The organism is Arthrobacter sp. 754 (genome assembly GCF_040548695.1).
Classification (GTDB): domain Bacteria; phylum Actinomycetota; class Actinomycetes; order Actinomycetales; family Micrococcaceae; genus Arthrobacter.
In genome coordinates this window covers 458,161-515,831 of the sequence record NZ_JBEPSC010000003.1, presented here as the reverse complement: position 1 = coordinate 515,831, position 57,671 = coordinate 458,161, and the positions used below count along the sequence as shown (strand labels likewise).

Annotated in this window: 40 protein-coding genes (1 of these 40 running past the window's edge); 24 read left to right on the top strand and 16 right to left on the bottom strand. The window is 62.8% G+C overall.

The genetic code is table 11. From position 1 onward, the window contains the following. The 4 genes from ABIA70_RS11715 to ABIA70_RS11700 all read left to right on the top strand — a co-directional run. Nucleotides 1–629: the final stretch of an aldehyde dehydrogenase family protein gene (locus tag ABIA70_RS11715; RefSeq protein ID WP_354147726.1), read on the top strand. The gene continues 889 nt to the left of window position 1, outside the view; the window shows 629 of its 1,518 coding nt (coding positions 890–1,518); its start codon lies off the left edge, out of view; it ends in the stop codon at nucleotides 627–629. Between the two features lie 22 nt (nucleotides 630–651). After that, on the top strand, nucleotides 652–1,866 hold the full coding sequence (locus ABIA70_RS11710; RefSeq protein WP_354147725.1) for a glycoside hydrolase family 88 protein: 1,215 nt from the start codon (nucleotides 652–654) through the stop codon (nucleotides 1,864–1,866). 5 nt (nucleotides 1,867–1,871) lie between these two features. Then, nucleotides 1,872–3,488 (top strand): GMC oxidoreductase, encoded by a 1,617-nt coding sequence (locus tag ABIA70_RS11705; RefSeq protein WP_354147724.1) that lies wholly within the window; start codon nucleotides 1,872–1,874, stop codon nucleotides 3,486–3,488. Nucleotides 3,489–3,758: 270 nt separating this feature from the next. Next, complete coding sequence (locus ABIA70_RS11700; RefSeq protein ID WP_354147723.1) at nucleotides 3,759–4,781, top strand: LacI family DNA-binding transcriptional regulator; 1,023 nt, start codon at nucleotides 3,759–3,761, stop codon at nucleotides 4,779–4,781. A gap of 105 nt (nucleotides 4,782–4,886) precedes the next feature. Here the strand turns inward: ABIA70_RS11700 and ABIA70_RS11695 are convergent, their stop codons facing one another. Next, a complete protein-coding gene (locus ABIA70_RS11695) occupies nucleotides 4,887–6,185 on the bottom strand; it encodes a DUF1479 domain-containing protein (protein WP_354147722.1) in 1,299 nt (432 codons plus the stop codon). Between the two features lie 111 nt (nucleotides 6,186–6,296). Here ABIA70_RS11695 and ABIA70_RS11690 point away from each other — a divergent pair, with 111 nt between their 5' ends. The 11 genes from ABIA70_RS11690 to ABIA70_RS11640 all read left to right on the top strand — a co-directional run bounded on the left by ABIA70_RS11690 (nucleotide 6,297) and on the right by ABIA70_RS11640 (nucleotide 20,176). Beyond that, nucleotides 6,297–7,403, top strand: coding sequence for an ROK family protein (locus tag ABIA70_RS11690; RefSeq protein ID WP_354147721.1), 1,107 nt, complete (start codon nucleotides 6,297–6,299; stop codon nucleotides 7,401–7,403). Further along, nucleotides 7,403–9,268: an AAA family ATPase gene (locus ABIA70_RS11685; RefSeq protein ID WP_502917198.1), complete on the top strand. Its 1,866-nt coding sequence runs from the start codon at nucleotides 7,403–7,405 to the stop codon at nucleotides 9,266–9,268. The genes ABIA70_RS11690 and ABIA70_RS11685 overlap by 1 nt, the downstream gene beginning before the upstream one ends. 892 nt (nucleotides 9,269–10,160) lie before the next feature. Further along, nucleotides 10,161–11,150: a LacI family DNA-binding transcriptional regulator gene (locus ABIA70_RS11680; protein WP_354147719.1), complete on the top strand. Its 990-nt coding sequence runs from the start codon at nucleotides 10,161–10,163 to the stop codon at nucleotides 11,148–11,150. A gap of 2 nt (nucleotides 11,151–11,152) precedes the next feature. After that, the gene (locus ABIA70_RS11675) at nucleotides 11,153–12,133 is read left to right on the top strand and encodes a 2-hydroxyacid dehydrogenase (RefSeq protein ID WP_354147718.1); all 981 of its coding nucleotides are present in this window, start codon (nucleotides 11,153–11,155) and stop codon (nucleotides 12,131–12,133) included. After that, complete coding sequence (manD, locus tag ABIA70_RS11670; protein ID WP_354147717.1) at nucleotides 12,130–13,347, top strand: D-mannonate dehydratase ManD; 1,218 nt, start codon at nucleotides 12,130–12,132, stop codon at nucleotides 13,345–13,347. Before ABIA70_RS11675 ends, manD begins: the two co-directional genes overlap by 4 nt. A gap of 3 nt (nucleotides 13,348–13,350) precedes the next feature. After that, nucleotides 13,351–14,883, top strand: a complete 1,533-nt coding sequence (locus tag ABIA70_RS11665; RefSeq protein ID WP_354147716.1) for a mannitol dehydrogenase family protein — start codon at nucleotides 13,351–13,353, stop codon at nucleotides 14,881–14,883. Continuing rightward, the gene (locus tag ABIA70_RS11660) at nucleotides 14,880–15,932 is read left to right on the top strand and encodes an NAD(P)-dependent alcohol dehydrogenase (protein WP_354147715.1); all 1,053 of its coding nucleotides are present in this window, start codon (nucleotides 14,880–14,882) and stop codon (nucleotides 15,930–15,932) included. Before ABIA70_RS11665 ends, ABIA70_RS11660 begins: the two co-directional genes overlap by 4 nt. Nucleotides 15,933–16,014: 82 nt before the next feature. Beyond that, a complete protein-coding gene (locus ABIA70_RS11655; protein WP_354147714.1) occupies nucleotides 16,015–17,409 on the top strand; it encodes an MFS transporter in 1,395 nt (464 codons plus the stop codon). A gap of 82 nt (nucleotides 17,410–17,491) precedes the next feature. Beyond that, nucleotides 17,492–18,178 carry a bifunctional 4-hydroxy-2-oxoglutarate aldolase/2-dehydro-3-deoxy-phosphogluconate aldolase gene (locus tag ABIA70_RS11650; protein ID WP_354147713.1) on the top strand — a complete coding sequence of 229 codons (687 nt, stop codon included), beginning with the start codon at nucleotides 17,492–17,494 and terminating at the stop codon, nucleotides 18,176–18,178. Next, nucleotides 18,175–19,125, top strand: coding sequence for a sugar kinase (locus ABIA70_RS11645; RefSeq protein WP_354147712.1), 951 nt, complete (start codon nucleotides 18,175–18,177; stop codon nucleotides 19,123–19,125). Before ABIA70_RS11650 ends, ABIA70_RS11645 begins: the two co-directional genes overlap by 4 nt. 25 nt (nucleotides 19,126–19,150) lie before the next feature. Further along, entirely contained in the window at nucleotides 19,151–20,176 is a 1,026-nt protein-coding gene (locus ABIA70_RS11640; protein WP_354147711.1) for a DUF4862 family protein, read from the top strand. Nucleotides 20,177–20,417: 241 nt separating this feature from the next. On the opposite strand, the gene ABIA70_RS11635 is transcribed toward ABIA70_RS11640, so the two are convergent. Both ABIA70_RS11635 and ABIA70_RS11630 read right to left on the bottom strand, forming a co-directional pair. After that, nucleotides 20,418–21,032 (bottom strand): response regulator, encoded by a 615-nt coding sequence (locus ABIA70_RS11635; RefSeq protein WP_354147710.1) that lies wholly within the window; start codon nucleotides 21,030–21,032, stop codon nucleotides 20,418–20,420. A 23-nt stretch (nucleotides 21,033–21,055) separates the two neighbouring features. After that, nucleotides 21,056–22,474, bottom strand: coding sequence for a sensor histidine kinase (locus tag ABIA70_RS11630; RefSeq protein WP_354147709.1), 1,419 nt, complete (start codon nucleotides 22,472–22,474; stop codon nucleotides 21,056–21,058). Between the two features lie 1,058 nt (nucleotides 22,475–23,532). Between ABIA70_RS11630 and ABIA70_RS11625 the strand changes: the two genes are divergently transcribed. Next, complete coding sequence (locus tag ABIA70_RS11625) at nucleotides 23,533–25,587, top strand: chromosome segregation ATPase (RefSeq protein ID WP_354147708.1); 2,055 nt, start codon at nucleotides 23,533–23,535, stop codon at nucleotides 25,585–25,587. On the opposite strand, the gene ABIA70_RS11620 is transcribed toward ABIA70_RS11625, so the two are convergent. The 4 genes from ABIA70_RS11620 to ABIA70_RS11605 form a co-directional block, all read right to left on the bottom strand. After that, on the bottom strand, nucleotides 25,547–25,912 hold the full coding sequence (locus ABIA70_RS11620) for a DEAD/DEAH box helicase family protein (RefSeq protein ID WP_354147816.1): 366 nt from the start codon (nucleotides 25,910–25,912) through the stop codon (nucleotides 25,547–25,549). The two genes, ABIA70_RS11625 and ABIA70_RS11620, sit on opposite strands and share 41 nt — an antisense overlap. A gap of 613 nt (nucleotides 25,913–26,525) precedes the next feature. Then, complete coding sequence (locus tag ABIA70_RS11615; RefSeq protein WP_354147707.1) at nucleotides 26,526–28,334, bottom strand: HYR domain-containing protein; 1,809 nt, start codon at nucleotides 28,332–28,334, stop codon at nucleotides 26,526–26,528. Between the two features lie 310 nt (nucleotides 28,335–28,644). Further along, nucleotides 28,645–28,833 carry a hypothetical protein gene (locus ABIA70_RS11610; RefSeq protein ID WP_354147706.1) on the bottom strand — a complete coding sequence of 63 codons (189 nt, stop codon included), beginning with the start codon at nucleotides 28,831–28,833 and terminating at the stop codon, nucleotides 28,645–28,647. Between the two features lie 3,343 nt (nucleotides 28,834–32,176). Beyond that, complete coding sequence (locus ABIA70_RS11605) at nucleotides 32,177–32,968, bottom strand: AfsR/SARP family transcriptional regulator (protein ID WP_354147705.1); 792 nt, start codon at nucleotides 32,966–32,968, stop codon at nucleotides 32,177–32,179. Nucleotides 32,969–33,592: 624 nt separating this feature from the next. Here ABIA70_RS11605 and ABIA70_RS11600 point away from each other — a divergent pair. Next, nucleotides 33,593–34,819 carry a S8 family peptidase gene (locus ABIA70_RS11600; RefSeq protein ID WP_354147704.1) on the top strand — a complete coding sequence of 409 codons (1,227 nt, stop codon included), beginning with the start codon at nucleotides 33,593–33,595 and terminating at the stop codon, nucleotides 34,817–34,819. Between the two features lie 85 nt (nucleotides 34,820–34,904). Here ABIA70_RS11600 and ABIA70_RS11595 read toward each other — a convergent pair whose 3' ends face one another. Continuing rightward, nucleotides 34,905–36,890: an alpha amylase C-terminal domain-containing protein gene (locus tag ABIA70_RS11595; RefSeq protein WP_354147703.1), complete on the bottom strand. Its 1,986-nt coding sequence runs from the start codon at nucleotides 36,888–36,890 to the stop codon at nucleotides 34,905–34,907. Between the two features lie 268 nt (nucleotides 36,891–37,158). Between ABIA70_RS11595 and ABIA70_RS11590 the strand changes: the two genes are divergently transcribed. The 3 genes from ABIA70_RS11590 to ABIA70_RS11580 all read left to right on the top strand — a co-directional run bounded on the left by ABIA70_RS11590 (nucleotide 37,159) and on the right by ABIA70_RS11580 (nucleotide 40,517). Next, nucleotides 37,159–38,778 (top strand): esterase/lipase family protein, encoded by a 1,620-nt coding sequence (locus tag ABIA70_RS11590; RefSeq protein ID WP_354147702.1) that lies wholly within the window; start codon nucleotides 37,159–37,161, stop codon nucleotides 38,776–38,778. A 138-nt stretch (nucleotides 38,779–38,916) separates the two neighbouring features. After that, the gene (locus tag ABIA70_RS11585) at nucleotides 38,917–39,162 is read left to right on the top strand and encodes a hypothetical protein (RefSeq protein WP_354147701.1); all 246 of its coding nucleotides are present in this window, start codon (nucleotides 38,917–38,919) and stop codon (nucleotides 39,160–39,162) included. Nucleotides 39,163–39,275: 113 nt separating this feature from the next. Continuing rightward, nucleotides 39,276–40,517, top strand: coding sequence for a trypsin-like serine peptidase (locus ABIA70_RS11580; RefSeq protein WP_354147700.1), 1,242 nt, complete (start codon nucleotides 39,276–39,278; stop codon nucleotides 40,515–40,517). A 118-nt stretch (nucleotides 40,518–40,635) separates the two neighbouring features. Here the strand turns inward: ABIA70_RS11580 and ABIA70_RS11575 are convergent, their stop codons facing one another. The 3 genes from ABIA70_RS11575 to ABIA70_RS11565 form a co-directional block, all read right to left on the bottom strand. Next, entirely contained in the window at nucleotides 40,636–42,681 is a 2,046-nt protein-coding gene (locus tag ABIA70_RS11575) for a DNA/RNA non-specific endonuclease (protein ID WP_354147699.1), read from the bottom strand. Nucleotides 42,682–42,731: 50 nt separating this feature from the next. Then, on the bottom strand, nucleotides 42,732–43,616 hold the full coding sequence (locus ABIA70_RS11570) for a M28 family metallopeptidase (protein WP_354147698.1): 885 nt from the start codon (nucleotides 43,614–43,616) through the stop codon (nucleotides 42,732–42,734). Between the two features lie 100 nt (nucleotides 43,617–43,716). Next, a complete protein-coding gene (locus ABIA70_RS11565) occupies nucleotides 43,717–45,801 on the bottom strand; it encodes a M36 family metallopeptidase (RefSeq protein WP_354147697.1) in 2,085 nt (694 codons plus the stop codon). Nucleotides 45,802–46,126: 325 nt separating this feature from the next. On the opposite strand from ABIA70_RS11565, the gene ABIA70_RS11560 reads away from it, so the two are divergent. Together ABIA70_RS11560 and ABIA70_RS11555 are read left to right on the top strand one after the other, a co-directional pair. Continuing rightward, nucleotides 46,127–46,492 carry a hypothetical protein gene (locus tag ABIA70_RS11560; RefSeq protein ID WP_354147696.1) on the top strand — a complete coding sequence of 122 codons (366 nt, stop codon included), beginning with the start codon at nucleotides 46,127–46,129 and terminating at the stop codon, nucleotides 46,490–46,492. A gap of 177 nt (nucleotides 46,493–46,669) precedes the next feature. Beyond that, nucleotides 46,670–46,870, top strand: coding sequence for a DUF397 domain-containing protein (locus ABIA70_RS11555; protein ID WP_354147695.1), 201 nt, complete (start codon nucleotides 46,670–46,672; stop codon nucleotides 46,868–46,870). On the opposite strand, the gene ABIA70_RS11550 is transcribed toward ABIA70_RS11555, so the two are convergent. The 4 genes from ABIA70_RS11550 to ABIA70_RS11535 form a co-directional block, all read right to left on the bottom strand. Beyond that, nucleotides 46,865–47,803 (bottom strand): NAD(P)/FAD-dependent oxidoreductase, encoded by a 939-nt coding sequence (locus tag ABIA70_RS11550; RefSeq protein ID WP_354147694.1) that lies wholly within the window; start codon nucleotides 47,801–47,803, stop codon nucleotides 46,865–46,867. The two genes, ABIA70_RS11555 and ABIA70_RS11550, sit on opposite strands and share 6 nt — an antisense overlap. Before the next feature lie 27 nt (nucleotides 47,804–47,830). Continuing rightward, the gene (locus tag ABIA70_RS11545) at nucleotides 47,831–48,259 is read right to left on the bottom strand and encodes a BTAD domain-containing putative transcriptional regulator (protein WP_354147693.1); all 429 of its coding nucleotides are present in this window, start codon (nucleotides 48,257–48,259) and stop codon (nucleotides 47,831–47,833) included. Between the two features lie 382 nt (nucleotides 48,260–48,641). Continuing rightward, a complete protein-coding gene (locus tag ABIA70_RS11540) occupies nucleotides 48,642–49,715 on the bottom strand; it encodes a DUF3616 domain-containing protein (protein ID WP_354147692.1) in 1,074 nt (357 codons plus the stop codon). 274 nt (nucleotides 49,716–49,989) lie between these two features. Continuing rightward, nucleotides 49,990–50,487, bottom strand: a complete 498-nt coding sequence (locus tag ABIA70_RS11535) for a LysM peptidoglycan-binding domain-containing protein (RefSeq protein WP_354147691.1) — start codon at nucleotides 50,485–50,487, stop codon at nucleotides 49,990–49,992. 473 nt (nucleotides 50,488–50,960) lie between these two features. Here ABIA70_RS11535 and ABIA70_RS11530 point away from each other — a divergent pair, with 473 nt between their 5' ends. Then, nucleotides 50,961–52,808, top strand: a complete 1,848-nt coding sequence (locus tag ABIA70_RS11530) for a hypothetical protein (protein WP_354147690.1) — start codon at nucleotides 50,961–50,963, stop codon at nucleotides 52,806–52,808. Nucleotides 52,809–52,880: 72 nt separating this feature from the next. Continuing rightward, entirely contained in the window at nucleotides 52,881–54,665 is a 1,785-nt protein-coding gene (locus ABIA70_RS11525) for an N-acetylglutaminylglutamine amidotransferase (RefSeq protein ID WP_354147689.1), read from the top strand. Between the two features lie 255 nt (nucleotides 54,666–54,920). Here the strand turns inward: ABIA70_RS11525 and ABIA70_RS11520 are convergent, their stop codons facing one another. After that, the gene (locus ABIA70_RS11520; protein ID WP_354147688.1) at nucleotides 54,921–57,617 is read right to left on the bottom strand and encodes an FG-GAP-like repeat-containing protein; all 2,697 of its coding nucleotides are present in this window, start codon (nucleotides 57,615–57,617) and stop codon (nucleotides 54,921–54,923) included. Nucleotides 57,618–57,671: the final 54 nt, after the last annotated feature.

The following is a 57,671-nucleotide window of genomic DNA, read 5'->3' as shown; positions in this document are numbered from 1 at the left end:
GCAGCCGGCTCATCGTTCACCGCTCCATCGCCGACGAATTCGCCGCGGCCGTCGTCGAGCGTGCCAAGCACATGCGCGTGGGCGACCCCCTGAAGTCCGACACCCTCGTCGGTTCCCTCGTCAACGACGCCCAGCTAGCCGTCGTCGAACGGTACGTCGCCGAAGGCCGCGACGCCGGCGCGCACCTGCTCACCGGCGGTGACCGCCTCGACACCGGCCTCAACGGCCGCTTCTACCAGCCCACCGTCTTCACTGACGTTACCGCCCAGATGTCCATCGCCACCGATGAGATCTTCGGCCCCGTCCTTTCCGTCCTGCCCTACGACACCCTGGAGGAAGCCATCACCATCGCCAACTCCACCTCGTTTGGCCTCTCCGCTGGAATCTGGAGCAACGACATCAACGAAGCCCTGACCGCCGCCCGCGACCTGCGCGCCGGAACCGTTTGGGTCAACCGCTGGATGGACGGCTACCCCGAAGTACCGTTCGGCGGCTACGGACACAGCGGCATCGGCCGCGAACTCGGCCGCCAGGCCCTGGCCGAATTCAGCGAACTCAAAACCATCCAGCTCCAGGTCGGCGTCCGCGAAACCCGATGGGTTGACGCACCCGACGCCGCCCGACTCTAAGACAACTCTGAAGGAACCTAACATGACAACCACCACCACATCCGCCGTGCACACCCCGGCGGTGGTCCTGCCAACCATGCTGCCGCTCACCCTCCCTGCCGGATATGCAGTCCCTGCAGGGTTCCAGCCAGCCGCCGACAAAGCGTGGCTGACCGCCTCGGCAAAACTCGAAGGACTCATCACCAAGCACCCGGACCGCTTCCCGCTCTACACCGAGGACGGCAAATGGGTGGTCGACGGCGAGGCGTGGACCAACTGGTGCGAAGGGTTCCTTGGCGGCCAGCTCTGGATGCTCGCCCGCCGGGCCAAAGAGGCCGATCGCGCACGCTTCCGCAGCGCGGCCGAGCATTACTCCGAGCTCATCGAGGAACGGAAGAGCGACGACTCGGTCCATGACCTCGGGTTCCTGTTCTGGTCCACCTACCGGCGCTGGTTCGAAGCCACCGGCGACACGGCCAAACGCGACATCGTCGTCGAGGCCGGACGCACCACCGCAAGCCGCTACCGCGAAGCAGGCAAGTACATGCCCAGCTTCCGCCAGCCCGACAGCCTCTTCATCGACATCATGATGAACATCCACATGGCCCTGTACGCCGCGCAGCAGACCGGTGACCAGGACATGGCGCGCAAGGCAGTCGAGCATTGCCTCACCACCCGCCGGTTCCTGATGCGTGGTGATGGGTCCGCCTCCCACGAAGGAATGTTCGACCTCAAAACGGGCGCCTTCCTGAAGCAGACCACCCAGCAGGGCTTCGCCGACGACGGTTCCTGGGCACGGGGACAAGCATGGGCGCTCTACGGATTCGGCACCGTGTACCGCTTCACCGGTGACCGGCGCTTCCTTGAAACCGCCGTCGCGGCTGCCGACTTCTACATCGAAAAAACCGGCGACCGCCTCGTTCCGCCCAATGACTGGGAAGAAAATGCGCCCGTCCGCCCTTACGAAACCTCGGCCGCGGCCGCGGCGGCCGGCGGCATTTGGCAGCTCGCCGGACTCGTCCAGGACCGCACCAAGGCAGGAATCTACGCCGACTACGCCGTGGAGATCCTCCGCCGCCTCACCGAGGACGACTTCCTGGCGAGCCCGGACGAGGAATGGGAAGGTGTGCTTAAGCACGGCAGCTACCACGAAGGCAAGGACTTGGGCGTGGACGAGTCCGTTATGTGGGGCGACTACTGGTTCCTGGACACTGTTGACCAGATCCAGCAGTTTGCCGAGGCACAGCGGGTCCGGTGAGTACCGTGTCCTGGAAAGCCATCGACGACGCACCTCGTCCGGGAACGCCGACCGAACCGGTAGTCCCGGACGAGGTGATCCGGACCGACATAGCGATCATCGGATCCGGCATGGGCGGCGGCACCATGGCCTACGCCCTGAAAGACTCCGGCGTCAAAGTCCTCATCATCGAACGCGGAGGCCGCCTGCCGGCAGAACCGCAGAACTCCGACCTGGAGGAGGTGTACGTCAAGGGACGCTACAAGAATGCCGACACCTGGTACAACGGCCGCAGCGGCCAAGCCTTCAAACCCGGCGTCTACTACTGGGTAGGCGGCAACACGAAGGTCTACGGCGCATGCCTGCCCCGCTTTCGTGCCAGCGACTTTGAAGAGACACAACACCAGGACGGCACCTCACCGGCGTGGCCCTTCAGCTACTCCGACCTCGAACCGTACTACGCGCGCGCCGAAGAACTCTTCCAAGTCCGAGGACAGATCGGCGAGGACCCCACCGAGCCCTTCCACTCCACGGCATACCCCTACCCCGCACTGGACCACGAACCAGCGATCCAGGCCCTCGCCGACTCCTTCCGCCGGCAAGGCCTTCATCCCTTCCGCATGGCCAACGGACTCGACGCAGACACCCCGGAAAAGCGTGCCCTCTGCGCCACCAGCGACGGCGCCCCCAACGAGGCAGGACTAAAGTCCGACGCCGAAAAGATCGCCGTGAACCCGGCGCTGGAAGGCAACGCCACACTGATGACCGACACCAAGGTCACCCGCCTCATTGCCGGGCCGGACAGACGCACTATCATCGCCGCCCTGGCGACACGAAACGACCAGATCATCCGAATCGAAGCGGACAAGTTCATCCTCGCTGCCGGGGCAGTGAACTCCGCCGCAATCCTCCTGGGCTCGGCCACGAAAGACCAGCCCCAAGGACTGGCTAACTCCTCCGGGCTCGTGGGGCGAAACTACATGGTGCACAACAGCACCTTCTTCATCGGCATCAATCCGTTCAAAGTCAACCGGACAATGTGGCAAAAGACCCTGGGCCTGAACGACTGGTACGAAGCCGGGCCGACCAACCGGTATCCGCTGGGCAACCTGCAAATGCTCGGAAAACTGCGGGCCAGTATGCTGAAAATGGCCCGCAGCTGGGCGCCGAACCCCATCCTGAAAGCCATGTCGGACCGCAGCATCGATATCTACCTCACCACCGAAGACCTGCCACGGCGCAGCAACGGCATCAGCGTCGTCGACGGCAGGATCCACGTCTGGTGGGAACCGAACAACCTCGAACCGCACAAGGAACTGGTCCGCCGGATCAGCCGCGCTGTCCGGAAGGCCGGATACCCGGTGATCTTCACCCAGCGGATGGGGATCGAAACCAACTCCCACCAATGCGGCACGGCCGTCGCCGGGGACGACCCCGGCACCAGCGTGCTCAACCCGGATTGCCGCGCCCACGATATCGACAACCTCTGGATTGTCGACGGCTCCTTCTTTCCCTCCTCGGCCGCGTTGAACCCCGCCTTGACCATCGCCGCCAATTCGCTGCGTGTCGCGGACACCATTCTCGCCCAGGGCAGTGAGCCCGACCGGGCACGTTCATCAACCGCGTCTAACCCCGACAGGTAGGTGCACGTCGTCGTGACCCTCATTCCCCGACTTCGCTCTCTACAGCCTGGCGTCTGATTGACGGCGGAATCCCCCGGTGGGTGTCTGGCTTATGTCACTCGCTGCCACCGCCGGTGGACGAACGGCGTCCCGGGAGCAGGGGCCGGGACGCCTTCCAGGAGAAGCACGCGTCGGGGCGCCAAACACCGGTTCCGGGATCGCTGATTGGTAAGGTCGGTAGGCGGGGAGCGCCGCTTCTCCGCCCATCGACTTCACCGGCAGGAACACAGTATGGCCCCCCGCATCACCCTCGAAGACGTAAGCAAGGCCGCTGGCGTGTCACGATCAACGGCATCGCTCGTCGTCCGAGGAAGCTCGCGCATTCCCGAAGCCACTGCACTAAAGGTGCGCGAGGCCATGAACCAGCTCGGCTACGTTTACAACAGGCAAGCGGCGAACCTGCGGCAGAACCGGTCGATGACGATAGGCCTCATAGTCACAGAAATCATCAATCCTTATTTCGCTGAGCTGGCCATGGCGGTGGACCAGATCACCCACGACGCCGGATACACCATTTTCATCGGCTACAGCCGCGACCTTGCTGAACGCCAGAGCGAAATCATCGCGTCGATGATTGAACGCCAGGTCGACGGCCTCCTCCTGCTGTCGGCCCCCGACACCGATCCCGAAAAGCTCGCCAAACAAGTCAACGCAGCCAACGTTCCCATTGTGCTGCTCGCCCGCCGGTTTCCTGGCTTTGACTACGTGGGCAGTGAAAATTTCAAGGGAGCGTCGCTGCTCGGCGACCATCTCGCCGCCTTGGGATGCAAGTCCGTGGCGTTCGTGGGCGGGCGGCCCGCGCCGTCGCTCGCGGAACGGGAACATGGCCTTCGCACATCTTTGGAGGCCAAGGGGCGGGAACTTTGGAGCGCGGAAGAACTCCGCAGCGCCATCAGCCCTGAAGGCGGGGCGGACGCCGTCGGCAGGCTCTTCGATCAAGGCCGACTGCCCGATGCGGTTGTCGCCTACAGCGACATCATCTCCGAAGGCATCTACGAGGAGATGCGCCGCCGCGGGCTCGAACCTGGACGGGACATCGCTGTGGCTTCCTTCGACGACACCCGGATAGCCGCCGGCCAGGTTCCCCCCATGACATCCGTTGCCGGCTTCCCACAGCAGGTTGGGGCCAAAGGCACCGAGATGCTGCTTACTCGCCTCGCTGACGGCAACGCCGACCTCCCCGAGCAACTGAGCCTCATCCAGCCTCAACTCAAGATCCGGTCCTCTACAGCGACGTGGCGTCCCAGGACGTGATTCCATAAGTTCCAGGATGGCGCACGTCGCAATTCCGCTGCAAAGCCAGAAGCCCGGACCGGTGGAACCGGTCCGGGCTTCTGCAGTGTTGGTATACCTCTGGCGTCAGAGGGACGCGGCCCGGTCTGCCGGCTTAGCGCGTCGGGTAATTCCGAGGCCCCGGGCGCCAATTTCATTCAGGTCGTCCTCTTTGAAACGGTTTTCCCAGTCGGTTTCGTAGTCTTCCTTGGGGAAGTCAGTAGGGCTTTCGCCAAGCCGGAAGCGCTCGGCGACGTTTTCGGCGTAGGCGGCGTTCTTGGCGCACATCGGTGCGGCCGGGATGTAAATTACGTTGCCCCAGCCTTTCTGGTTCTCAACCGGTTCCACGCTGTGGATCAGATCGGAATGCCACCACACCGAATCGCCGGGTTCGACGTCGGGAATCCCGGAGACTGCTTCCATGAGCAGCGGATGCCATGTTTCGTCCGCGGCCAAGGCCATGCCCGCCTCGGCTCCGCAGAGGGAATCTTCCGGAACGTCGTCCAGGAGCGGGCGGATGAGCATGTAGGCCATGGCAGCAGGAATGGGCACGACATGCAGCACGCCCTGGTCATGTTGCATCTGGGACATGGCGAGCCAGCCCTGGAAGCTGCGGAAGACGCTGCACATCGTTGATGACGGGTATTCATCGACCTCTGTCCGGTAGGCCGCATCCCACGGGTCGTAGGAGGCGAAGTCGCCATGGAAGAGGGAGGAGAAGACCTTCTGGTAGGCCGGGGTGAGCCACCGCTCAACCGAGCCCGAGTCCGTGTGCGCTCCGAGCCCGTTCGAGGACGCTCCCGGCGGACGACGTCGGATCCGGTCCGGGTACATCGTGTCCTGGTCCGGGTCGAACCAGGTCACGCCCTGGGACTCGCTCTTCCACTGCCGGTTCAAAAAGCTTTGCACCTTGGCAGTATGTTCATGCTGGCGCGCTTCCATCTGCGCGGGCGACCAATAGATGGGATAGATCTCCGGTTTGGATGCTTTGAGTTTGCCGAAGAAGTTATCTGCCGGACCACGGTACTTCTCTTCGAAGTTGTTGCTGTCAACGTAGTCGACGAGGGACTGGTCCCAGTCGGTGGCAGTCTGTGCCGGGATCTGTCCGCGGACCACGGCGCAGCCGCGACGGCGGATCAGGTCAAGCGTCTGCTGCGGCACGGTTCCACCTTCAATGTCGGTGTAGTTGACGACAGGCCAGACGTTTTCGCCGCGGGCCTTCGCTGCCTTGATGTCGGCTACCTCTTCCGCGACGGCGGCTTCGATGGTGGCAAAGAGCTTGTTGACGTCGCCGATCTGTGCCCGCAGTTTCTTCTTCACCGCGCGGATCGCCGCCGGCACGTCCTCAGGCTGGGTCTCCCAGCTCGTCTGCTCCGTTGCATTCATGGTGTCTCCTTTTAGATTCTCAGATTCAGTAATCACTCTTTACTAAAGTGCCTTGTACCGATAGTAGCCCACCCCTATGATTGAGTAAAGGCTCCTTACTGAAAGAAGAACATGTCCCTTACAGACGCATCTCCACGGCAGGGATTGCTCGCCAGTATCACGGAGAACCGTTTCCTGGCGCTTTTGAGTGACTCTGCGGCACCGCTGTCCCGGTCGGATATTTCATTACTCTCCGGCATATCCAAGCCCGCGATCTCCGACGCGGCCCGGCGGCTGGAGGAATCAGGCGTCATTGTCTCGACCGGCGTACGTGAAGGAAAGCGTGGGGGCGTTGCCGCGCTGTATGAGATAAACCCCGCCCGGGGCCACTCGGTTGCCTTGGCACTGGATTCTGCCTTCGTCGCTGCTCGTTCGGTCCGGCTGGACGGAACGGTCGCCTTCGACAAGGCAGAGCGGTTGCCCCACGGTGCCAGCAGTGACTTCGTGATCGAGATCGCCAGTGGCCTGCTGAAATCAATCGAGAAGGAGTCGGATTCAGTGTTGCTTGCCGCAGCAGTCTCCGTTGCGGACCCCGTGAACCGAAAGACGGGCGACATCATCCCCATGGCAGATTCCGTCTTTCCTGCCGGTCATATCAATCCCGTCCAGGACCTGAAGATCCAAGCCCCGGAAATTAAGGTCGACAACGACGTGAACTGGGCAACCCTAGCTGAACGCAGTGTCGGGGCGATGACCGAGGTCGAGGACTTCCTCTACATCCACTTAGGTGCCGGCCTCGGTGCCGGGTTATTCCTTGGCGGAGCCCTTCAGCGCGGCGCCCGCGGCCTGGCGGGGGAAATTGGGCGTCTGCGTGCACCGGACGGCGAGGATCTCACACGCACGCTGTCGCGTCTGGGTTTCGGAAACTCGTCGGGGTCCTATGGTCTCGACGTGCAGGGAGCCCGCCAGCTGTTCGAAAGGCCCGAACTCGCCCCAACAACACGGGAGGCATTGGGATATCTCACCGTGGCCATCGCGAACATGGTGACACTCCTGAATTCGAGCGCAGTCGTACTGGGCGGCCCACTCGCCGCACTGGGCCCCTTGAGGGAGCACCTGTCCACTACCGTGCCGGAGCTAAGCCTGGACAGTGTGGATGTCATCGTGGGAACACGCTCGCCACTGGATGGAGCGAGTCATGAGGCGCATCGCCTGGCCCGGGCGAGCCTTGGGTTTTGATGGGCCCTTTATTGAATGAACCTGCCCTGCCGGCCTGGGTTCGCGAAATCGACATTGCATTTCCCGTGACTTCACAATTCATCGTTGCTGGAAACATCAGGGATGTTCACCTCGTTCAAAAGCCTGGGGAAACCTCGGCTCAAGTAATGACGACAGCGCAGGCAATCATCGATCTCCTGATCGGTCGTCGCTACGACCTCATCTACTCCCATGACCCCGTGGATGGCATCCGGTTGGAATTCCACGGAGCCGACGTGGATCCGGAATCCTTCTTCTCCTCCACGCACCTCGGTCGCGCAACCGCTTCGACGACGGGGCGGCTGGCCGACCTGGCCAAGAACGCACGGATGCCCGGCGCCCCCCGAGTCGCTGTGATCGTGGCATATGCTTCCCGGCTCTGGGCCGAGGAACACCATGCCGGCCCGGACCTCCGGGGACTGTTCGCCATCGCAGAAAAGCGTGCCAACAGCAACGACGCCGAGGACCAACCCGCAAACAACCCGGGACGCTTCGATTGCGGAATCTTCTGGCTGGCCGACGAAGCCCAGGATGCACCAACCTGGTTGTCTCACGCGTCAGGAGTCAGGCTGGTGCATATCCCGCTGCCTCCCCTCGGGCTGCGAAAGGCTGGCGCGGCGCTGTTTATTCGCCGCATGCAAGATCCGGATGACGCCGTCGAAACCGCGGCAAGAGCCGCCGAGACCGTCCTTGCGGATCTCTCGCAAGGAATGAGCCTCCGCGAGATAGACAGTGTCGTCACCCTGGCAATCGAGCAGGGAATAGGGGCCACGAGAATCGATGAGGCCCTCAGAAGCTACCGGCTAGGAATCCTGGAAAGCCCTTGGGGTGATCCGTTGCTCCTCCAGCGCCTCAAACGAGGAACCGAAAGCATCGGCCGTCGCGTTCTCGGACAGCCGCGGGCCATCCAACAGGCACTCACCGTGCTGACCCGGTCAGCCATGGGCTTGACCGGCGCGCATGTCGGCAACTCGTCCGGGCGGCCGCAGGGAATATTATTCTTCGCCGGACCCACCGGGGTCGGCAAAACAGAGCTCGCCAAAGCTCTTGCCGAGACGCTCTTCGGGGCCCAGGACGCCTACATCCGCTTCGATATGAGTGAATTTTCGGCCGAGCACAGCGAAGCGCGCCTCATCGGCGCACCTCCCGGCTACGTCGGCCACGCGGCCGGCGGCGAGCTGACAAACGCCGTCCGTGACCGGCCCTTCTCAATCCTGTTGTTCGATGAAATTGAAAAGGCGCACCCGAGGATCCTGGATAAATTCCTGCAGATCCTCGAAGACGGCCGATTGACCGACGGATCAGGCGATACCGTCTACTTCAGCGAGACAGTCATCGTTTTCACTTCCAATCTCGGCACGTACCGCTCGTCCAGCGGTCCAGAGGCGTCCGATGGCTTCGCCCGCTGGGGCGATCCCTACCGCGACACCGAGGCCAAAGTCCGCCGCGCCATCGAGTTGCACTTCACCGAACATCTCCAGCGCCCTGAGCTACTCAGCCGCATAGGCGACAACATCGTCGTCTTCGACTTCATCTCCGATACGGTGGGACGCGAACTCGTCCGGAAGTACCTCGCCGCAGTCGTGCGCCGAGTACAAACACGTCACGGCTTCACTCTTCAGATACTCCCCCAGGTGGTGGACATCATCGAAGAAAAAGCCGTCGAGAACCTTGCCTTCGGCGGCCGCGGCGTCGGCTCCATCGTCGAAACCCTCTTCGTCAACCCGCTCACGCGGGCACTTATGTCGGCAGAAAAGTTCACTCCGGTCATGGTGGTCGGTCAACTTCGCCAACTCGACCGGTCGTGGGAACTGACACTCGCCAGCCCTGAGGTCACGAGTCACTGACCATTTTTATATCCTGAGACCAATGGATGCTGCAGGTCCCCCTGAGCGTTCGGAACGAAACCGAACTCCGCAACCGCTCGGTTCGCTGCGAAAGCCATCCAAGTACTCCTAACGGCGCGGTTGGCACCCAGTGAGCTCTGGAGCAGACTCGGTGTGCGGCGACCACACATTCCCAACCGTCGTCTTTGGCCGGACGAATGCGCCGTCAGCCGCCCTCCCTGGCACATGGCAAGCAGGTAGGCGAGGTCGACCCTTGAGGAAAAATACCGAGGGTCATGGCGTGAACAAGACAAGGATCAATGAATCGGTGATGACCGCAAAGGCCACCACAACAAGCCAGAGAGGAAGCCGAATACCCCCAGATCCCTGCAAGCTGAGGGCCCACCAGCCAGCACCCTAACCCCGCTACCACACAACTTCACAGGCCACCGCGGCCACAGCCAGAGGGACCCGCCGAGGGTCAATGTCAACACATTAAAAGCAAAACCCTCTCTGACGAGGGGGAATGCGTGCCCGAGGTGGGACTCCAACCGCATTCCTGGAATTGAAAACACTAGGATCCCTCGAAAACATGCGGAATCCGGCCCGATTCAGTCCATGTACAGCCCAGTCCGAGGCCAGGAGTGGACATGTCCACACCCCCAAAGTGGCCGTTCTGAGCAGCCGAAACGCCAACCGCGCTCCCCCACCGAGGGAACGCGGTTTTGATTGTGCTGGGACTACGGCCGGATTCGCACCGTCCACGTTGTGGTCGACGCCACCCACGACGGACGGAACATGCAGCGGACCACCGAGACATCTGTGACCCAGCTCATGGAAAACCCTTGACAATGTTGTACAAATCTTTCCATACTTGTGAGGCAAGGGTTTCAACGAAGCAACTGGAGGACCAATGTCGGCCAAACTCACGGACGTCGCAAAGCTCGCGGGTGTATCGCTGGCAACCGCCTCGAGAGCGTTCAGCGACCCGGGCCGGCTCGCCTCCGAAACACGACAGAAAGTTGTGGACGCTGCGCTGCAGCTGGGCTACGACGTGCCCGGCCTTTCCGGCAGCCGTACCTTCGGCGTCATTGTTCCCGACATTTCCAACGCCGTCTTCGCGGCACTCATCAAGTCCATCCAGGACCAGGCCTGGCACGGGCGGCACCGGATGGTGCTGGCGGACACTTCTGAATCGTCCACCAGGGAAAGGGACCACCTCGAGTCATTCACCACCGGCGTTGACGGCATCATCCTCTGCTCGCCCCGCCTGCCGTCCAAGCAGATTCACCAACTGGCCGGCACCACACCCCTTGTAGTGATCAACGGTGAGGCCGACCATGCGGCACGTGTGCTGATGGAGGCAGGCGAGGGCCTCCGCCAGGCCGTGGAACACCTCTACGCTCTGGGCCACCGGAAGGTCGCCTACATTCCCGGCCCGGCGTCGTCATGGGCGAACGGCCAGCGCCTCGCCGCGATCACCAGTTTCTGCGAAGACTGGGGCATCGAGCTGGTGACTGTCGGGAACCAGAATGCCACGGTCGACGGCGGCCTTGCCGCCGCGGCGTCGGTCGTCGCCAGCGGCGCCACTGCGGTGATCGCCTACAACGACCTCGTGGCGATCGGCCTGCTCGCCGGAGCCCGCAGTCTCGGACGCCACTGCCCCGAAGACATCAGTGTGGTGGGCATCGATGACCTCGACATTGCCGCAGCAGCAGAACCCGGCCTGACATCGGTGCGCGTACCGATCGGCCGAAGCGGCTCCCTCGCCCTCGAACTTCTCCTCGAACAGATCGGCGGAAAGCAGTCCGCCACCGAGGCCGTCCACCTCAGCTCACAGCTCATCGTCCGCGGCTCCACCTTCGCCGCACGCACCGCAAACCACGCCCTCCAAGGAAAGTAACCATGAGAATCGTCATTGCCGACCCCAACCTGATGCCCCAGCGGGCCACCCTGGAGGCAGCGCTCCCCGCAGGCGCCCTCACCTCCTGGCACGACAGCTGGAACGAACACTCGGTCCTTACCGACCTCAAAGACGCCGACGTCTATGTAGGACCCAAGTTCACCGAAGCCATGGGAACACAAGCTCCCAATCTCCGGCTTGTGCATGTGGCCGGTGCAGGCTACGACGGCATCGAAGCCGATGCCCTGCCGGCGGGCGCGGTGTGCGCCAACACCTTCCACCACGAAGGCTCCATCGCCGAGGTCATCGCCGCTGCACTGGTGGCACTCCGCCGGAATCTGCTTGGCCAGGACGCCGCCCTCCGCAGCGGCATCTGGGCTTCCTCTGTGTACTCACAGGACATCCCCCAGCCGGAGACACTCCGCGGAGCGGTTGTCACCTTCCTGGGATTTGGCCACATCGGCAGCGCAGCATGGAAGCTCCTTCAGGCGTTCGGTGCCGAAGGGATCGCGATCACGCGCAGCGGTACCGTGGACCCCCAGGCGAACGGCCTGCGCTGGTCCGGGACAACGGACCGCCTCAACGACGCGCTCAGTGAATCCGACATTCTCCTCATCAGCATCCCGCTGAGCGTCGAAACAACGGCGCTGGTGAGCACCGAGGAACTGGAAAACCTCGGCCCGAAAGGCCAGGTCGTCAACGTCGCCCGCGGCCCCGTCCTGGACGAGGCAGCGCTCTACGAAGCCTTGAAGGAACGCAAAATCGCAGGGGCCGCCATCGACGTCTGGTACCAGTACCCCGGTACGGATGGGCGGAGCGTGCCATCCGCACTGCCGTTCGACCGGCTCGACAACATCATCATGACCCCGCACTCCTCCGGCGTGACCGCCGAAACCTTCCGCGGCCGCGCCCTCGAGATCGCCGAAAACATCACCCGACTATCCAGGAACGAACCCCTGAAGAACGTGGTGATTTCCCGATGACCCGAAAAATCATCGACGTCGACGTCCTGGTCACCAGCCCCAGCCGCAACTTCGTCACCCTGAAGATCACCACCGACGATGGGCTGATCGGCTGGGGCGACGCCACCCTCAATGGCCGTGAACTCTCCGTCGCCAGCTACCTCCGGGACCACCTCGCCCCGGCACTGCTGGGACGCGACGCAGACCGCATCGAGGACACCTGGCAGTACTTCTACCGGGGAGCCTACTGGCGCCGCGGGCCCGTGACCATGGCCGCCATCGGCGCCATCGACCTCGCCCTGTGGGACATCAAGGGCAAGGCCCTGGGCGTTCCGGTCTACCAGCTGCTCGGCGGCGCGGCCCGCGACAAAATCCTCACTTACACCCACGCCACCGGCTGGGACCTGCCCGAACTCCTCGACTCCGTGGACAAGCGCCGCGAGCAGGGCTTCCGGGCCGTACGCGCCCAGTCCGGCGTTCCCGGCCTGGACAAGGTCTACGGCGTCACCAAAGGCGCCGCCAGCTACGAGCCCGCCGGCCGTGGCGCCGGACCCGTCGAGGAGGACTGGGACACGTCCGCCTACCTGCGCCACGCCCCCAAGATCCTCTCCGCGGTCCGTGAGCACGTGGGCCCCGAGCTGAAGCTGCTCCACGACGTCCACCACCGCCTCAACCCCACCGAAGCCGCCCGGCTCGCGCGGTCCCTGGAAGACGTGGACCTGTTCTGGCTCGAAGACGTCACCCCGGCCGAGAACCAGCGACTGCTCCGCACCCTGCGCCAGCAGACCACTATCCCCCTGGCCATCGGCGAAGTCTTCAACACCATCTGGGACTGCGAGCTGCTCATCACCGAACGGCTCATCGACTTCATCCGCACCGCCGTAGTCCACGCCGGAGGCATCTCCCACGTCCGCAAGATCCTGGCACTGGCCGAGGTCTACCAGATCAAGGGCGCACCGCACGGGCCCTCGGACGTATCGCCGATCAACCTCTCAGCGTCGCTCCACCTGGGGCTTGCCACGTCCAACTTCGCCATCCAGGAATACATGGGCTACGACCCAATCGTGTCCGAAGTCTTCCAGTCCAGCTTCCGCTTCGAGGACGGCTACCTGCACCCGGGAGAGGAACCCGGCCTCGGCGTACACGTGGACGAGGCCGCGGCAGCCCGTTTCCCCTACAAGCAGGCCTACCTGCCCATCGCCCGTGAGCTCGACGGCTCCATGAAGGACTGGTAGGCCATGACTCCTTCAAGCCTTCCCAGGCTCTCCGCCCACAGGCCTGGAATCCTGCGGCGGCAGGCCGCCCCGGCCCCCGGCATGGTCCATCTTGGCCTGGGCAACTTCCACCGCGCCCACCAGGCCATCTACACCGACGCCGCCATTGCATCCCACGGCGGAGACTGGGGCATCATCGGAGTCTCCAGCCGCTCCTCAGCCATCCCGGACGCCATGCACGCCCAGGACATGCTCTACACGGTCGTGGAGATCTCACCGGAAGGATCCAACTTCTCGGTTCCCCGGGTTCACACGGACGCGTTTACGGCAGCCAACGACCCGGACCGCGTGGTCCAGGTCATCGGCGACGCCGCGACGCGCATCGTCTCCCTGACAGTCACTGAAAACGGTTACCACTACACGCCGGCCACCGGCTCACTGAACCTGCAGGACCCCGCCATCCGGCACGACCTGGCAAACGCCGGCACGTCCCGGACGCCCATCGGACAGATCGTCCGGGGCCTGCAGCAAAGGGCCAGGACCCATGGAGGGCCCGTGACCATCCTCAGCTGCGACAACCTCGCGGACAACGGCCACCACACCCGGCGGCTGATCCGCGAATTCGCCTCGCTGCTCTCCCCCACCGAAGCCACCGAAACCCTGGCCTTCATCGACAACTGCACCAGTTTTCCGTCATCCATGGTGGACCGGATTGTGCCCGCCACGACTGACCACTACCGCAACCTCGTCGCAGCCCAGGCCGGCTACGCAGACAGCATCCCCGTGCCGGCCGAGCCGTTCACCATGTGGATCGTGGAAGACAACTTCATCGCCGGGCGACCGGCCTGGGAGGCCGGCGGCGCCGTGTTCTCCAACGACGTGGCCGGCTACGAACAGCTCAAAGTCCGGCTGCTCAACGGCACCCATTCGCTCATCGCCTACCTCGGAGCACTCTCCGGCGCAGTCACCATTCCGGACTCCGTCGCACACCCTCACATCGAACTGGCAGCCCGCTCGGTACTGCGGGACGAATACCTTCCCAGCGTCGCAGTGCCGGCCGGGGTGGACGTCGACGCCTACGAGGAGCAGCTCTTCTCCCGCTGGCGGAACACCGCCCTGGGCCACCGGACCAGCCAGGTGGGCTCCGACGGATCCGTCAAACTCCGCCAGCGGATCCCGCTCCCGGCACTGCAGCTGCTGGCCAACGGCGGCATGCCGCACCTGCTGGCGCTCACCACCGCCGCGTACCTGACCTGCATCGCACCGCTCAACGGGTTTGACCCGGGCCCGCAGGCCGCCGCCATGGAAGACCCCGCCCGCGCGCTGCTCTCCACCTCGGCAGCCCAATCCCGCTCCGGCCAGGAACTGGCCCAACGCGTCCTCGCCGAACACCACCTCCTCGGCGACAAACTGGCCGGCCGGGCGGACTTCATCAAACGCACCGGCGAACTCATCGACACGTTGCACGCCCACGGGCCCATCGCCGCGATGGCAGACGCAGGCACACCATCACGCCCCCACGCTTCTTCCCTCCAAACCACCCGGAGCACACCATGACCACCCAGACCCTCACCCCTGGCGCCCGGACCGAACTTCCCACCAGCACCGAGGCCGCGGTACTGCACGGCGCGCTGGACATCCGCATCGAAAACAAACCCCTGCGGCCCCTTGGCCCCACCGACGTCCTGGTGGAAATGCGCTCCGGCGGCATCTGCGGCTCCGACATGCACTACTACGCCGACGGCCGCAACGGCACCAACGTCCTCACCCAACCCACGGTGCTGGGGCATGAAGGCGCCGGAATGGTCATCGCCGCAGGTTCCGACGCAAGCGTCGCCGCGGGCACTGCCGTCGTCATCGAACCGGCGCTCCCCTGCCGGGAATGCCCCACCTGCCTCTCAGGCCGCTACAACCTCTGCCCCTCCGGAACCTGCTTCGGTTCACCTCCCACCGATGGGCTCTTCGCCCGGCATGTGGTGGTTCCCGAAGCTGCCGTCCACGTGCTGCCCGCTGCGATCCCCGCCGAAATCGGAGCCGCCATCGAGCCGCTCGCCGTCGCCGTCTGGGCGGTGGAACGCGCCCAGGTCCGGGCCGGGCACCGCGTCCTGATCACCGGCGCGGGCCCCATCGGGCTGCTGGTGTCCCAGGTTGCAGCCGCCAACGGTGCCACAGAGATCGTGGTGACCGACGTGAACGATGACCGCCTCGCCCTCGCCCCCAGATTCGGTGCGACCCGCACTATCAACACCGCCACGGCCCCCCTGGACCTGACGAACATGGACCGCCTGATCGAATGCTCCGGCAACACGCACGCATTGGCTGCCGGTATCCAGACCCTGGCGCCGGCCGCCCGTGCCACGGTGGTCGGCCAGGCCCGGCCCACCGTGGACGGAATTCCGCTCGGCTTCCTGCAGCGCTACGAAATCGACCTCGTCACCGCCTTCCGCTACGCCAACGCGTTCCCCACAGCGATCAAACTCGCTTCTTCAGGAGCCGTGGACCTCCCGTCCATCATCACCGCCACCTACCCGCTCGAAAGCGCCGAGGCAGCCCTCACTGCCCCCATCACCGACCCCACCAACCTCAAGGTGCTCATCACCTTCTGACCACTCACCGCATCACCCACATCTTTGTCCCGCCGGGCTCTGGCCGGGCACAGGCATGGAATCCATTCAAAGGAGTATGGAAATGACCTCAGCAGCACATCTTCCCGCCAGGGAAGTTGACCAATCAAAAGTCCGGAAGGCCGCCGTCGCAGGCCTTATCGGAACCACCCTCGAACTCTATGACTTCGTCATCTACGGAACCGCCTCGGCACTGGTCTTCAGCAAGCTGTTCTTCCCCAACATCTCCCCCACCGCAGCCCTGCTCGCCAGCTTCACCACATTCGCCGTCGGCTTCCTGTTCCGCCCCCTCGGCGGAATCTTCTTCTCACACTTCGGCGACCGCCTCGGCCGCAAATGGATCCTGGTGGTCACCCTCCTCCTGATGGGCGGCGCCACCCTTGTCATCGGCCTCCTGCCCACATTCGAACAGGTGGGCATCCTCGCACCGATCCTGCTCTGCGTCTGCCGGGCAGCCCAGGGCTTCGGCGCAGGCGCCGAACAGTCAGGCGGTGCCACACTCCTGACCGAAACCGCTTCTCCGGGGACCCGCGGAAAACTCGCCTCCCTCATCATGGTGGGCGCAGCAGCGGGCACCGCACTCGGCGCACTCGTGTGGATCGCCGCCCAGTCCCTTGCCCCGAACGACATGCTGACCTGGGGCTGGCGGCTCGTCTTCCTCTCCAGCATCTTCGTCACCATCGCGGCCCTGATCATCCGGCGCAAGCTCGACGAGTCCCCGGTCTTCGAAGAAATCAAGCAGGCCCGCACCGAACCTCCCGCCCCGCTGCGGGAAGTAGCCAGGAACGGCAAGGCCAACGTCCTTCGCGTCATCCTCATGAACTTCGGCGTGAGTACCCAGTCCTACTCCATCCAGGTCTTCATGGCCTCCTACCTGATCACCGTGGTGGGCACCGATCCCAAATTCATCCCCCAGGTGCTCCTGATCGGAGCTCTTTGCGGCGGCGTTGCCGCCGTCGGCTTCGGGACGCTGTCGGACAAGATTGGACGACGCCGGGTGGTCTCGATCATCACCGGCGCGCTGGTCCTCTTCCCGGCCCCGGCTTTCATGCTGCTCACCACGGGTTCACCGGTCGCGATCATGCTCGTGATCATCGTCGGATTCATGCTCGCCTGCCAGGGCGTAGTGGGCGTCCACATGAGCTACTTCCCGGAAATCTTCGGCAGCCGCTACCGCTACGCCGGCGTGACCCTGGGCCGCGAATTCTCCTCCATTATCGGCGGCGGCGTAGCCCCGATGATCTGCGCCGGACTGCTGGGGATCTTCAGCAACTCGTGGATCCCTGTGGCGATCTACATGTCCCTGACCATGCTGGTCAGCTTCATCGCCACCCGGCTTTCGCCGGAGACACTCAACCGCGACCTCACCGACCCGGAGGATGCCCGGCCCGGCACCACCGGCATCACGGCTGCGAACCCCGCCACGGCCAACGCGACCGTCGCGGAGCACGCCAAGTAAAACGCTCCTGAACGCCCGACGGCGGCACGCGCCGCCGTCGGGCGCCCCACCATCTCCCCACCTGACCACCAAAGGAACTTCCATGCAGCGCCTCGATGACCAGGGCACTCTTCGCCGCCCGGCCCCATCCGCCATCCTCACGGCAACACGGGTTGTGGCCGTCCTCCGCGCCGCCCATGCTTCGGAGAACGCCCCGATCATCGAAGCGCTCCAGCTCGGCGGCGTACTGAGCATCGAACTGACCCTGAGCACCCCCGGGGTCTGGGACGAACTGCCCCGCCTGCAGGCGAGGTTCGGCGACTCTGTGGAGTTCGGCGTCGGGACAGTCACCGCAGCAGCCGACGCAGAAACCGCCCTGGATCTGGGCGCGGCCTATATTGTCACCCCCATCACCGATCCGGACATCATCAATCTCTGCGTCCGCCGCGGAGCAGCCGTCTACCCGGGCGGCCTGACCCCCACCGAACTCCACACCGGATGGAAACTCGGTGCCACCGCCGTCAAGGTCTTTCCCGCCTCCACCGTGGGAGCCGGCTACGTCTCCCAGCTGCGCGGGCCCTTCCCCGACATCCAGGTCATCCCTTCCGGCGGGGTGGGCATCAACGACGTACCCGCCTGGATCCGGGCCGGAGCCCTGGCGGTCAGCCTGGGCGGGCCGCTGCTGGGCGATGCTTTCAAGGGCGGGGACCTGCAGGATCTCACGGCCAGGGCAAGACTCGTCCGCGAACTGGTGGACAGAACCTCAGACGAACTCGGCGGCAGCCAGTGAAGACAGCACCGTATGTCCTGACTTTCGGTGAAACCATGGCCCTGATGCGCGCTGACCAGGTCGGTCCCCTCGCCCATGCCTCCACCCTCAGCCTCGGCATCGGGGGCTCGGAATCCAATGTCGCCATCGGCCTTCAGCGGCTCGGCGTGCAGGCCGTGTGGTGCGGACGCGTCGGAGCTGACTCTCTGGGCAACCTGGTGGAGCGGGAGATCCGCGCCGAAGGGGTTGACGTACGTATCGCCGTCGACCCGTCCGCGCCGACCGGGCTGATGATCAAGGAACGCCGGACGCCCGCCACCCAACGCGTCAGCTACTACCGCTCCGGCAGCGCCGGATCCCGGATCAGCCCGGATGACATCGACGAACAACTCATTTCCGGAGCTGAACTGCTTCACGTCAGCGGTATCACTCCCGCGCTTTCCCCGCAGGCGGAGGCCACACTCAGGTACGCCGTGGACACGGCTAAAGCCCACAAGGTGACCGTCTCCTTTGACCTGAACTACCGCGGCAATCTCTGGTCCGCAGAAGATGCCGGACGCGTCTACCGGGACATCATCCCGCTCGCCGACATCGTGTTCGCGGGCGATGATGAAGCCGCCATAGCAGTCGGCGCCGGCGAGCCCGAGGAGCTGGCCCGGCGAATCGTAGCCCTGGGGCCTTGCCAGGCCGTTATCAAGCTCGGCGCAGAAGGCGCCCTTGCCCTGATTGACGGCACGATGTTCCGCCAATCCGCAGCCACCGTTGATGCCGTAGACACGGTGGGTGCCGGTGATGCTTTCGTTGCCGGATACCTGACCGAATTCGTCACCGGCCGCGGACCGCAGGACAGGCTCGCCACCGCCGCCTCGACCGGGGCGTTCGCCTGCCTCGTCCCGGGCGACTGGGAAGGCTTCCCCCGCCGGCATGAACTGCCCATGCTCCAGGCACGCGAACCTGTCAGCCGGTAAGACCCCCCAAACCATGGAGACAATGATGACTTTAACAAGGGCAAAAACCCCCTACTTTGTTGGCGCCTATGCTGCGGCGCCAAGCCTTTGCGGTTGGGATCCGGTGGCAGAAGGGAAGTTCCTGGCTTCCGTCCTTGCCCTGGACGGTGTGGCCGGCCTGGAAATTCCCTTCACCGGGAAGCTGCACAAAGACGACGAGGCCTGGTTCCTGAAGCAGCTCCCCGAGGATGCCCGGTTCGTGGTGACCACGATCCCCGGGACCATGGCCAGGCTTCAGGCCGACCAAAGCTTTGGCCTTGCCTCAACGTCCGCGTCCGGCCGACGGGCGGCACTGGATTTCGTTCAAGAAGCGCTGCACGCGGTGGCGCGGCTGAACCACCAGTTGGGGAGGCCCGCCGTCGTAGCCCTGGAACTGCATGCCGCCCCGGTCGCCGTCAGGGATGCCGCATCGGCCGCTGCCCTGGAAGAGTCGCTGATCGAACTAGCTGACTGGGACACAGCCGGCGCCCGCCTCGTCCTGGAGCACTGCGACGCCCTGATGCCAGGCCAGGCCCCCGCCAAGGGCTTCCTTGGCCTGGAAGCGGAGGCCGACGCGGTTCAACGCGCCAATGATGCGACAGGGAATTCCACCGGCATCGTGATTAATTGGGGCCGGTCAGTCATCGAGCAGCGCCGGCCCGAAGCCGCCCGCGATCACATCGCCTACCTTCATGACCGGGGCCTCCTGCGCGGCGTAGTATTTTCCGGATGCGCCAGCGTGGACACGAGATTCGGCAAGGCCTGGGATGATGTCCACGTCCCGCCGGCTCCGGCCGGTTCCGGCCCTGAGGACTCCAACGTCTCTTCGGACCACCACCTCCTGGAGCCCGCCTCGCTGCTGACCCCCGACCGGATCGAGGAGTGCCTGGCGGCCGCTGGTACGCTTCCGGAATCAGGCTTCCACGCAATCAAAGTGGCAGCCCCCGCAACCGCCAGCGTGGAACAGCGGGTGATGGTCATCTCCCAGACATTGGCCTCCGTTAATCAGGCCCCGCGAAGCTCGGCAGGCTAATCCTTACTACTTGGTTGGGGCAATAACTATCTGACGAAAGGCCGGTTATCCGCGCCCTGGAATTTGCCGGATGTGGGCGTTTTATACGGATAGACCGGCCGTATCCAGAGAAAGGGCGATCATGGTCAGTTCATCCGGCGCCGGTCTCTACGTCACCCACTCCACAACTTCGGTTCGTACTTACTACGCAATTCATGTCGAGGGCGCGCGATGCCCAAATTGGATGGCGCGACCGCTTCTGCTACTCCCTCAACATACGGAAGGCGCTCTCCCGGTCCTTGACCCGGAGTTTTCGCAGGACTGCTGAGACGTGCACTCGGACCGTGGTTGGAGAGACGAAGAGCTTACTGGCGACGTCCTCGGTGCGCAGTCCTGTAGCGAGAAGCTCCATGACCTCCCACTCCCGCGCACTCAGCTTCGCCACGGCCGCCGGCTTCCAGTTCAAAATCCTCCGGGCGGGCGCTTTGAACTCCTGAAGGATGCGGGTCACGAGCGCAGGAGACATGGCCGCCTCGCCGGCTAGAACCCCCCGCAGAACGTCGGTCAGTGTTAGCGGGTCCGTAGTCTTGAGTAAGTAGCCGGCGGCCCCGGCCCGTAAGGAATCGAAGAGATCCTCATCGTCTGCGGATTGGGTCAGCATTACAACAGCTGTTTCCGGTAGCGTCCTGCTGATCTCCTGGGCGGCGGAGATCCCGTTACCGGGCATGTTGATGTCAAGCAGGACTACGTCCGGACGGTGCTTAAGGGCGAGCTCGACCGCTTCTGCGGCAGTGGCGCCCTCTCCGCACACTTCCCAGCCTCCCACTTCAAGCGCCTGGCGGACCTTCGCCCTGATGCGAGCGTGGTCATCAGCCATCACTACGCGTAAGCGCTGCAGCTCTACCATGTCACCGTAACCACGCTTCCTTCTCCGGGGCGGGACGTAATGTCAAGGAACCCGGGCAAGTTTCGAGCCCTTTCCCGCATACTGACCAACCCGTAGCCAGCGTTGGCGCCTGTGGCGCCGCCTACGTCAAAACCTCCGCCGTCGTCTTCTACAACCAGATGCCGCCGGTCACCCTCCTTACCCAATCGCACGCACATGTGTTGGGCGTGGCCGTGGCGCGCTGCGTTTGCCACCGCTTCGCGGATGATACGCAGCAACGTGTGCTGCTGGTCCGTACTGGCTTCGATGGAATCATCGATTTGGATGTCCAGGCGCACTCGGTACCTCTGCGCCAACTCCCGCGTCGTCCGGCGCAATACCAAGCCCAGTGGCTCGTCCCCGCCATGGCCAAGGGCGTGGACGGCTGCACGGGCTTCGTCCAGGGATCGATCGCAGGCGGCGAGAATCCGGCTCCTCGCCGGAAAATTGGGAGGCAGGGAGTGTCCTTCCATGCGGAGCAGGGCGAGCTCCTGGATGACGCCATCATGCAGCTCGCGGGAGAGCCGCCTCCGGTCCTCGAGAACGGCCACACGGGCATATGCGTCCCAGTACTGTTTGATTTCCCGGCTGGCTCCGAATAGCAACAAGACGTAGAACCCGGTCCGCAGGAGATCCCCGGTGTAGAACCAATTTGTGTACAGCGATGGGAACAGTGCGTAATTAACGCGGGCGAAGGCTGCAACGGCACAAGCAGGGCCAAGCCAATACAGTAGCGAGTCATCACGATTTGCCGCCCGCCTCGTAAAAGCGATGGACGCCACGAAAAAACATAGAGCCACCATGCCTTGGGCAGCAAAAAACAGAGGATGGACGGCAAACAACAAAGGTTGCCCCGCCGTCTTTATCGAGGGGTCGACGGCGACGGGTAGTTGGGCCCTGCCTGCCCAAAGGACTAACGACATCAGGATGACAAGAGCTATAGGTATGGTCACCGACCGCAGCCCCCATCTCGTCGGTGACTCCCGGTTCAGGCTAACCAGTGCCGCGGCCGCAATGAGGGCTGCACCAATGAACCGAAGCGCAAGGGGAAGCCACACGCTAAGGCTTCCGTCGCGATCCCCAGTCAATGATCCCGTTAGCCACGACATGCCAGTTCCTGCGGCCGCCAGAAGCACCAGGCCTTGAGCGAGCAGCAGGTCATTAAGCCTTCTGCGCCTTTTGTAACGGCCGGCAAGCAAATATGCCACCAGCAAGGCCACGCACGCGTCAACGGAGTCTAGTACTAAGTGGAGAGTTGGGCTGCGGTATCCAAACAACACGTGAGGGCTCCACAACACAAGGCCGGTCACCACTAACCCGAGGACCCACCCGACCAGTGTCAGCCGCAGGGCGTGTCGGAGTCTTTCCTTACCAAGACGGTCCTCAACCGACATCAGTCCCCTTGCACAGCACCCAATACGAAGATCCCGTTTTTCGGGTTCACTTCGACACCAGCTTCGGCGGCCAGTGCATCACTACGCTGCCTCAGGCGTCCTCTTCGACGGCGATCACCACACACTAATGCAGCAACCGTCGAAAAGCCCGGGTACCAATTACCCGATTCCCTAAAAGCGCTCTACCTACAAGGACAGGCCTTACCGCAGAGTGAAGGAGGCAGCCTTTTGGTAGGCCCTCAAAAATAGACAGAGACGGTGCACAGCTTTTCAGGCTGGACCTCGTTGCGAGGCAACAGACACGCAGGAGCCGGCAACCAGCGTTCAGAACGTTGATTGCTACGACGCCGTCCTGCTTGGAGTAGGGCACCAACGATACTGGTTTGCGCTTACTCATCTGTTTCCATTATTGTCCGCGTCAACCTCGACGAGGACGTTCCTGTCGTGCTTGTTTCTCTGGGCCAGATCCCTTGCCGCAGCGCCGGCTCGGTGTTCAGGGCAGAGGGTGCCCGAGGAAGAACTACTCCCGCACACCGCGCGGGAGTAATCGTCCATGGCCGTGGTGAGCCACGGACGACGCCCCGATAACAGGTTCGCGTCCAGGACGGGGCGCGACGCGCGCGCTCTTCATATGAGCAAGTACTCGACTCGGTGAGGGCGGCCTGTCTGCGCGCCGTTTGAGGCGAGCACTGCAGCAGAAGCCCCCAGCGTGAACGGCGACGCACTTGCGGGGCGGTCCATGCTGCGGGCATGTCCTGTCCACCTCTGGGATTGCAGACATACTGTCTGCTCCTGACCGCAATCAGCGTTTAGGCATTTGAACGCAGGCAAACGGTTTTCCTGTCCCGTTTCGTCCTAGCCTTGTTTCATTAGGGCCGGCCGGCCGCCACACCAAGGGACTAGAACCCAGGCTGCTGACCCACTTGCAAAAACTCTTACGCCACTGCCGATCAGCTTGAACGGCAGGGTTACCCGCGCTCAGGGGAAACCGTTTTGCGGACTCTCCAAGCCTCCACCCCATAACAGCATGCCCCTACGGGCCTGAACGAAGGAACACCATGAGCAAGGAAACTTCGGCTCGCGTCGCGACCGGGCCCGTCGCGAAATCACCAGGGGTAACTGTGCGCGCCACCAGTGCGAAATCCGTCCTTGTCCGCCGCCTTGCAAGCGCTGTCATCCTGCCGGGAGTCCTGACCAGCATGCTGGTTCTCGTGCCGCAGGCCTCGGCCGAGACCGCCCCTGTATCGGGCATCTGCAACGGTGTGACGAACCAGCTCGCACACCGCGGGAACGTGCAGCCGAACCTGCTCAAGGCCGCGGGGCGTCAGAATGCAGAGCAGATCGCGACGCTGACCGCCGAGCGGGCCGCTTTGGTCACCACGCAGAACACCCTGACGATGCAGATCACCGCAGCGGAGAAGGAGATCGCCTTGCTGGACGCGCAGTACGTCACGCTCGTCGGTCAGATCGACACGGTTACGATGTCGCTGACCAAGCTCGAGGCCGACAAGGCCACGCTGACCGCCGCGATCGCCGCAGTGAACACCGAGCTGACCACGCTCCAGGGCCAGAAGACGGCGCTGGTGAACCAGATCACGCCGCTGCAGACGCAGCTCACCACCGCGCAGACCGAGCTCGCCGGCCTCAACACGACGAGGACCCAGGCCCTCGCCGACAAGGCAGCTAAGGAGGCCGAGCTCGCCACGGCAAGGACCCGTCTGGACAGCGCGACCACGGCGGCAACGTCGGCGCAGACCAAGGTCAACAACCAGGTGACCGCGATCAGCACCGCGACGCAGGAGCTGGCTAATCTGGTCGCTCAGGGTGACGCGGCGCAGGCGCTGGTGGACGCGGCAGAGAAGAACCTGGCCGACGCCCGCGCGGCGCTGCCGGCGCTTGAGGCGACCGCCAAGACTGCTGATACCAACGCCGCCGCCGCGGCCTCCGCCGTGGTCAAGGCTGAGGAGAACCTGCGCCTGGCCGATCAGAGCGTGACGACCCTCACCCAGCAAATCGGCACCATTGAGGCCAGGCTCCCTGTACTGCAGACCGAAATCGCTGGTTTGCAGGGAGACATCACCACCAAGAACGCCGAGATCGCCGCCAAGGAGAAGGAGATCGCCGCCGCAAAAGCGACCCCGGTCGCCGACGCCGCCGCGCTCAAGAGCCAGCTCGCCGCCCTTGAGGCGGAGCGCAAGGCGCTGGCGAACGCCAGCGGCCCCCGGGCCAAGGAGCTGCAGGACTTGATCGTGGCCAAGAAGGCGGAGATCGCTGCCGCGGAGCAGCAGGCGGCGGCCAAGACCGCGCTGATCACCGCCCTGAACGGTGACCTGACCAAGCTGCAGGGCCAGCTTGGTCTCCTGAACTCCCAGCTGTCGGCCAAGCAGCAGGAGAGCAGCAACCTCCAGCAGCAGCTGCTGGGCCTGCAGACCAGCCTCGCCGGGGCCAACGGGCAGGTCACCTCCGCCACCAACACGCTGGCCGACGCCAAGGCCGCCCAGACCGCCGCGAATACCGCCCTGACGAACGCCAACGCCGAAGTCACGGCGAAAAAGGCCGAAATCGCTGCGCTCGAGGCTGCCCTGCCGGGGCTGACCGGGGACCTGACCGCCGCCAAGGCGGAGATCACCACCAAGCAGGGCGAGCTGAAGGTGCTCGAGGAGACGCTGCCGGGTCTGCAGGCCGCGCTCACGGCCGCCAACACCGCGGTGACCAACGAGACCGCCGAGGTCACCCGGCTCGACGGTGAGGTCGCCAAGCTGGTCACGTCGCTGGGCACGCTGAACACCTCGATCACCGCTGCCGAGAACGCTATCCTGTCCCTGCAGAACCAGCTCACCCCACTGCAGACCTCGCTGAACACGCTCAATGAGGCGATCAGCGTCAAGGAGGCGGCCCTGACCACCGCCAAGGCCGACCTGAACGCTCTCGACGCCAAGATCGTCACCGAGTCCGCAACGCTGCGGACCCTGGAGAGCGCCAAGAAGGTCAACCGCGACGCCGTCGCCGCCCAGAAGGTCGTCGTCGCCGGCCTGCAGGCCCAGTACAAGGCGGTCCTGGACCGCATCGCCGTCATCGACGGGACGATCGCGCTCGGCGGGTGCCTCGCCTGATAGGCCGCAAGGCCCAGAAGCGCCCCGGAAGCCGACTCTCCTGGGGCGCTTCGCTGTCTGCCTGCGAGGCATGCTGCCTGCAGGCCTGATCGGGTGCCGGTTCCAAAGTCAGGGTCGGTTCGGCAATCTCGTGTGCCTGCGTTGGCAGCTGCTGCGGAACAGCTGGGGAAATCGTGTGTGAGATTTGGCCGACCTGGTGGTAGATCAGCGAGTGCAACTTGTCCGGCCGGTACGGTGTGGCCGTCAGCCCCAGCCAGTGCCGGGCCTGAATCTGGTTCATTACGTGGGTGAACGCTGCCGCCGGGACGTGGTGACATTCCTCCACGATGTCGAAACCGTAGCCGGCTGTCAGCTTGGCAACATTTTCCCGCCGTGCCAGCGTTAAGCAAAAGCGCGACGTCGACCCGACCCTTCGTCTTGGCACGGCCACCTCCGATTTGGCCGCATTGCTCGTCCAAGAACGCACGGATGCAGCTGCGCAAGGGCTTTTCGATCAATCAGAATGAACCCTGGCCAGTTCCTCGATGCGCCGGATCAGTCCCCGAAAATCCAGCACCATGGGGCTTTGGTCAGGCGGGCCGGCCAGGAGGGGCCCTCTCAGCTCCAGCCCCCCCCACGGCTGGTCTGCCGATCCATGGATCACCCACCCCATCCCCCACTACGGCTCCAGCATGGGCCGGATCCACCCCTCGCCGGACACGGCGGGAACGCATGGAGGACGTCGAACGAGGCCAGACGCCGCCAGGGAGAGCAGCGTGGAGGCCACCACGACGAATGTGGTCAGTGGCCAGCCTTTTGGTCCGGGCGACCAGCAGGCCGGGCTCCGAGGCCAGCCCATACAGGGCCGCCCTCGGAGTCTTAAACGGTTCCTACGCCGCCGCAACATTGGTTGCGCCATCCCCGGGGCAGGCGGCCGGGGCCCTCTGTTGCTCGTATGTTCAGCAGCCAAGAACTGCCCGTATCCGGGTGCCGTCCGCGGTGAGTTCGGTGGCCTGTGCGGCGGTGACCCTGCGGGCCGCCTGGAAGTCGGCAACCTGGCCGAGGAAGTCGGCCAGCTTGCTGCAGGCCGAGCCGGTCTTGCCGGCGGCGACCGCGTCCTGGGTGCCGGTGATCTTGCTCAGCAGACTGGCCTCCACCGTGGCCTTTAGCGGGTAGGCAATGATCAATGCCTTAAGGTCCTCAAGCTGCCCGGCGGCGCCGATCACGGTGATAGTGAAGCTGCCTGTGGCCTGGTTGCCGGCGGCGTCGGTAGCGGTGCAGGACACCGTGGTCGCCCTGATTGGGAAGGTGGCCCCGGAGGCGGGTTCACAGGACACGGTCGGATTGGGGTCGGCGGTGTCGGTGGCGGTCGCGGTGTAGGTGACGGTTGCGCCGGCCGGGCCGGTCGCATCGGTGCTGATCGGGTCGGGCAGGGTCAGGGTCGGCGGCGTCGTGTCGCTGGGACCAATGCCCTGCCGGTCGCGGACGAACACGTCCGGCGCGCCGTTGGTGTCGCCCGGGACCAGGTTGCTCGCAACCGACTGGAAGACGACGTAGCGGCCGTCGCCGCTGATCGCGGGCAGGACGCTTTGGCCGTTTGCCTGGGTGCCGTCGCTTGCGAGGCTGACCCGCTCGGTGCTGCCCGCCACGCGGTCACGCACGAACACGTCGTCAGTGCCGTTGGTGTCGGCAGCAACCAGGTTGCTTGCAACCGACTGGAAGGTGACGTAGCGGCCGTCAGCACTGATCTCGGGTTCCAAATAGCTTTGGCTGTTGGCCTGTGTTCCGTCGCTGGCGACGCTGACCCGTTCGGTACTGCCCGTCACGCGGTCACGCACGAACATGTCGTCAGTGCCGTTGGTGTCGCCCGGCGCCAGGTTGGTTCCAACCGATCTGAAGGCGACATGGCGGCCGTCGGAGCTGATCGCGGGTTCGTGGCTTTCGCCGTTGGCCTCTGTACCGTCGCCAGCGACGCTGACCCGCTCGGTGCTCCCCGCCACCCGATCACGCACAAACACGTCCTTGGTGCCGTTGGTGTCGCCCGGCACCAGATTATTCGCAAGCGAATTAAAGGCGACGTAGCGGCCGTCGGAGCTGATCGCGGGGTCCCCAAAGCTTTGGCCGGTGGCTTGACTTCCCTCGCTGGCCACGCTGACCCGCTCGGTGCTGCCCGTCGCGCGGTCACGCACAAACACGTCGGTCATGAAATTGGTGTCGCCCGGCACCAGGTTGCCCGCATTTGATTCGAAGGCGACGTAGCGGCCGTCGGCGCTGATCGCGGGCTCGAAGCTGGAGCTGTTGGCTTGGCTGCCGTCGCCGGCGACGCTGACCCGTTCGGTGCTGCCCGCCACACGGTCGCGCACGAACACGTCTTGGGTGCCATTGGTGTCGCCCGGGACCAGGTTGCCAGCATCCGAATAGAAGGCGACGTAGCGGCCGTCGGCACTGATGGTGGGCTGGAAGCTGTTGCTAGTGGCCTGGGCGCCGTCGCCGGCGACGCTGACCCGTTCTATGCCGCCGGTGTCCAGGTCGTGCACGAATACGTCCAAACGGTTATTGGTGTCGCCCGGCACCAGGTTAGGCGCAGCCGACTCGAAGGCGACATAGCGGCCGTCGCCGCTGATCGCAGGCCACCTACTGACGAGGTTGGCCTGGGTGCCGTCGCCGGCGACGCTGACCCGGGTCGTGGTGCCGGTCTCAGCGGATGCCGGCGCGGGGACTCCGAGGAAGGCGGTGAGCAGAATCAGTGAAACTCCGAACGGTCGCATTGCCGAATGTCCCCGACGGGTGCCGCCTTCGGACCGTCGGGTTCCGGGAAACCCGGTCGACCGTGTGGCTGCGTTGGCGAGGGCCGCTACCCGTACATGTCGCGTTCCCCGGCCCTCGAAGCGGTGCATCCGATAGAGCACGCCCGCATTCGCCCTTGATTCACCCCATGCGTTCCCTGTTTCCCGAGGCGATGATTTCTTCATTGTTCCTCTCCCTTTATTTTGTTAGGTGTTGAGCGTTTTCTCATGCCGCGATAAGCTTCTGGCTTTTTTATGGATCGTGCGCCGTGCCCCTCGAGCGCCACGGGAGTTACGGCGTCTTCGTCCGAAGCGCCACAAGCCAACCTGCCCTCTCGCGGGCGGCGCTGAACGTCCACGTCTTCGCCCCGCTTGGTCCCGCGACCGCCTGGGTCATGCCGGCCGGCGAAGCGAGGGTGACCGAGCCGGAGTTGTCACTCATGCAGCCCACGAGCATCGCGTTCGCGGTTGTGCTCGTCACTGCCGGGACGGTTCCCGAAGAAAGCTGCCGCGCCGGACGCGGACGTGGCGGCGGTGTCCAGCCCCGAGGCGCCGGAATACCTCGCGATACCGCCTCCGCTCGTCGTCGACGGTGTGGTCCAGGAATAGCTTGCCGCCTCGGACGCAGTGGCACCTTGTAGTAGCCGTTGACCCTCGGGTTGGCGAGGGTGGTCACGGCCGTGAGCCGGGTCCACCCGGCCGGAGCACTTGTCAGCGGGAAGCTGCCGGCGTTCAGGGCGAGACAGCTGACGAGGAGGTCTCCTTGGGCCATGTTGGCCGAATTAGGGATTTGTGTCACTTCTGCCTCCCAAAGCTTGATGCCGCACACCCGGCGGCTGCGTCGGTGTAGTGGACCTCCGGGCACTCCCGATGTGGCCATCCGATGACCGGGGCCGAGGGCGGCTATGGTTTGAATCGAGTTGGCGTTCCAAGGGGCGTTTGGGGCGAATATGATGCTTAATCACCTGGCTGTGCCGGGAACTGCCCGAGCTGGTGGAGTCGGCGGCTGGCACTTGCGGCGCCTTCAGCAGGGTAGTCCGCGTCAGGGCGCCAGTTTCACTGTCCACGGGGCTGTCAGTCCAAGCAGTCAGGCCAGATTTCCGGACCCCAGGTGTGGCGATTGACAGTAGGGACGCCCTTTCCTACGCAGGTTCGACGCTCAGGGGTTCCCAAGGTGATCCACCATCCGCCTTCCGAAAAAGGACTCCTGAGGCCGATGCAAACCCTGAGATCACCGTGCGATTGACCGTTGTGAATCCTGGACGTTTTAACCCGCTTCATGATCAGGATCCCCTTTAGATCGAATAGGGCCGGTGCGGACGATAGTGCTTTCAGATCTGTTTTGACCGGCTGGCGTTTATCTGGTGTTCTAAGAGTCGCGTGGAGGGCTTAAGCGATCCTTAATTACCCGATGTGGGCGACCTGACCGAGCTGCGGAGTCGGGCGGTTGGGTCTGACCCTGCATGTTTTGCCAGGGTGCAGAGCTGCTCACGGCGTTGAGCGGTTGTACTACATAATGACCTTGCCATGATGGATGCACGGTGGATGCCAGGCCGTTGTCCTGCCCGTTCAGCTCCACCACAACCTTCGCCTGTGGAGTTCCGGTGTTGTCCTGCAGGATTATTGTGCAGCCAGGACGGTGGAGGGGCCGTGCTCCGGGCTTGGTCGATCCGGACCGTCCGCTTCATCGGGATCCCGGTGCGCTTCGGGCTGGAAAGCCCTTAGCCCGATGGTCACGTGTATTACGCCGCCGGCAATCACATGTTGTACACCAACGCGTTTATCTCTGCGAACTCCGTCATCGATCCGGGCACTTGCCGGCCCCGGAATGAGACACGACTCCCACGCCAGCAAGCATTTTTGACCGCGGCCGCGGTTTCCTACAGCTCCCCGGACCTTCGCAGTGGACCCTGGACGGCATCGCCGCGCAACGCTCCGGCACGGCGGTTGGTATCGAACCACCAGTGCAACTTCGCTGTTTGTCATTCTGATCCCCATCATCGCCGGGCAGGTCCTCCACGCGACCATGGCGCTCTCGATCCACAGTTACGCTCGGCGCTCCCCCGTCGCTCATTCCTGCACGCAACTTTAAGCCGCCCCGGCTCCCCAAATTGCCCTCCGGACCCTCAAACCCGGCGGGGACTCCGTATCAGAACGACGGCCAAATCTGACAGACACGTCCGGTGCCCGCAACGGCCGACTACCTCGTCCACGATCCTGTGACGCCAGCGTGCTCGTCACCGTGTTCACCGGAATGACCGTCGATGACGGGCCAGTCTGTGAGAGGCACGGCAGCCGCCTCGTATACATCAAGTCTGTGCGGCACACCTCTCAGCGGGAACGGCCCCAACCCTACTCATGGGAGGAAAACGATGGCCGCGTCCAACTACGGCGGGTCTTACGGATCAACCAAACCAGGACCGCCCCCGGAAGAAAAGTCCGGATCCCACGCACCTGGAACTCTGTCGACGGATCGTACGCCGGCCACGGAGGGTCTGGGGCGCAAGGTCATGGTGCCCGCAACAGCGACCTGCATGACGTGGTGTCGGCAGAACCAGGAGGAACGGGCCAAAAGCAGATGGAAAAGCGGCCCGTGGGCGTGTGTGGACAATGTCCACACCCCCTTTGGCGGACAAACACGCGACGAGCGGACTCTGTCTGGTTCGCAGAAAGCAGCTATCCGAGGAAGACTCTCAAGAAGAATTCCGATTTAGTCACGTCGTCAACACAACCGCAACCATGAACGAGTGATGGCCAACAACGGTCACCAGAACAGCTCAGAGAAAGGACCGATAACCCCAGACACCAGCAGGCGGAGGGGCCCAGCCAGGTCCCTGACCCGTTACCCACACACCTTCAGAGGCAACCGCGGCGCCAGGCACAGACCGCGGCCACAGTCAGAGGGACCCGCGGAGGGTCAATGTCAACACATTAAAAGCAAAAGCCCCTCTGAGGAGGGTTGATGCGTGCCCGAGGTGGGACTCGAACTGCATTCCAGCCCTTGAAAGCACTGGGATGTCCGGAGGAAAATGCGGAATCCAGCGCAAAAGCTCAGCTGGACCGTGGGACGGAAGTGCTGAAGGGACAAGGGGAATGCGACATCCAGCATTTACAGACGCTGGACTCCCGCGGAAATATGCGGAATCTAATCCTGAACGACCCGATCCGAAGCCCCACGTCCGGACGTTGTCCACACCCCCAAAATGTCCTTCTGCTCAAGGACCCAACCTCGCTCCCCACCATGGGGCAGTCTTCATTGTGCTGCCTATTGCGGGACTTCTCGGACGGGTTCACGCCTAGGGAGCCACGTGTCCTGTTCTCGTCCTTTTGGCGCCCCTCCCGGCGAAAACATATCTTCGCGAAGCGAGCACAGGCAGTCACTGCGTGGCATGTGATCGACCCGATAGGGGTTATTGGAGGGCTGGAGCAGGGTAAACAGTTGAATATTGAGCCATTATTTCGGAAAGGTGAGTTAACTCCTGATGTTTATGCAGCAGGATCGTAAGCAGCCAGAAGAAGTGCACTCCTCAACCGGACAGGCATATCCCTGGCTGGCAGGGAACGGAATCGGTTCTTGACGGTCCGAACGTTCCAAAAGTGATCGAGATACGGACCGGGAGTGGATGGCCTAGATGATGATGGACGATCGTTGGTCGGAATCCGCTGATGAGGCCGGTGACCCCGAGGTCCCGGCATTAGAGACGATGGTCATCAGCAGGTGGTATGAGCCAGGTCATCCCCAGGGTTTCCGCGCGAGGATAACCTACGGACCGGCTCCCGGTAGTGGCCCAAGCACAGTTGCCAGCGCCGACCCCGATGAGGTCCTACGAATGGTGCAGGAGTGGCTCGCCGGCCGGCCAGGAATTGGTGGCGCGAAGTAGTTGCTCTTTTTTTGCAGTGGCATTGTGGTCAAGTGCGTCAGCAATGAGGCTCCTTAGTGAATCGGATGGCAGAAGGCCCATGTCGTCCCCGAGCTTTCCCCGGTAGCGCTCGTAGGTCCTGATGGCAGCGGCAGGATTACTTTGCATCATCTCGGCCGCAACAAGCAGCCGCACCGCATTCTCATAAAGCGGCTCAATTTCAAGTGCTGCCTCTGCAGCGGCCCCTGCCACCTCAGGATTACCCCGGGCGAGTGCATGCCGCGAGATGGCGGTGAAGGCGCGAAGCCGATCCTGCCGCAGCCTGCTCTGTTCGAATATCACCCAGTCCTCATACCAGCCCGGAAGCACCTCGGCATCACGCAGCTCGTGCAGCGATGACGCGACCTCTCCATCGAGCCCGGGTTGGCTCAAGGAAAGGATCCGGGCCCGGATACGGTGAAGGTCCACATCAACATGGTCGTTCAGTGACAACATCGAACCCGCATTTTCGATCAAACCGGGAACCTGCCGTGAAACCAGGTGGACGCTCACGCGCAGGCTCTCCAGAGCACGCGCCTCTGGATACTCCGGCCATAACAGGCCGACAAGGTAGCTCCGGAGGCTTGGACCTCTCATGGCCAGCGCCGCGATCAAACGCTGCTGACGTGCTGCTACACGCAGGACCGACGTGTCCCGGCGAAGCTGCCACGATCCAAGCAAATTCAATTTCAATTCTCCACAGCCGTCGTCGCCCATAGGAGTCTGATTTCGTTCGGTCCAATTGTTTTGAGCAGATAGCAATGAGGATCCTCAAAACGCTGGATGATGTCAATAAGCGCGCCTCCCTCCTTTTACTGCTGAGAGCTGACTATCCGAAAAGAGCACAAGGAACACCCCTAATGCGTGTTGGCTCAGACATCCGGACGATAACACCCAATAGGGCCTGACACTTCTAGTCGCGCGAGCGTGGCCGATGACCCCGAGTGAGCGCCTTCAAAGGATTGGTCTCCATAACGTCGCCCCCAGAGGAGACGTCGACAGATTGGAGCGACTGTGGACACGTCGCTCGTGGGGCTAAACGCGCCGTACCAGATAAGGACTGGCCAAGCTGTCCAGACCTGTTACACGCGCTTCGCACACTTAGAGCAGAGCCGATCTCCGGCTGATCAACACAGCCGACAACGAGTTCCTCGTCTGAAAATTGAATAAGCCGTAACGCCGAAGTAACGCCGGACGGTATAGAGCTAACACCATGGCGGATTGCGTCCGGGACTGTTTCCGCTAATCGCCCGGCTCTTCGCCGGTGACTGTATATACGTACACGGCAGCCCACGGGTCAGAGACGCAGACACTGCCGCGTAGAGGCCAAAGGAGCCCAAGATGTCCGAACAGCTCAACCAGAAGATCGTAATTTTACGCGCCCCTGCCCTGCGCGCCACGCGTGACCCCTTCGACGGGCCGGGTGCCCCCGGGCTCGAATCGGCAGTCCAGGGTGTCGCGGAACGCGCTGCCGGGCTGACAGTGGAAAGCGACGACAACCCCTCACGGTCTACTATCAACGCCCTAAGGAACGATCCCACGGTCCTCGGCTTCGCGCCATCGATGCCAATGAAACTCATCGAACCCCTCGAAGCAGACGCGGCATCGGCCGCTGCCGTGACGTGGGGCGTCAAGGCTGTGGGTGCGGACACCTCACCCTTCACGGGCGCCGGGGTGACCGTCTCGGTCCTGGACACCGGCATCGACGCCGACCATCCGGCATTCGCCGGCGTCGACCTTGTCACCAAAGACTTCACGGGCGCCGGCAGCGCCGAGGACGACAACGGCCACGGCACGCACTGCGCGGGCACGATCTTCGGCCGCGACCTGGCGGGCCAGCGGATCGGCGTTGCCCGCGGCGTCCAGAAAGCCCTGATCGGCAAGGTCCTCGGCGGCCCGAACGGAGGCAGCAGCGACATTCTCGCCTCGGCAATGCTGTGGGCAGCAGACAACGGCGCCCATGTCATCTCCATGTCGTTGGGCATGGACTTTCCAGGCTGGGTGGATGAGCTGGTAAAGGAAAACGGCCTGTCGATCCCCGCAGCTACATCGATCGCCCTCGAAGGCTACCGAGCCAATGTCCGGCTTTTCGAGCAGCTTGCCAACCTTCTCAACGCCCGAGCCTCAGTCGCCCAGACCACAATCGTCGTCGCAGCCGCCGGCAACGAAAGCAAACGCGCCGGCAATCCCGCATACGAGATCAACGTCGCCCCGCCCGCCGCAGCGTTCGGGATCACGTCCGTGGCGGCCTTGGCCGACGGCGCCGGCGGACTCACCGTGGCACCGTTTTCCAATACGATGGCGACCGTGGCCGGACCCGGCGTCGGGGTTTTCAGCGCCTGGCTCAACGGCGGCACCAACACCATCAGCGGAACCAGCATGGCGACCCCTCACGTCGCCGGAGTGACGGCCCTCTGGGCCGAACGGCTTCTTGCGCAGGGACCGCTGAGTCCGGTGCTCCTCCAGTCCAAATTGATCGGTTCAGGAACGTTCAAACCCCTCAAGGCCGGTACGGATCCACTGGACGTTGGCGCAGGCTTGGTGCAGGCACCCACAAGTGCTAGCTAGATTTATGGTTCCTCAGCTCGCATATGTGCACCCCCGGCTGGACGATGTCGCTGTCTCTGTCTGGCCGGGCCGCAATGGCGGTTTGCTACGCCTGCTGACCCGGGTCCGACTGTCGCTCGCTTCGTGATTCCGAAAAGACCAAAATTGTGTTGGCAGGGATGGTGATGGTGGCCGAAGACGGCAACCCGTGCATCGCCGTAGGGTGGGCAATGGATATTCCGTTGTTGCCCTGGACCCAGCCGTTTGGGAAGTGATCGTAGTAATCGCTGTTGAAGACTTCGTACCACGCGCCCGAACCAGGAAACCCGAGGGAGTAGGCCCTATGGGTTGTTTCGGACAGACTGATCACAATGACTACGTCCCGCCCCTCCCCCGGAATCCAGCGATGGAATGCAAGCACCCGGTTGGATGAATCCACGTGGTATGCATTCGTCGTGCCCCTCCGCAGTGCAGACTGGGTGCGCCGCAGCCAGATCAAGTCACGGGTGAAGCAGTGGAAGTCTGCCCGGGTTCGGTCCGTAGCCATTGCCTCCCAATCTATGAAGCGGTCCGCCCTCGTCGGGTTATCAGACCAGAGCCTGTCCTCCAGGAACTCTTGGCCCATGAACAGCATCGGAACCCCCGGGGCGGTAAGCAGCAGTCCTGCGGCCACGCGGGAGCGGCTGCGTGCGTACCATGACCGGGAATCTGTTGCATCAGCGAGCACCGGGATGCGCGGCCAGCGGTGGTCCCCGTCCGAATCGAGGACCAGGTCGTGGTTTTCGAGGCAGTTGTACATAAGCATCGGCGACGCATTCTGAGGGTGGCGTCCCAGAACGTGTTGAACTGGCCGAAGGTTTACCGTGGCATCCGCTCCGCCCCTTGCCTCTGCCAGCACCTCCCGCACGGCGTTACGGACCCCGTCGGCGTAGCCCAGGTCAAAACCCATTCCGTGGGGTGGCTGCCAGATGGCCTTTTCGCGCGGGCTGTTCCAGTACTCCGCTATGAGCACGGCCGAGGGTTTGATGTAGTGAAGAGTCTGCGTCATGTCCTGGCACAACACAAAGCCGCCATAGTCCTCAATGACGCTTACCTCATCGAACCGCAAGCCGTCAGCATGATACTCCTGCAGAAACATGGAGGCATTGTCAATGAGGAACTGACGGACATCTGGGCGGTCGAAGCCAAAGACCCTTCCGCCTGCGTAACCGTCTTCGGAAAAATAGAGGTTGTTCCGATCATTCGGTGAAAGGGGAAAGTCAAAATGGTCGATGCTTTGGCTATCAAATCCTCCGCCGGCGTGGTTGTAGACAACGTCTGGAATGACTGCGATCCCATACAGGTGACAGACATCAACAAAGGCCTTCAGTTGCTCGATCTGGCCACCCACGTCGTCCGGCGCTAGTGGTGGGAAACCTTTGTTGGCCAGAAGTGCATTAAGCCGCTCCAAGTACGGGCCAATGTCAGCGGGACCGACGGCGTAGTCCATCTCCGGCGAATAGATGTCCGTCCCGTTGTACCCCAAGCTCCATTCCCCTTGGAACTCAACCAGGGGCAGCGGCTGCAGCGCCGTGATCCCCAGATCCGCCCAGTATTCAATGCGTTCCAGCGCATCCAGGAACTTTGCCACCCGGTAGGGGCGGATGTCGCGGCCGTCTTGGTCACGTGCGGAGAACACCCCTACATGGAACTGGTAGACGATTAGGTCAGAGAGTTCCGGCGGCCTGTAGTTTTGGTCGTGCCATGGGAAGCTGTCTAGCGGCCTGACAATGCTGTCGCAGCGCGGTGGGTACTCGAAAAGCTCGAGCTCCCGCGCCCGAGGATCGCGCCTCAATCCGTTTCCTCCCGGTCCTCGCACCATGAACCGGTATTTTGTGCCGTCAGCAACATCGGTGAGAAAGCCGGTCCAATGTCCCGTCCCCGCATTCTTCACGAGTTCATCTTGAGCCCGGGGAATGTAGTCATCCGCCCCACCTATAGCCACATAAACGTGTTCCGCCCCCGGCGCCCATACCCGGAAGGTCGCACCGTCAGCCACCAACCGCGCACCCATCGGCGTGGCGTCAGAAATATGCTCCTGCGACGCGGCCATCGACGACTCCTCCCTGTCAGCAGCAGGCATAACAAAGAACCCCTGCCGTTTACCCGGATTCTTTAATCAAGTAAAGAGCATGCCCGTTATTACTGCGTTACTGCCCGACGGCAGCTGTGCCGCGTCCATGAACTGAGCCCTCCGTGCAACGCTCGCATCTAGTAACGGGGCGGTAACACCTGTGGTGCTCTAATCGCCGGACGTGCAGCGTCCTGAATCCGGTGGTACCGGGCCAACGCTGCTTTCAGCTCCACGAAAGGCCAGCACCATGAGCTATCAACCGGGCGACCCCAGGCTCCCCATAATCTATGTCCGGGGCTTTGCCGGCGGCGACATAGAGGGTGCCGTGGAGGACCCGTTCTACGGCTTCAGCACCGGTTCGGTACACGTTCGAGCCAACCGCAGGGGCGATCCGACATTCCACCAGTTCGAATCCCCCATGCTGCGGCTGATGTCGGACATGGACTACGAGGTGCGGGTTCACGGAGACCAGAAGCGATATCTGGACCAGGCCCCGGACCAGGACATTCCCGCAGCCACGGTCTGGATCCACCGCTTCTACGATGTCTCGGCTTCAAGCATTGAAGATAACCCGGAGAGATTTTCGCTGGAAAAGGCAGCCATAAATCTCTTCGGCTTGATCAAACTCGTCAGGCTCAAAACCGGCGCCCCGAAGGTCTTCCTCGTGGCCCACTCCATGGGCGGGCTCATCTGCCGTTGCCTGCTTCAGCGGGTCATTCCCGAAGCCGAGGTCGACGATGAGGGTCATAATCTGCGAGCCGGGGAGAAGTACGTGGCCGGCCTCTTTACGTATGCCACGCCGCACGGCGGAATCCGGTTTGCCGTTGGCGGCGGTTTCCTGGAGCGGCTCCGCGACTTCACCGGACTCTTTGGCGCGGACGTCTTCGGGCCTGACCGGATGTACGAGTACCTCACTCCGGAGTTCCAAAGGGGTCAGCAGCCACGCCGCGGGTTCAATGGCACCGTAATCCCCGAGGACGGGTTCTCCGTATCGAAAATCTTCTGCCTGGCCGGGTCCAATCCCGGAGATTACAAGGAGCTTTTCGGGCTTTCCTCCCGGGCGGTAGGGGCAAAGAGTGACGGTCTGGTCCAGCTTGAGAACGCGGTGATCAAGAACGCCCACTCGGCTATCGTGCATCGCAGCCACGGGGGCAGGTACGGCATCGTCAATTCAGAAGAGGGCTACCAAAACCTGAACCGCTTCCTGTTCGGGGACCTTCAGGTCAGATTGGACCTAATCAACGCCGACGTCGGCCGTCACGACGACCCGGATCTGGAGTTTCAACTGGACCTGGGGCTGACGATCCGCGGACTGCCGGTCCTGGTTCACGAACAGACCGCAGCCCACCACTGTCCAATACTGGTGGAGCGTTTGGAGGAGGGCGAGGACACAGTCGATCACCCCCGACCCCTGCTGACCACTTTCCTGTCCTCCGCAGCTCCGCGGCCTTTGGACGAGGATGGGAACAAAGTTTCCACACTTCGCCATGTCCTGAACCTTCGGCTCATGTCGATCAGAGAGAAAGAGCAGAACAGAAATGACGACGATGATGGGGAATCCAGCATCGACATGCGCGACCACCTGGAGCAAACGGCCGATTGGGAAGACGCCCTCGTGGTCGACATCCTGCCAGGATCTGGGGTAGCCGGGCTTCCGCAGGCCTGGGCCGCGTGGACAAGCACCCTCGAAAGGCCTGTCCGCCTATGGAAACCCATGGAAGAGGCGGAAAAGCCTCTGGTGGACGTGGAGCCGGATGTCGAGGGGTTGTGGGTCGGTGAAGTCCCCGTTCCCTCCATGGCGAACCGGTTGCTTGGTGACAACGCCCTGATCCGCATAACAGTCATTCCCCGGACCAGGGACTTCTGAGCAGGGCATCATGCCGTCCAGTTTGCCCCATTTGCGGCATCTCTCGGAACTGATCGCCGAGTCCGGTCACCGGACGTCAACGAAGACGCTCCTGGCGGGCTGTGTTTCCGCCGTTCCACACAGTCGTGGAACCAGGTCGTGGAAGGCCTCCGACCGCGCTTCGCCGACAACGGGCGCTGGTTCAACGACGTTGAGCGCGACCTTTCCGACGCCGACCGCCGCGAGTGGACCGAGCTCGTTCAGCGCGTCAGCGTGGCGACAGCCTTGGTAACACTGCCCGACCTCACTGCCTTCCAGCTCTGGGGCCCCCGGGTGACACGCTTCTCGTTTGTCCTCTCTCCGCTCGCGGTGCAAGACGTGCCCCCAGGGCCAAGCACCGCGTGATCGTGGCGCGGCAGGGACGGACGGCACGTTTGGCGGAGATTGCCTCAGCGCGGTAACGCCGCAGTAACAGCCCGATTGTTAGCCTGCGTCCACAACGTTCGAGGAGCAGACTGATGAAAATACCGGAAGATGTGATCACCGCAACGCAGGCACGGTTCCAGGCACGTCAGGGTCCGCGGGCGGACACGGAAGAAAAGATCGCGGAGGCACAAACCCCGCAGGGAAGCATCCTCAACGTTGATGCACCGGAACGGGTAGCGCTGCGCACCCGGCGCGTCCTGCGTCAGCCGGTGGTCATGGACGCGCTCAGGGCCACCGCCGAAACCTCACCGGCGACGGAGGGCCAGGTCCGGGACGATCATTTGCTCGAGCGGATCATCGGCGGAAGTAACCTCCTTGGCATCGCGTTCCTGGAACTGGGTACGGCCGTCTCTCGCAGTGTTGGCCGCGTCCACGTCCGCGACCGCTTCCAGATCCGCGGTTTCGGCACCGGATTCATGATCTCACCGCGCTTGGCCCTAACGAACAACCACGTACTGCCCGACGCCCAGTCCGCCCGTTTCTCCCGACTGGAATTCAATTTCCAGAACGGTCTGAGCGGACTTCCGCTGACTACTTCGCAGTTCGACCTGGAACCGGATACCTTCTTCCGGACCGACGCCGACCTTGATGTCACCATCGTCGCGGTCGCTGCGCAGTCACGGCCCGACGGAACCGCGCCATCAGTGCCGCTGGCCACCTTCGGTTTCAACCGCACCTCCAAGGACCAAGGCAAGATCCTGCTGGGTGAATCCATTAACATCATCCAGCACCCGGAAGGCCAGGAGAAACAGCTCGCGCTACAGCAAAACGAACTCATCGACCGCTTCGACCAATTCCTGCATTACCACACCGACACATCACCGGGCTCATCCGGTTCACCGCTTTACAACAACCAGTGGGAAATTCTCGGCCTCCACCACTCTGGTGTGCCGGCCCGCAACGAGGCAGGCGACATCCTGACCGTCGACGGCACGGTGTGGGACAAGACGCAGAATGAGCTCAAGATCCAGTGGATAGCCAACGAAGGCATCCGCATCAGCAGCATCCTGGCCTGGCTCGGCAAGTCCGCCGACGGCCTAAAAGCCGAAGAACGGACCCTGCTCGAGGAGGCCCTGAGTCCGCCCTCTCCTGCAGGCGGGGCTCAACACCCGGTTGAGGTACATCAGGCAGTTGAGGTAAAGCCAGCACCGGTTAGGACGCTACCCGTACAGCCACCTCCTGCGCTCCGCGCGGACGGAGCCGTTTCCCTCACTGTTCCTGTGCACATAACTATCCGGCTCGGCGAGATACAAGACAGTACAAACACAAAGTGAGGCCACGGTAAACCGGGAGAAGAACACCGCCTGCTGGTCGACCCTGGCAGCCCGCAGATTACCGATTCCTGACCAAAGGCGTAGTGCTGCTCGAGAGTCTTCCTGGCCCCAGTTTGCACTAGCGTCCGATGAACCGTATTTGCCGGACATCGGTCAGTTCGGAAACCAGGCCCTCGGTGTCCTCGATGGGGTCGAGTGCGGCAAGTGGGCCGAACGAGAGTCCCGTGCGTTGTTCGATGGAGGAGATTGATCGCTGCGATGTTTTGTGCTTGCCGAAAACAAACTCCTCTTCACGCAGGAAATCCTGCTGCGACATTGTGTAGCCGGTGGCACACAGTTGGCCCGTCTCGTCGTGGATGAACGCGATAACCTTCCAGAACTCTGTCGGGATACGTACACCGAACCGGATTGGGTCATCGTCCGCCAGGAACGGACCGGTGAAGACGCAGATCCGCATGTCATCCTTGCGCGCGTTCTGGAGCGCGTAATTCTCGAGCTCGAGCCAGACTCCACCGTTAAAGGGTTGCATCTGAGGGACGGCGTTGGTGACGTGCATGGAGTCCTCATTTGCTTTCGATGCGGCACCACTGGGACCCCAGACCGGGTCCTCACGCCGGGTCATGTGACCTCGCGAGAATTTGGGCTCGGCGCCGTAGCATTCCTTGCGGATCTGCGCCCCGAGGGGGATGCGAGGGTCTGTGCGCCAGCCCGCCCGCGGCATCGAGATGGACTGCAATCCATCGATGTTCACGGCACTGAATAAGCACAGCCTGCGGCTCCTGCTCATCATGACGGTGAAATGTTCGTACCGCAGCATATCTTCGGTGTTTCCATCGACAGTGAAGGTCAGGACATCATCCCGCCGGCTCCTTACCGTGGGCAGCGGCACGGGAGCACCGAGAAATGTTTCCTGGTAGCCCAGACGATCCCGGTAGTCGGCTGGAACCGCCTCTGTGAATACTTCCTCGTCGGTATCAACCCTTGTTGACGACCCATCCCCGGCCCGATCGTCGTCGCCATCCCGGTACGGGTTTCCGACTTCCACCGTCACCCGAAGGGGAACCACGATAGAGAGCCTGGCCTTTGTACTGGGGGCCGCGGCTGCCTGGGGATTTGCTGGTGCGCGGCGGTCGGGAACCGATGGCTGAACGGGGCCCGGCAGGGTCTTGCCGCTAAGAACTTCTTCGAGCCGCTCTGCCACGATGGTGCTCGGTACCGCAAAATTGGCGCTGAGGAAACGGCCAGCGAAATGCAAACCCACCGCCTCACCGGTCTTGAGCGACATCACCACCGATCCGGAGTTGCCGCCAAGAGTAGAACAGTCGTGGCGTAGCGACGTCGAATCCGACCCGGTCAATTGTCCCGGAGCGAGGCGCTTCTTGTCATAGACGTTCCCGAAGATCTCGTCCATCAGCTGCTGTTCCGGGATTCGGCTATCCCGGGCCGGGTATCCGATCACGGCTACCATCTCGTTGTTTTCAGGATGTGTGGAAAGCCTGATGGGCGCGGCAAGGGAGTGCTCCCTGGTCGGGGTGACGCTCACGAACGCCAGATCAGGTCCGTCTGAATCCTCGATGTGCAGAATGCGATTAAGCCGGAACGTCCGTTCCTTCGTGCTGCCGATCTCTTCCAGGAAGTCGATCGAGGCATTCATCCGACTACCGCCGATTCCCTGCTTGAACACGAACGACGTACCGTCGTTGCGCCCGAACTCGGCCGCCACATGACGGTTCGTAACCACGACATCCGGTCTTACAAGCCAACCGGTGCCGAGCCAAGCCAGGTTGTGTCCCTCGACCTCAATGCGGCCAACCGCCCGGGCGGCGCTCACCAAATGCGCTGAAGCATCCTGGAGACGCGACTTCCAGATGGTGCTTTCCGGATCGGAAATCACGAGCTGCGCCTCATCACCGACGACGGCCAGCACGGGCCTACCGGTCCTCAGGACGATGGTCTCCTGCGCGAATTCGATTCGATCGACAGCTTGTCCACCTACTTGGATAGTCGGCCCGGGATCCGGGTGGGCTCCTTCGAGTCCTCCGCCAGGCAATTCGGGGACAAAGGCCGCGGCCTCACGGCGTTCGAGCATTTCCTCGCCAAGCAGGACATCCCGGCGTTCGATCTGAGCGTTGGCGGCCTTGAGCCGGCCAATGAGATCTTCCATTTTGCTTTGCCTTTCGATCGATGTGGGGGCGGCGACGACCGGCAACCAGTTCAGGCCGACGCACCGAGCATGGCTACGACCGCGGCGGTGTTCATCCGAAGGATGCTGATGGCCACCGAAACTTCCAGTCCGGCGAGTGTGTCTCTGGGGGTGTGCTCATCGGTGTTCAACTGATCCTCGCCCTCGATGGTCAGCACTGCAGGAAGGCCGGCGTCAATGAAGGACACGTGGTCGGAAGCGAAGGGCTCAAGCGAGACGAAAACCTCCAGATCGGAAGTGTCATGAGCGGCTTGTGCCAACGCGTCGATCACATGTTGGGAAACCGTCGCTCCCTCCAGCAGCACCGAGGGTGCGGCGGTGTTGAGTCGACCGATCATGTCCATGTTGACGATCATGATGATCCTCGACCGGTCGGCGTCACTTAGATCGGCCACGTGAATGCGGCTGCCGTGGAGCCCCTGTTCCTCCCCACCGAACAGGACCAGGCGCAGGTCATGCCGTATGACGGCGGCGGCCAACACGCGGGCAATCTCCAGGACTCCCGCCGCACCCGAGGCATTGTCATCTGCCCCGGGTGCTGGAGCGTTGACCCCCCCTGCCTGATTGATCGAGTCCAGGTGCGCCACAACGTACACCAGCCGGCGCTCGTCCTCGGGCGCTGTGCCGGGCTTGTCGGCGACAATGTTCAGTGTCTTGCGACCGCCCACGGCGACCGGCTCCTCGCGCGTGGCATAGCCAAGCGCGGCAAAACGGTCGGCGGACATTCGTGCCGCGTCGCGGTACGCCGAGGAGAAGGAATGCCGGGTCGGGTGCGCCGTGAGGTCTTCGAGGGCCTGCCGATAGGTGTCGGCCGACACTTCATTGACCAGCCCGGTTACTTCCGTTCCGGCAAGGCGCCGCGAACTGGCCTCCGAGCGGGGCAGCAATACGGGCACCGGCCGCCCGCCTAGCCTGCGGCGACAGCCCGACGGCGGCGCTGGTACAACCATGGCTCTCCTCGTGATCGGCTGGTGGACGGATTATGGTGGCCACGCGCTAGGAAACCGGTACCGCGAAACTCTCCACGACGCCCCTCAGGTCGGTGGAGTTTTGTGCCGGCGCAACGGCCCCGGTTCCCATGCCACGCTTGGCGAAGCCCGCCCAAATTTCGGGCAGGTCCTCGGGGTTAAGGGCGGCCGCGGCCGTGATGATTCCGTCGCGGGCGTGCAGGAACGTTGGCCGCGAGGGCGTCAGCTTGAGGCCGCCGACCACATCCAACAGCACCCGCCGCTCGGCATCTTCATGTCCGTGCTTCACCACCAGGTTCACAAACACCTCCCACAGTGCCGCGCACCAGATCTCTCCGGCGTTGTGCACGGCGCTGTTTGAACCGCCGGCGTTTGGACTGATTGGCGCACCAACCGGCAAAAGCTGTCCAGCGCTGATGTGGCGGAATGTCAACGGGCTTTTCGCGATGTCCGCACTGTAGGGATACCGCCGGATCGAGAAGTAATAGTTGTCATTGAAGGTCGGGGTGAGGTCGGTCCAGCCGCCCACCGGGAAGACCCCGTTGACGAAGTCGTCGGCGGGCTGCGACGTCATGCTGATGGCGAAGAAGTCGCCCCATCCTTCGCCCATGGCACGGCCCTGCTGGTTGGTCAGGCCGTTCGAGTTTCCAACCAGCCGGTTTGTGATGTAGTGGCCCATCTCGTGGAAGGTGATCAGTGCCTCATGGTTGCTGGTACGGGTTGGCTGGTCGGGCTGCGGTCCCAGGAACTCGAACATCTGCATTCGTGGACTGGCCCCATCTGCAGGGGTGGACATGTTCGCATTGTCGGTGCCGCTGAAATCGTTGCCTTCCGCCAGGATTGGATCACCTCCGATACCACCTCGGCTGAAGTTGTCGGCCTGGGCATTCCCGGCTGCCTCGTCAAAGCCGGCGTCGTACCAACGGTCGTGGAGCCAGTTGACGTGGAAGAACATGCCCACGAGGCTGTTCTGGAGATTTGTGGAGTCGCTGGCGTCCCGGCTGTGGTCGTAGGTGTAATCGAACGTGTCGGTTGACGAAATTTCTCCCAGCACGTCGCCGGCGCCCAGCCCATCCTGCGCCTTCAAATCAGCGTAAGCGACGCAGTTGTTTCCTTCGGTAGTGGTTGCGCCCGGCGGTAGCCACGGGTCCCGGCCCGGAAGGCTCTCGAGCGTGACGAGGCGTTCCGCGACGGTAGCCGCCTGGAAGCCGTCGGGTATCCCGGTGGGGTGGGGTGACCCGGGAGCCGGCCCATCATGGGGCCGGAACAGAGCGTCTCCGGTGTTGTGCACGCGATAGGTGAATAGGGCACTCTCACTGGCCAGATTCTTGCGGAACAGGACAAAGGGAGTGTCTACGGAGTCGATGACGTAACTGAACGCGGGAAATCCGACGATCCACAGCTCAAGGTAGTGGCCTGAGGCGAACTGCTGATTCCCCAGCGGAAACATCACGTCCTTCAGCCTGATGGGCCGTTCGAATAGGGGTCGACGCTCGTTCTCACCAGCCCTGAACTCATAGGACCGGTAAGGAGTATCGTCGGGCTGCGTTTCCGCAAGCTCAAAATCGGAGGGCTGGTAGACGACCCGGGTCAGGTCGAATGCCGCCCGTGCGATCGCATCCTCCGGGGTCCGCGCCTGCGCCGCGCGGCGCTCCCGGGCAGCGACGCCCGCGCCTGGGAACAACTGCCCGGACAATGAGATCACGCCATTGCCGTCGTCGAGCGCGACCGTTACGTCTGAATCGAATACTTCGACGCCGTCGACACTTTGGAACAGCTGGGCGGTCTTAAGACCGGTGCGACTGACGGAGCGCACCTGCACCGCCGCTGCATCTTCTTCCGCAAGGTTCCAGACGGCACGTCTGTCCTGGATGAATTGACGCACGGCCTCTCCCGGATCCGAAGGTCCTGGCGCAGCCAACCGGCCGCTGGGCTGCCGGCTGACGATCCGGTTGGGGAGCCCCGTGGTTTCATCCTCCTCGATGACCAGGTCCGGGACGTCAGCGGACAACGCATCCCTCCCTGTGGTGGGGCTCTCCGGAGATGGCCGCTCGGCGCTGCGTGCCACCTGAACTCCGCGGTCATAAAGGGCGTGATAATCGTCAGGGATCATTTGCCACCTCCATCCGTTGGTCGGATCGACCCGACCACATTAGTGTCCCGCATGCCGTGTGACCGCTCCGTCCTGATAACGGGACGGAGCGATGGATAAAGTGTCCCGCCTCTGTGTCACATCGCCATCACACTGGCGTCACCGGTATGAGGTGCCGGTGAAGGTACTATCCCGCAGCCCGATCTGCCGCATCCGCAGCCTGGGCACAAGAAACGACCACGTGCTCCGTAGGGTGCCGACGCGTGACGCTCCGGTGACGACCCTTTGGAACCATGCCATGTGCGGGCCAATTCTGATCCGCACAACGGTCGCGAAGGGGAGAACCATGGCAAATGGTACAGAGGACGAATACGCCGAGTTCGACGAGCAGGCGGTCACCGCAACTCTGGAAGCATCGAGGCAGCCGTTTGAAGGCAGGGATTCACGGGCTGTAACCGAGATTTCCGCAACGGATGGCGGCGAGCTCGAACTGCGCGCGTCATGCATTTCAGTTACTTCCGGCAACCACAGGGTTTGCCTGAAACTCCCACTGGGAATCGGACAGGTGTGCATCCCACTGCCGTTCGACCTCCCGAATGGCACTGCTGTCCGGGCCTGTCTGAGCATCCGCACGAAGTGGGGCATTCCCACCGGTGTGTGCGTCAAGCTCTACGTCGCCGGCGAACAGATCGCGAGCAAGTGCTTCCCGTAAGCACCTGACGCCACGCCCTTTGCAAGGCGGTGGCACCTCGACGACGGCCCGGGCGAAGGGCGACACCCGGCCCGGGCCGCCCCCCTGGGGCCGGCACAGCAGATTGTGTTTTCGGCGACCCAATATTTGAACATCAAACGTGCCATCTGCGGCGCGGCGTAATTCTAGGGAGCAGAAGTGGATGACGAACTGAGCTTCGAACGCTCTTCATATTGTGCGAACAGTTGTTGCCTCGAGGTCGCCTTAGTACATCGAACCGGGACTGTCTATGTACGCAGTTCCCGGAACCCCGGAACGCAGATTGCGTTCTCTGCGGAGGAGTGGACCGCATTCCTGGCCGGCGCCAAGAACAATGAGTTCAATCTAAAAACCCTATGAGATGTCCTGACTGTCCCAACTCGTCGCGAAAATGTGCTCGTCAAGGAATGCGGCCGCCGTAAGGCCGCTGGCGATTGCAGTGGCCACAAAGGTCATGTTTCCAGTCGCCGACGCTGCCTTGGCCATATCCCCAACGGCAAAGACATTTGGCACCGAGGATCTCTGAAAGTGATCGACCCGAACGCGGCCATCGTCCCTCATTGCGCATCCTAGTGCTTGGGCGATGGATGATCGCTGGCGGTATTTTAGAGATACGAAACCCGCACGATAAGTCCTCGTTGCGAAGTCCCCCATTTTGAGCGTCAGTCCGTCGGAATGAGCCTGAATGCACACGACGTCCTCCTCGAGGATTCGGATTTTGTTCCTAAGGAGCCTGGTCCGCGTCTCGGGAGAAAAGCTAGGCTCACCGTTGCAGCAGAGCTCCACTTCCGGGCTTATGCGGTCATGAATGTAAGCCGCCATGAACGCCGCCTGCTCGCTGCCACCGACCACAACCAACCGCTGTTCCCTGACCTCAAAACCGTCACAAAGCGGACAATGAAACAGGCATTTGCCGTAAGCCGTGTCGATGCCGGGAATCGATGGGAGCTGATCGACAACGCCCGTAGCCAGGATCAGGTGATCCGCGGCGATCTTGCGCCCTAGTGTTGTTGAAACCACGGCCTTCGAATCCTCCATGAGAACCTTCGTGGCTTCAGCATTCAGGAGTGAAATGGTAGGGAACTTTGCAATTTCCTTCCGGCCCGCGAGGATCAGCCCCGCCGGCGTCATTCCATCCCGTCCCAACAGCATGTGCACACTCGGCGCTGCAGCATTCCGCTGTTGATCGTTGTCGACGACAACGACGCGCCTGTGCTGTCTGCCAAGCACCTGCGCGGCGGCCAGGCCGGCCGGGCCGCCGCCGACGATCGCTACATCGAAATGTGACTTCACACGCGTTCTTCCCACCACCCTGGGACCTCAGCGGGAGCCAGCCGAACTCGGGCTGGTCAGCATCAGTTCGTGCATATACGCCGAGAGTTGTGTCGGGATTCCGGCGTCGGCAAGGAGTGCCATATAGCTGTCCACCTCGCGACGGGCCTCGCTTACATTTCCTTCTGCCAGATGGGCGCGTACGAGGCAACGATGCGCGCTTTCTCGTAGCGGATCACCAGCAATCGCCTCCAACGCTGCCTCTATTGCATTGTCGAACCTCTCTGCGTTCACGTACCAGGCAGACATTCGTTCCAAGGCGTGGAGTCGGGTCTGGCGCTGACGCTCACGGTCGATCACCAGCCAATCGTCGTACCACGATGGCAGCAGATCCCACCTGAGCGGACCTATCTTGACCGGTGGCGCTTCACCCGACAACCACTTATCCAGCCGATCGCGAAGCAGGTTGATGTCCACGTGCACAAAGGTTGTCAGGTGGAGCCTGTCACCGGACGTGTCCACCAGAGGGAGCCCGCACGGCCTCGGTAACCTCCACAAAGTCGAGCGCAGGCACGCCCGCGCCTGAGCCTCGTCCAGATCCGGCCACAGCTGGGCGGCGACCGCAGTTCGTCTCACGTCGTTGCGCAACGCCAAAAAGGCAAGCAAATGCTCAGCGCGGGGGCTAAGATCCACCGTTGTCTCAGCATGTCGTAGACGGAAGTCACCTAACAGCCGAAGTTCGAGAACGACCCCACCGCAATGCCCAGGGTTTGTCCCGGTGGAGACTCCTTCGACAGGTTCGACGGCGATCCAGATCCCCCCGGACTTGTTGCTCCCGAATTCCATGACGCACAGTTCCTTAATCCCTGAGATGAAAGACGTCGGCGCGCACGCCTTGGTGTCCGGACTTGCGCTCGTCCGCAGGCATGTCGTACACCACAAGGACCGACCTGCCGTCCTCTAGCAAAGCGAGCCCCTCGGCCCGGTCTTCACGCTCTCCGAACGGCACGTTGAGTACGCATTTCAGGTCGTCCTTGTGGAGGACAGCCTCCCCTACCGGCGTCAGCGCGTCCCGCCAGCGGAACACCGCCGTGCGGCCGTCCAGCTCCATGGTGGGTCCGGCCAAGACGAGCAGGTCCTTTCCGTGACGGCACAAATCCCGGACACCCAACCCGCGCAGATCGAGAAAATGCTTTCGGTAACGGCGACCCCCGGGACCGATCGGCTCCACCTCGATGCCTGGCCCGTCGCCGGCGTCGAGCTCGACAATCACCGCCCACCCCCGCAACACCGGCCCACGCAGTCCAACGAACACCCGGCCGCCGGTCACGGCGAGGCCCTCAAAGTCGATCCCGTTGTCCTTGCCCGGGATCGGGCACGCCCCTATGAAGCATTTAAGGTGAGGGTCATCTGACAGCAGATCCAACAATCCCCCGCCGGTGCCCCCGCCAAGGTTGAACCCAGCGGAACGTTGCTGCTCACCGGTCCGGCCATCGCCGGAACCAAGAAGTGTTTTGATGGAGAGCCGGGCCAGCACCCGCCGGCGCTGGCTGACCTCGACTTCCGCCAAAGCTTCCCGGGCCTGGTCAGGGCTGTGTTTGTCCTTAACCCGTTTGCGGACTGAGCTGTGTGAGCCGAGCAGCCACAGCGTGTCACCCTCAACATCGAGGCCTTCGATATCGATCTCCCCGTCCCCAGGCAGCTCGAGGAAATCATTAAGGTCAAAGCTGCGATGGGCGTGAGCCTGGTCGCCCTCAATTGTGAGCCGTTCGAGACTGGTCGTCTCGTCGTTTGCGACCCAGAGGTGGTCGCCCTCGCGAACGATCGCGGACAACCCATCGCGGAGGTCATCGTCCGGATCAAGTGTGCTGCGCTGATCGAGGACCAGCGTGATTTCACCGTCCGGCTGGTCGGCCCTAGGCCATCCGGTCATCGTGGATCATCCCATCGCCCGCCCTGATGCAATTTCATATGGGACGACCTCATGGCTAGCACAGTGTTCAACCTTGGTGGCCGGTCCATCAATCTCAACTCCAATTCTTGGTGGAATTCTGCAGCTCGCAGGTGTACCGGGACGACGCGCTTTTCCGCCGCGGCATCTCCTCTGCCGGCGGCGCCCAATCACTACTTTCCGTCTCCCCTGCAGAACAGGCGATGCCTCTGGGCGCCCGGTCCGGGGCGAAGCGACAGCAGACAGCAGACCGATGTCAGGCGAGCAGCGGTATACGGAAGATCTGACCCGGAAAGATAAGATTAGGGTTGTTGATTCGGTCCCGGTTGGCCTGGAAGATGTCCTCGACGGTCGTATTCTGGCCCTGCTCGCGAGCGATCTTGGTCAGGTTATCGCCGGCCACGACTTCGTAGAGCTTGAAGCCCTCCAAAGCCGTAAACAGCGTGACGGGAACAATGTTAAGGTCCGTCCCCGGGGGATGGATACCGGAGGCATCCTCCCCGAATACCTGAAGTGTCATGTGGGCCGCGCGGGCGGTGTAACCGCCGACTGAAACCTCGTGGCCGAAGTCCCGGACGACTCCCATGGAACCGGCGCCCTGGATGTTCCCTTGGGCTACGCTTTGACCGCTCACGTCCAGCAGCTGCCAGAGGACTGTCGCTTCAAATCCGGTCCCGAAACCGGCAACCGTGAAGTCGCTACCTATAACGTCATTGGGCTTCGGCTGGCGAACTTCGATGAGTCGGGGGGCCATGGCTACCTCCTCGAGGTCAGTTTTAGAAAGACACACCTGTTGGGTTCGTACTGAAAACTTCAGCATCCCGCCCGTTACTGCGGCGTTACGTCCGACGCACGACCGTCGGAGCCAACTCACGGCAGCCATTCCAATGGAAGACCTGCAGTACCCGCGCTGACGGAAATGAGAGCATTAGCGCATCACCACACCCCAGTCCATAACCCAGATCAACGAATGACCTTAGGGCCTCCATCCGACGGCCTCGATTTGGCCGCGTCCGTTCATAGGCAGCGCTTCGAGGACTGGTTCGAATCAGAAGGCATCGTCCCGGCTGCCCGCTCAGGCAGGGGTCTCGCGGCCCGGCCGTCCCCTTGGGTCCTGATCGACCCTGTAACGCTCCCGTAACGGGTGCCGCTCTATCTTCTATCGACTAGTCAGTCCGCTAAGTGGCCTTGATCCGGGCCTTTGGCTACAGAATTGAGGGCACACCGATGACCCTGATGCGCTGGGCCGCTGGGGAGGCGGAGGGCCCGGTGGATCCATTTCAACCAGTGTTTGCCGGAATGGACGTCTGGTCGGGGCGGATCTGGTCAGCCCTTGGTTTTATCGCAGCAGCCATTGCCGCCGTTGCCGCCCTTGCCGCGGTGGCTTGCCTGTTCTGGCGGCCAGTCTCGTGGTTGGGAAGGCGCACCCGCGCGCACGCGCTGTTCGGCAGCAAAGGCCGTTACGTCGTCAAAGACGTGTCTGATCCTCCTGGCTGCCCAGGGACGGGGGCCGTTGTCCGCGCACGAATCCTGGATGAAGTGTTCGAGGCCCGGCAGGGAGCTCGAACCATGACTGTTCTGGACGGCCCTGGCGCGACCCTGCCAAGCCCCGTCGTGGAACTGCCTGCCAACTACAGATGGCTGACACCCCTTGTCAACAGCCTGTTCACTCGACCTTACGAGACAACGGTCAACGCATTGCCTGCCGACGGCGGCAAAGTTTCAATAAAGGTTGTCCTGGGTACATCCAAGGGCAAAGTGATGGAGACCCGACGGATCAGTGAAACAGTCCGCGGTGGAGCCGTGACAGAGGCCTACAGCGAAGCTGCATCGAGAGCCGGCGCCTGGCTTGCGTTTACGCTGGCTAAGCACGCGCAGCCGCGCCGCCTGGTGAGGCGAAGTGACCAACGGGTGGTGATCTTCGGCACGGAATCCTGGGAAAGTTACGCCCTGCTGCGCAAAGGTCAGCGCCGGACGGAACTAACAGAGCAGATGGACGCATACAAAGCGGCGCTATTCGAGGATCCGTGCAACGTCGGCGCCCTGGCACGGTTAGGCCACCTTCAGGGAAACGAACCAGCGAACTTAGACACCCTCAGTCAGGGCATCAATCACCTCAGCCGTGCTGACCATCTCCTTAACGGAAAAGCTGACGGCATGACGACATTCCGTTTTGCCTTGCCAGGGACGAGAGCTGATCCCCGGTGGTATCAGATCACGTATCAGCGAACTGTTGCATTCATCAACCGCTACTACGCCCGCGCAGCCAAAGACGGATTTGCCGAATCTGATTTAGCACAGGCTTTGTCGTTGGGCGTGGAGCTTGCGCGGGCAGTCGGAGCAACCCAGCTAACGCTCGCCAGCAAGTGGAGACGGTGGTCCATTATGCGCGACCGGCAGCATGACCTGCAGGACCTGTTGGACCGTGATGGTCTCGACCTTGCAAGCCTCCTTGCAGGCCCTTTGGCTGTCATCGAAAAAAGAAACAGCTGGAAGGACGCTCCGTCGACACTTGCCCAGATTGTTCCGCACCGGTTCGGCACGACCTATGAGTTTTGGAAGTTGCTGGCTGGGCTTCATCCCCCGGGCGTAGAGTCCACGCTTGAGTGGAGCGGGCCCTCATCGAGAAACTTATTGGCCGCTCAGTTGGAGTTCGCCACTCTGTCCACACCTGAGGGGAACAGGGCAGAAGACAGCTTGGGTTCTTTCTTGCCGTGGCGCGTCCGCTACCAGCGGGCCTGCGTACTCGTTGAGATGGAACTCTATGAGGACGCGGTGGATGAACTTAGCCTGATCCTGGACTATGCCTCAAGTTTTTCTGCATCCTCATTGCTCGTTGTTGACTGGGTCAAGAAGGACCCCGCCCTTCGACCGCTGTTTAGGCAAAGCCGGAGGCTGGCCCGCCTGACCTCGATCCACCGGAGCGACGGACGCCCCGGTAAAGGGCAGAGACGCCACCTTCGGCAGCAGCAGGTCCGGCTCGCGCTGATGTTGAACCGCAGCGAAGAACGACTAGCTGCCTTGCCGCGGGAACTGATTCTCCAAGGCGAGATTGTGAACGATCCCCGTGGGTGAGTGCAGCGCCGTTCCATCTGCAGTCCGGTGTAAGAAACCTGCAGGCAACTCATCGGTCACGGAGGTGGAGGCATGTGTGGGATTGCTGGTGAAATAGCCTTCCGTGGTAGTCGCGCGGAAACGAAAGCCGTGGCCGCGATGACCGCAGCACTGGCTTCGCGGGGGCCCGATGGTGACGGGAGGTGGACGAACGGGTGGGTTTCCCTCGGGCACCGGCGGCTGAGCGTCATTGACTTGTCCGCAGCGGGAGCCCAGCCCATGGTGGACAAAGAACTTGGACTCGCCGTCGTCTTCAACGGCTGCATCTTCAATCATCATGAGTTGCGCTGTGAGCTGGAGCGGCGGTACACATTCACGTCCACCAGCGACACTGAGGTGATCCTAAAGGCGTACGATCGGTGGGGCGAGAATTTCGTGGACCACGTGGTGGGAATGTTTGCCGTAGCCGTTGTTGACGAACGGCTACGGCGTGTCGTTTTCGCTAGGGACCGGCTGGGAATCAAGCCGCTGTACACCGCTAGAGTGGACGGGCGGCTCCGCTTTGCCTCGACCTTGCCCGCGCTGTTGGCAGGCGGCGGTATTGACCAGACACTCGACGCGTCAGCACTTCACCATTTCCTCACCTGGCACACAATAGTGCCAGCCCCGCGGACCATCCTTCAGGGGGTGGAGAAGCTGCCGGCAGCCACGATCCGTGTTGTCGACTTTGATGGCTCCCAAAGGGACCGGGTGTACTGGCAGCCCGATTACGTCCGCGATCCGGACCTTGCAGGCTGGAGCCTCAACGACTGGAGCGAGGCGCTGCATCACTCCTTGCTGACAGCGGTTCAACGACAGATGGTTTCCGACATTCCGGTCGGCGTGCTCCTCTCGGGGGGCTTGGACTCAAGTCTGTTGGTTGCGTTGCTGTCTGAGGCGGGGCAGCACACAGTAAGCACGTTCAGCATCGGCTTTGATGGCACGAGAAGAGAGCCTGGCGACGAGTTTGAGCAGTCCGATCTGGTCGCTCAAATTTTCGGCGCGGATCACCACCGGCTACATGTAGGCATTGACGACCTTGTCGCAGGCGTGGACTGCTCCGTGCAAGCCATGACAGAGCCGATGGGCAGCCATGATGTTGCGGCTTTCTACCTTTTGTCCAAATCAGTTTCCGAGCACGTCAAGGTGGTACAAACCGGCCAAGGCGCCGACGAGATATTCGCCGGCTACGCCTATCATCAGCCGGCTGCCACCGTCCATCGAGGTTTGGCCCTGGAGACTTTCATCAAAGCGTTCGCTGACCGCGACCATGCTGTCATGTCGCAGGTCCTCGAGCCGGACTACTGTTGCGATGAGGACTCAAGCCGCAACCTGCTCGCAGCCTGCATGGCTTTACCCGGGGCTGAAACAGCTCTGGACGCTGTCTTGCGATTGGACACCCATCTGCTCATGGTTGATGACCCGGTCAAGCGTCTTGACAGTATGACAATGGCATGGGGCTTGGAGGCACGGGTACCGTTTCTGGATCAGGACCTCGTAGCACTGGCTGCGGCGTGCCCGCCGGAATTCAAGGCAGCACACGGTGGCAAGTGGGTGCTCAAGGCGCTGGGGCGGCGACTCCTGCCGTCCGCCATCGTTAACCGGCCCAAAAGATACTTCCCGGTGCCCGCCCTGCGCCTCATGGAAGAGCCCTTCCTCACGATGGTGAAGGATGCGCTCTACGCCCCCGAAGCCAAGCGGCGCAAGCTCTACCGGCCCGAATATATCGAAACTCTTTTGAGCGACCCGAGCGGGAACTTCACCCCAGTGAACGCCAACGCGCTGTGGCAGTTGGCCATCCTGGAGATGTGGCTTCAACAGCACGGAATCTCCGCATAGGAAGGACGACCCAAACCCAGATTCAATAAGGCGGTAGGCTCACCAGCCAGGACCCTCACGCCTTGAACATCTACACCGCACCCGAGTCGCCACCCCTGCTAATCTCGACGTCCGCCGGCGCGTTGCGCCGTGATGAACTGCCGCAAACGACTCCAGCAGCTCCTTATTGGCGGTTTCGATGCCCTGGTGGAGTTCTCCTAGCTGGCCCTTTACCTTCCTTTCCTGTGTCGGAGACCGTCTTCCCACCCCACGTGGTCAGATGCCGTGACCGAAGTCGTTATCGGCTGTGTTGAGTAGCCAGCCACCGAAACGCGTGCCATTGGGCTGCATCGTCGGCGCGCTCATTGTGGTGCCGGCTTGTTCCAGGATTCCCAGCCCCCAGGGGCTGCTGACGAGGACTTCCGCACGCCCGTCCCCGTCGAAGTCCGCCGCCGTCCCCAGCCGGTTGTCGGCTGTGTTGAGTAGCCAGCCTCCGAAGCGGGTGCCGTTGGGCTGCATCATCGGTGCGGTCATGGCGGCACCGCTTTGCTTGAGGATGCCGACTCCCCACGGGCTCGTGACCAAGACTTCCGAACGCCCGTCACCGTCGAAATCGCGCGCAGGGCCGAAGCTGTTGTCGGCTGTGTTGAGCAGCCACCCGCCGAAACGGGTGCCGTTAGGCGCCATCATCGGTACGGAAAACGTTCCGCCGGCGAGCTTCAGGATCCCGATCCCCCACGGGCTTGAGACAAGGATCTCCGGCTTCCCGTCGCCGTCGAAATCGCCGACCGGCCCAAACCTGTTGTCAGCTGTGTTAAGCAGCCAGCCACCGAAACGGGTGCCGTTCGGTGCCATCATCACTGCGTCGAGCGTTGAACCATTCTGTCGCAATACACCGATACCCCAGGGGCTGGTCACCAGAATTTCCGCCCGTCCGTCGCCATTAAAATCGCCGACCGGCCCAAACGCGTTGTCGGCCGTGTTAAGCAGCCAGCCACCGAAACGCGTGCCGTTCGGTGCCATCATAGGTGCGGCCATGGTCGCGCCAGCCTGTTCGAGTATCCCGAGCCCCCAGGGGCTGGTCACCAACAATTCCGCGCGCCGATCGCCGTCAAAGTCCGCTGCCGGTCCGAAGCTGTTGTCGCGGGTGTTGAGCAGCCAGCCGCCGAAACGGGTTCCGTTCGGCTGCATCGTCGGCGCAGTCATGCTGGCACCGGCTTGCTCCCAGATTCCGATCCCCCACGGGCTGCTGACGAACGCTTCCGCGCGTCCGTCGCCGTCGTAGTCGGCCACCGGTCCGAGGAAATTGTCGGCCGTGTTGAGCAGCCAGCCACCGAAACGCGTGCCGTTGGGCTGCATCATCGGTGCCGTCATCGTGGCGCCGTTCTGCCTGAGCAGACCGACTCCCCACGGGCTGGTGACCAGGACCTCCGCGCGACCATCGCCGTCGAAGTCCGCGCTTCGGCACGCAAACTTGGCGGCAGCCGGAAGCAGGGTGCGCAAATCCGGACGGTTACCGATCCGCTGCGTTGCGGGACGCCCGGCTGCGTCCTGCTGTGGGGAACCGTTGTTTCGCAGCAACAGACGCGCCTCTGGAGATGTCAGCCGTCGGATGCCACGGGCCTTGAGCGCACCCTGTACTCCGACGATTGCCCCGGTAACAACCGGTGACGCGCTAGAGGTTCCATTGAAGCCGTCGGTATACCAGAGGTCAGGGTTCGCCCCTCCCTGCAGATCGCCGTATCCAGTCGTCGTGACCTCGACCCCCCAGCCCTGAGCATCAACCCTGGAACCGTAGTTGGAAAAAGCCAGCCGCGAACGATCAGGGCCATTGTCATTTCCGTGCGTCCCTGGTGGCGGTGCGCCAGCACCAACGACAATCGCGCCCGAGGACGGATTGGCCAAGTTGAAAGGGTTCCGCCAGCTCGCCGGAAATCCAGCCTGTGGGGTGCCATAAACCGCGTCGTCGAAGTTCTGGGACCCGTTGCCGGCCGCCTCGACCACGACGATCCCCCTGGCCACGGCGTACCGGATCGCGGCGAAGTCGTCAGGCCACCATTCGATCGCAATAAAGCCGAACTGACCGCGTGGCGGATTAGGCGTATTGGGTCCGGGACGGTGGATCTCGAGCAAGAGCACGTCCCCGGCGACGAGCTTATCCGCAGCCGCCTTAATCGCGGCCGAACTGGATTGGTCATTAAAGGACGAGGCACTGATGACCGCGTCCGGTGCGATCCCCGTGATGCCGATTCCGTTGCGGTCGCCGCTGATGACGCCCAGCACGGCCGTGCCGTGGTTGGTATCGGTGCTTCCGGTGCCGGCGACGACGCCGCCCTGGTTGCCCTGCAGGTCCTCATGGGTAAAACGCCAGCCCCACTCGCAGTCGATCACCCGAACACCGGTGCCGCCACCGCCGGGGATGGTCCAGGCAAGCTTCGCATCCACACCGCCGGGTGCGGCATTCAGATAACCCTGCCGATCAACCCACATCGGCGTAGCAGGCGGTGCATCACTTCGATCCGGCTGCATCATGTTGAACTGCATTTCCTCCATATCAAGCTTCGGTGCGGACGCCGCCGGCTTGATATACGCCGACTCCACCAAATCGTTGGCCTGCAGCTCTTCGGCCAGGCTCTCCAGCTGATCAGCCGGCGCCTCCACGCGGTAGTACGTTGCCAGGTCAGGTACCTCGACCGCAGAGTTGGAGGGTAACGCCGCCTCGAGGTCGTCCTGCTGCCGCCTCAGCCGATCCTCGCTGAGCCCGAACAGCGGGCGGAGGACCGCCCCATGCACGTCAAGAATCGACTGCAAGGGGGACACATCAGCTTCCGGTGAGGCCACACCGGAAGCGCCAGCGCGGATGTGCGCGGCCGGCGCAAAGACAGCAATCAGTTCGGGGGCTTGTGCGCCCGCGGGTTGAAGCGGCTCAAAAGGTTGCGAGGGGGATGTTGGGGTGGAATCGTCTGCGGACATGGCTGGTACTCCTCATAAGGTCGCAACAAATAGAATCGGCGTCAATGGCGAAAA

Excerpts from the sequence above, each read along its gene's own strand:
- ABIA70_RS11685 (WP_502917198.1), top strand. The coding sequence starts at position 7,403 with ATGGGCCCTTTATTGAATGAACCTGCCCTGCCGGCCTGGGTTCGCGAA.
- ABIA70_RS11665 (WP_354147716.1), top strand. The coding sequence starts at position 13,351 with ATGACTCCTTCAAGCCTTCCCAGGCTCTCCGCCCACAGGCCTGGAATC.
- ABIA70_RS11680 (WP_354147719.1), top strand. The coding sequence starts at position 10,161 with ATGTCGGCCAAACTCACGGACGTCGCAAAGCTCGCGGGTGTATCGCTG.
- ABIA70_RS11535 (WP_354147691.1), bottom strand. The coding sequence starts at position 50,487 with ATGGCCCCCCGACTCATCGAAGTTCGCCAGCCGAAGCCCAATGACGTT.
- ABIA70_RS11530 (WP_354147690.1), top strand. The coding sequence starts at position 50,961 with ATGACCCTGATGCGCTGGGCCGCTGGGGAGGCGGAGGGCCCGGTGGAT.
- ABIA70_RS11525 (WP_354147689.1), top strand. The coding sequence starts at position 52,881 with ATGTGTGGGATTGCTGGTGAAATAGCCTTCCGTGGTAGTCGCGCGGAA.
- ABIA70_RS11520 (WP_354147688.1), bottom strand. The coding sequence starts at position 57,617 with ATGTCCGCAGACGATTCCACCCCAACATCCCCCTCGCAACCTTTTGAG.
- ABIA70_RS11675 (WP_354147718.1), top strand. The coding sequence starts at position 11,153 with ATGAGAATCGTCATTGCCGACCCCAACCTGATGCCCCAGCGGGCCACC.
- ABIA70_RS11575 (WP_354147699.1), bottom strand. The coding sequence starts at position 42,681 with ATGGAAGATCTCATTGGCCGGCTCAAGGCCGCCAACGCTCAGATCGAA.
- ABIA70_RS11540 (WP_354147692.1), bottom strand. The coding sequence starts at position 49,715 with ATGACCGGATGGCCTAGGGCCGACCAGCCGGACGGTGAAATCACGCTG.
- ABIA70_RS11600 (WP_354147704.1), top strand. The coding sequence starts at position 33,593 with ATGTCCGAACAGCTCAACCAGAAGATCGTAATTTTACGCGCCCCTGCC.
- ABIA70_RS11565 (WP_354147697.1), bottom strand. The coding sequence starts at position 45,801 with ATGATCCCTGACGATTATCACGCCCTTTATGACCGCGGAGTTCAGGTG.
- ABIA70_RS11690 (WP_354147721.1), top strand. The coding sequence starts at position 6,297 with ATGTCCCTTACAGACGCATCTCCACGGCAGGGATTGCTCGCCAGTATC.
- ABIA70_RS11580 (WP_354147700.1), top strand. The coding sequence starts at position 39,276 with ATGAAAATACCGGAAGATGTGATCACCGCAACGCAGGCACGGTTCCAG.
- ABIA70_RS11695 (WP_354147722.1), bottom strand. The coding sequence starts at position 6,185 with ATGAATGCAACGGAGCAGACGAGCTGGGAGACCCAGCCTGAGGACGTG.
- ABIA70_RS11625 (WP_354147708.1), top strand. The coding sequence starts at position 23,533 with ATGAGCAAGGAAACTTCGGCTCGCGTCGCGACCGGGCCCGTCGCGAAA.
- manD (WP_354147717.1), top strand. The coding sequence starts at position 12,130 with ATGACCCGAAAAATCATCGACGTCGACGTCCTGGTCACCAGCCCCAGC.
- ABIA70_RS11615 (WP_354147707.1), bottom strand. The coding sequence starts at position 28,334 with ATGCGACCGTTCGGAGTTTCACTGATTCTGCTCACCGCCTTCCTCGGA.
- ABIA70_RS11660 (WP_354147715.1), top strand. The coding sequence starts at position 14,880 with ATGACCACCCAGACCCTCACCCCTGGCGCCCGGACCGAACTTCCCACC.
- ABIA70_RS11640 (WP_354147711.1), top strand. The coding sequence starts at position 19,151 with ATGACTTTAACAAGGGCAAAAACCCCCTACTTTGTTGGCGCCTATGCT.
- ABIA70_RS11630 (WP_354147709.1), bottom strand. The coding sequence starts at position 22,474 with ATGTCGGTTGAGGACCGTCTTGGTAAGGAAAGACTCCGACACGCCCTG.
- ABIA70_RS11710 (WP_354147725.1), top strand. The coding sequence starts at position 652 with ATGACAACCACCACCACATCCGCCGTGCACACCCCGGCGGTGGTCCTG.
- ABIA70_RS11655 (WP_354147714.1), top strand. The coding sequence starts at position 16,015 with ATGACCTCAGCAGCACATCTTCCCGCCAGGGAAGTTGACCAATCAAAA.
- ABIA70_RS11590 (WP_354147702.1), top strand. The coding sequence starts at position 37,159 with ATGAGCTATCAACCGGGCGACCCCAGGCTCCCCATAATCTATGTCCGG.
- ABIA70_RS11635 (WP_354147710.1), bottom strand. The coding sequence starts at position 21,032 with ATGGCTGATGACCACGCTCGCATCAGGGCGAAGGTCCGCCAGGCGCTT.
- ABIA70_RS11650 (WP_354147713.1), top strand. The coding sequence starts at position 17,492 with ATGCAGCGCCTCGATGACCAGGGCACTCTTCGCCGCCCGGCCCCATCC.
- ABIA70_RS11605 (WP_354147705.1), bottom strand. The coding sequence starts at position 32,968 with ATGGGCGACGACGGCTGTGGAGAATTGAAATTGAATTTGCTTGGATCG.
- ABIA70_RS11595 (WP_354147703.1), bottom strand. The coding sequence starts at position 36,890 with ATGGCCGCGTCGCAGGAGCATATTTCTGACGCCACGCCGATGGGTGCG.
- ABIA70_RS11560 (WP_354147696.1), top strand. The coding sequence starts at position 46,127 with ATGGCAAATGGTACAGAGGACGAATACGCCGAGTTCGACGAGCAGGCG.
- ABIA70_RS11700 (WP_354147723.1), top strand. The coding sequence starts at position 3,759 with ATGGCCCCCCGCATCACCCTCGAAGACGTAAGCAAGGCCGCTGGCGTG.